This is a genomic window from Paenarthrobacter sp. DKR-5, from assembly GCF_018531425.1.
GTDB lineage: Bacteria > Actinomycetota > Actinomycetes > Actinomycetales > Micrococcaceae > DKR-5.
In genome coordinates this window covers 1-56,621 of record NZ_JAHBOI010000005.1, presented here as the reverse complement: position 1 = coordinate 56,621, position 56,621 = coordinate 1, and the positions used below count along the sequence as shown (strand labels likewise).

Genomic DNA, 56,621 nt, shown 5'->3' with positions numbered 1-56,621 from the left:
TCATTTGCTGGTCGAACGCGTTCAGGTGGGTGCCGAACGGGCGGGCGGTCGCGCCGCCGTGCACCAGCTGCAGGATCGGGGTTTCAATCTCGATGAAGTCGCTGTTGTTCAGGGTGTCCCGGACAGCGCGGGTGACCGCGGCGCGGGTGCGCACCATGTCCCGTGCTTCCTGCCGGACGATCAGGTCCGCGTACCGCTGGCGGACGCGGGATTCCTCGGAGAGTTCCTTGTGCAGCGTGGGCAGTGGCCGCAGCGCCTTGGAGGCCAGCTGCCACGAATCGGCCATGATCGAGAGTTCGCCGCGCTTGGAGCTGATCACCTCGCCGTGGATGTAGACATGGTCGCCCAGGTCGACCAGGGCCTTCCAGTCCGCAAGGGCCTCCTCGCCCACGTTGGCGAGGCTGATCATCGCCTGCAACCGGTTGCCGGCGCCCTCCTGCAGGGTGGCGAAACAGAGCTTTCCGGTGTTGCGGATGAACACGATGCGGCCCGCGACGCCGACGACGTCGCCGGTGGTCTCATCGGCCTCGAGGTGGCCGTACTTCTCCCGGATCTCTTCGAGCGTGTGGGTGCGGTCCACTCCGGCAGGGTAGGGGTGGACGCCGCGCTCGAGGAGCCTGGCCCGCTTCTCCCGGCGGATCTGCATCTGCTCGGAGGTGTCGGAGGCTTCAAGGGTGGGCTTGGTATCGGTCACGGTGATTAAGTTTACCGGTTGGCGTGAACCTGTCCGCGCGGGCTCAGGAGCGTAGCGGCATGTTGTCGATCAGCCGCACCGGGCCCACCGCCGCGGCCACGAGGACCAGGGCCTCGCCGCGGAACGGTACGCGGCGGCAGTTCTCGGCCAGCGGCGCCAGGGTCTCCGGGTCCACCACTTCCAGATAGTCCAGCTGCACGTGCGGAGCGGATTCGATCATCGCCTGGGCGCCGTCGATGTCCAGCGCTTCGTGGTTGCGGGCCCGGGCCTCGAGGTAGCGCAGTGCGCGGGAGAGCACGAGGGCGCCGTCGTGCTCCTCGGGGCTGAGGAAGCGGTTGCGGCTGGAGAGGGCGAGGCCGTCCTCGGCCCGCACGATGGGCACCGGGACGATTTCCACGGCAAAGTTCAAGTCGGCCACCATCCGCTGCACCAGGACCAGCTGCTGGGCGTCCTTCTGGCCGAAGTAGGCACGGTAGGTTGCGGGGGCGGGCGGGGCGCACAGGTGCAGCAGCTTCGCCACCACGGTCAGCGCCCCGTCGAAGTGCCCTGGCCGGGAGGCGCCTTCGAACCTTTCGCCCAGCTCGCCCGCGGTGATCCGCACCCGTGGCGGGCCGGCCGGGTACACCTCCTCCACGGACGGAGCGAACACCAGGTCCACCCCGCAGTCCTCGAGCAGGGCGACGTCGGCGTCGAGCGTCCGCGGGTAGCGGTCCAGGTCCGTGGCGTCCCCGAACTGCAGCGGGTTCACGAAGATCCAGGCGACGCTCACGTCGTTGGACCCGGCGGCGGCCCGGGCCAGCGCGGCGTGGCCGCTGTGCAGCGCCCCCATCGTGGGAACCAGGCCCAGGCTGCTGCCGCGCCGTTCCGCCAGCAGTCCCGCTGCCGCTTCCTGAAGGTCCGCCTGGGTCGTGACCACCCTCGGGCTCATTCTGCTGTGTCCTTCCGTGTCCCTGATCCGCCGCGTGCGGAGGGCCTTCCGAGCATATCCGCCGCCGCGTCCAGGGCGGCGCCGACCGACCGGGCCTGCTCCGGTTTGAGCATGCCGCGGGCTTCAGCCCGCTCCGCCGTCGCCCTGGCCATCGCGAGGTAGGCCGCAGGGATGTCGGGCTGCTGGTCCCGGAGCGCGTCCAGGTGCGCGGCGACGGTGCCTGCGTCGCCGCGGGCCACAGGGCCCGTGAGCGCCGATTCGCCCGAGGCGAGCGCGTTCTCCAGCGACGCGCGCAGCAGCGGCCCCAGCACCCGGTCCGGTTCCGCCACTCCGATGCCTTGCAGCAGCTGCGCGGACTGGGCGGCGAGCGTCACCAGGTGGTTGGAGGCGTGGGCGAGGGCCGCGTGGTAGAGGGCGCGGTCCTGCTCTTCGATGACGACCGGCTCGGCGCCCATCTCCACCACGAGGGCCTGCGCGATGGGCAGCATCATCCGCTCCGCCGTGACACCGAAGCTGCAGTCCTGCAGCCTGGTCAGGTCAAGGCTCATTCCGGTGAAGGTCATGGCGGGGTGGATGGCCAGCGGGATGGCACCGGCCCGCTTGGCCGCGGCCAGCACTGCGGTCCCGAAGCGCCCCGACGTGTGCGCCACCAGCTGGCCGGCCTGCCAGGCGCCGGTCGCGGCGAGGCCTTCCACGAGCGGGCCAAGCGCGTCGTCCGGCACCGCGAGGAGCACCAGTTCGGCGCGTTCGATGATCTGCGGGATTTCCAGTATCGGCACGCCCGGCAGCAGGTTTTCCGCGCGGTCGCGGCTCGCCTCGGACACGGCGGAAACGCCGACGACGCCGTGCCCGGCACCGCGCAGGGCCGCTCCAAGCACGGCGCCGACCTTCCCGGCGCCGATCACTCCGACGCCGAGCCGCCCGGGTTTGGCTCCCGGTCCGCTGGATTCAGGCATACTTGCCCTCCCCTTCCGGCTTGCGCTTGTTCACGCCGCCGCCGGCTCCTCCGCTGTCCTCCGGCGGGATCCGGCAGAAGCGCTCGACGATCATCCCGACGACGACCATCACCAGTCCCCCGCCCATGATCGCCAGCGACATCAGGCTCACGGTCTGGTCCGAGCGCAGCGCCCAGGCCGGCAACTGGTCGAACAGGATGCCGCCGTGCCAGCCGAGCAGCACGGCTCCCACGTAGGCGCAGGCCTGGGCCAGCACCAGCGTGTAGGCGGCAAGGATCGGGTTGAGCATCCGGGTGCGCTTGCCCTGGCGCCAGCGCCAGACCCGGATGCCGAGGACGAGGGTGACGCCGAGAATGACCGCCATGGTGAACAGTGAGCTCGCCGGCAGCACAGGGGTGGGAAGACTGGCGCGGTTGGTGATCTGGGTGGCCACCCAGCCGACCAGCCCGGACACGATGGCCGTGAGCAGCAGGACGAACAACCGGAGGGTCTTCACAGCGCCGCTCCGCCCCTCTCGGCCGGCTGCAGGACGCCGTCCCGGACCACGTACCCGTCGTAGGGGCGCACCCCTGGCAGGTCCTCAGCGCGGGCCGCCAGGTCGGCCACGGACTCGCCCGCGAGAGTGGCCTGTGCGTCCATTGCCGCCCACGGGTAAAGCACGAAGGCGCGTTCGCGCGCCCGCGGATGCGGCAGGGTCAGGCGCGGGTCGTCGAGGACGAGGTCGTCGTAGGTGATGATGTCCACATCAAGCGTGCGCGGTCCCCAACGCACCTCCCGGGTGCGCAGGTGCGCCGCTTCCACCGCATGGCAGTGCTCGAGCAGTTCCAGCGGGCTGAGGCCGGTCTCGATCTCGATCACCATGTTCAGGTAGTCGGGCTGGTCCGGGCCCCCCACGGGTTTGGTCTGCACCACGGGAGAGACACCGCACAGCCGCACCTCGGGCCGGTCCACCAGGTCCGCAACGGCGGCCGAAAGGGTGTCCTGCCGGGCGCCGAGGTTGCTGCCGAGCGCCAGCACGGCGCGGACGAAGGACGGTCCGGACGCGGTGGGCCCGGCGGCGGCGGTGCCGGGACCGGGCAGGCCCGTCATGGCGCCTCCCGGAACACCGTCACGGACACGTCGCTGAACGGCACCTCGATCGGAGCCTTGGGCTTATGCACGGTCACCTGGACTGCCGCCGGGCGGAACTTCTCCAGCAGGGACGCGGCAATGCGCTCGGCCACCGTCTCGATCAGGTTCAGCGGTTCCCCAGTGATGACGGCACGGATATCCTCCGCCACCTCCGCATAGTTGACGGTCAGGCGCAGGTCGTCCCCCGCGGCGGCTGCGCGCACGTCGGTGTGCAGCACGGCGTCCACGACGAAGGGCTGCCCGGTGCGCCGCTCGTGGTCGAACACGCCATGGTGGCCGACGGCGGCAACGCCGGTCAGGCTGATCAGGTCGGGCAGCACCCTTGCTCCCTGCGGCATCTCAAGCTCCCGGGGCAGCGGCCGCGAGCCGGGCGGCGACCTTGACGGCATCGAGGTTGGCGGGCACGTCGTGCACCCGCACCCCCCAGGCCCCGTTGGCTGCGGCGATGGCGGTGATGGCGGCGGTGGCGCCGTCGCGCTCAAGCGGCTGCGCGGCCTTGCCGGCGGACACCAACAGGCTGCCCAGGAACCGCTTGCGGGAAGCTGCCACCAGCACCGGGTGGCCGAGCTCCTTCAGCGGCCCGAGGTTGGCCAGCAGTTCCCAGTTCTGCGCATCGTTCTTGGCAAAGCCCAGGCCCGGGTCCACGATGATCTGTTCTGCCGCTACCCCCGCGGCGAAGAGCTTGTCCCGCACCCCGGTCAGCTCCGCCGCGACCTCCGCGGCGACGTCGTCGTAGTGGGCCAGCGAGTCCATGGTGGCGGCGTCGCCGCGGCGGTGGGTGAGGATGTAGGGGACGCCGCTCTCGGCCACCAGCGTGATCATGTCCGGCTCGACGGTGAGGCCGGAGACGTCGTTGATGATGGCCGCGCCGGCTGCGAGGGCAGCCCGGGCAGTAGAGGCGTGGGTGGTGTCCACACTGACCAGGGCACCGGCCTTGACGAGGGCCGAGATCACCGGGAGGATCCTGGCCTGCTCCTGGTCGGGGGCGACCTCCTCGGCACCCGGACGGGTGGATTCGCCGCCAACGTCGATGATGTCCGCGCCGGCGTAGAACATCCGCAGGCCGTGCGCGATGGCGGTGTCGGCGTCGGCATGGCGGCCGCCGTCACTGAACGAATCCGGGGTGACGTTGAGAATTCCCATGACCAGGGCGCGGCCGGTGGGAAGGTCCGCGAAGGCGGCGGGCTTCCGGGGCGCGCGGATGACGGGAAGCGGCGACGTGTTCGGCCCGGTTCCGGGGGCTGCGGCGAGGGAGTCCATATGTTTCTACCTTCCAAGGATGAGGCTCATGGCCTCGGCACGGGTGGCCGGGTCATGAAGCTGCCCGCGGACAGCACTGGTGACGGTCTTGGCGCCAGGTTTGCGGATGCCGCGCATCGACATGCACATGTGCTCGCACTCGACGACCACGATGGCACCGCGAGGGTTCAGGTGCTTCACCATGGCATCGACGATCTGGGTGGTGAGCCGCTCCTGGACCTGCGGCCGCCGGGCAAAGACCTCGACCAGCCGGGCGAGCTTGCTCAGCCCGGTGACCTTCCCGTCGTGCGACGGAATGTAGCCCACGTGGGCAACTCCGTGGAACGGGACGAGGTGGTGCTCGCAGGTTGAGTAGAACGGAATGTCCTTCACGAGCACCATCTCCTCGTGGTCGAGGTCGAAGGTGGTGGCCAGCACCGCCTCCGGATTCTGGTGCAGCCCGGCGAACATTTCGGCGTACGCGCGGGCGACTCGCTGCGGGGTGTCCTTCAGCCCGCCGCGGTCCGGGTCCTCGCCGATCGCGAACAGGATCTCCCTTACCGCAGCTTCGATCCGCGGCTGGTCGATAGCCAGGTCGGGCAGGTCCGGATTGGGCTCGTCGAAGTGGCTCACTCCAGAAATCTTAGCGGTGCGAGTCCGCCGAGACCGAGTCGTCGGAGTCCGCTGCGCTCCGGGAGGACTCCAGCGCCTGCTGCTCAGCTTCCTTCTCGGCGGGCGAGACTACCGGCGGAATCGAGGAGACCGGGCGGGTCTCCTTCGACAGCCAGACCTCGCGCAGATCGCGCTTGCGCACATCCGCGAAGACCTGGGCGATCTCGGCCTGGTTCAGGGTTTCGCGTTCGAGCAGTTCGAGCGCGAGCCGGTCGAGCACGTCCCGGTTCTCGGTGAGGATCTGGTACGCCTCGTCGTGGGCGTTGTCGATCAGCCGGCGCACTTCCTCGTCGACGATGTACGCGACCTCGTCGGAGTAGTTGCGCTCGTGGGCCATGTCGCGGCCGAGGAACGGCTCGCCGCCGCCCTGTCCGAGCTTGACCGCACCGACGCGTTCGCTCATGCCGTACTGGGTGACCATCTGGCGGGCCGTGGAAGTGGCCTTTTCGATGTCGTTGGACGCGCCGGTCGAGGGATCGTGGAACACGATCTCCTCGGCCACCCGGCCGCCCATCGCGTAGGCCAGCTGGTCCAGCAGCTCGTTGCGGGTCGTGGAGTACTTGTCGTCTGCCGGCAGCACCATCGTGTAGCCGAGGGCACGGCCGCGCGGCAGGATGGTCACCTTGGTGACCGGGTCGGTGTTGCGCAGAGCCGCCGCAACCAGGGCGTGACCGCCCTCGTGGTAGGCGGTGATCTTGCGCTCCCTTTCCTTCATCACGCGGGTGCGCTTCTGCGGGCCGGCGATCACGCGGTCGATGGCCTCATCGAGGGCACGGTCGTCGATCAGCTGGGCGTTGGAGCGCGCGGTGAGCAGCGCGGCTTCATTGAGCACGTTGGCCAGGTCCGCACCGGTAAACCCGGGGGTCCGCTTGGCTACCGAGCGCAGGTCCACTCCCTGGGCCATCGGCTTGCCCTTGGCGTGCACGCGCAGGATCTGCTCGCGGCCGATCATGTCCGGCGCCTCGACGGCGATCTGGCGGTCGAACCGGCCCGGGCGAAGCAGCGCCGGGTCCAGCACGTCTGGCCGGTTGGTCGCGGCGATCAGGATCACGTTGGTCTTGACGTCGAAGCCGTCCATCTCGACCAGCAGCTGGTTGAGGGTCTGCTCGCGTTCGTCGTTGCCGCCGCCGACGCCGGCCCCGCGGTGGCGACCGACGGCGTCGATCTCGTCGACGAAGATGATGGCCGGCGAGTTCGCCTTGGCCTGCTCGAACAGGTCGCGTACGCGGGAGGCGCCGACACCGACGAACATCTCGACGAAGTCAGAGCCGGAAATCGAGTAGAAGGGCACCCCGGCCTCGCCCGCCACGGCACGGGCGAGCAGGGTCTTGCCGGTGCCGGGAGGGCCATAGAGCAGCACGCCCTTGGGGATCTTGGCGCCGACGGCCTGGAACTTCGCGGGTTCCTGCAGGAACTCCTTGATTTCGTGCAGTTCCTCCACGGCCTCGTCCGCTCCGGCGACGTCGGTGAACGTCACCTGCGGGTGGTCCTTGGAGATCAGCTTGGCGCGGGACTTGCCGAACTGCATGATCTTCGAGCCGCCGCCCTGCATCCGCGAGAGCAGGAACCAGAAGATGACGCCGAGCAGCAGGATCGGGACGAAAAGCTGCAGCAGGCTGCCGAGGAGGTTGTTCTCGGTCGGCTGGTCGGTGAAGCCGCCGGGCAGGTTCGCGTCGTTGACGGCCTTGACGACGTCGGTGCCGCGGGGGGTGACGTAGAAGAACTGGACGTTCTTGCCCTTGTCCTGGCCGTTTTCGGTCAGGTCGTTCTTCAGCACCAGGTCAACGCGCTGTTCGCCGTTGAAGATCTTGGCTTGCTCGACCTGCCCGTCCTTGAGCAGCTGGAGGCCCTTCTGGGTGTCAATGCGGTTGCTGCCGCCGCCAGCGAGCGTGCTGAACGCAACCAGGAGCATGACGATGACCAGAACGATCCATACCAGTGGACCCTTGAAGATGTTCTTGACGTTCATTTACTCGGGGTCCAGCCCCGTCCCTCCTGATAAAACTGCACTCCACTGGCATGATGCCAGCAGCTGGTGCATCTAGCTATACACCGTTCGGATTCATTCACGCACGGCGAAGCTCAATAGTTCCCTCTGGGCGGACAGCCGGCGGGCTCTACTCGTAGACGTGCGGGGCGAGGGTGCCCACGAAGTCCAGGTTGCGGTACTTTTCGGCGAAGTCCAGGCCGTAGCCGACCACGAACTCGTTCGGGATGTCGAAGCCGACGTACTTCACGTCGATCTCGACCTTGGCGGCCTCGGGCTTGCGCAGCAGGGTGCAGATCTCGACCGAGGCGGGGCCGCGGGATTCCAGGTTCGCCTTCAGCCACGACAGGGTGAGGCCGGAGTCGATGATGTCCTCGACGATGAGCACGTTCTTGCCCATCAGGTCGGTCTCGAGGTCCTTGAGGATGCGCACGACGCCGGAGGACTGGGTACCTGATCCGTAGGAGGAGACGGCCATCCAGTCCATCGACACGTGGCTGTGCAGCGCACGGGCGAGGTCGGCCATCACCATGACCGCTCCCTTGAGCACCCCCACAATGAGGACCTCACGGTCCCGGTAGTCCTCGTCAATCGCCGCGGCCAGCTCTGCCACGCGCTGCTGGATCTCCTGCTTGCTGTAGAGAACGTGCTTGAGATCTGCCTGGACGTCTTGTGAATCCACCAATGGCTCCCGGGGATGTGTCTGGGGGTTAGCTACTGATAAAGACTAGCCTGCCCTGGCCGTCGTCGCGATTGGCTCCCGGAGCCGCCCACACCGACACCCGGCCCGGGAGCTGCACCTCTCCGGCGCCTTTCCGGTTCAGCAGGGCGTCGACGGCGAGCAGCCGCTCCCTGCTCGGCTGGACACCCGCGGAGGCGACGGCGGCAAGGGCCAGGGCCCGCAGCCGCAGAGCCGCAGGCGCAGCGCGCAGCCCGGCTGCGTCCAGTTCCAGGGCGGCGCCGGCCCGGGGCGGCTCGCGCAGGACCGCCGCGTAGATCTCAGCACTCGCCGCGTCGAGGTAGGCGGCGTCTTCGGTGAGGATGGCGGCGGTGCGGGCGAGCGATTCCGCGACTCCGGGCCCCAGTTCCTTCTCCAGCAGCGGCATGACGGTGGTGCGCACCCGGGAGCGGGTGAACGCCGGGTCCGCGTTGGTCGGGTCGTGCCACGGGTCCAGTCCCTCGGCCGCGCAGATGCCCAGCGTCTCCTCACGCCGCAGCGACAGGAACGGCCGCAGGTACCGGCCGCGTGCGGCCGGCATGCCGGCCAGCGAACGCGCGCCCGAGCCGCGGGCCAGGCCCAGCAGGACGGTTTCGGCCTGGTCGTCCAGGGTGTGGCCGAGCAGCACGGCATCGGCCCCGAGGTCCTGCGCTGCGGCGTCGAGCGCAGCGTACCGGGCGGAACGGGCCGCCGCTTCGGGGCCCTCGCCCTCGTCGTCGACCGTGACGCTGCGCACCTGGACGGGATCCAGTCCGAGGCTGCGGAGGCTGGCTGCCGCCCGCTCGGCCACCTGCGCGCTTCCAGGCTGCAGGTTGTGGTCGATCACGACGGCGCCCGCACGGAAGTCCCCGCGCCGGACGAAGAAGGCTGTGGCCGCGGCGAGGGCCAGCGAATCCGGGCCGCCGCTGCACGCAACCAGCAGCAGGGGCCCGTGCGGGTCGCGCGGGCCGAGCGCGTCGGCGAGGGCGCTCCGGGCCTTGGCGACGACTGGGCTCAGCCGCGGCCGGCGGCCCTCGGGCACTACAGGCCCATCCGGAGGATCCACCGCCCGGCGTCGTGGATCTCTTCCTCGGTGGGGAGGTTGGCTGCCTCGGCCCAGACCCGGTTGAAGCCCTCCATGCCCACCTGGTCCACCACTGCGCGCACGAACTTGGCGCCGTCGGTGTACTGGCGCATCTTGGCGTCGAGGCCGAGCAGGTTGCGGATGAACTTCTCGACCGCACCGCGGTCCTTGCCGCGGGCGTTGAAGCGCTGGCGGATGGTCTTCACGGTGGGCACGATGCTGGCGTCCACGGCGTCCATGACCACGTTGGCGTGGCCCTCGAGCAGGCTCATCACGGCCGTCAGGTGCGAGAGGGTGGCCTTCTCCTCCGGGTCGCGGAGCAGTTCGAGCAGACCGCCCGGGCCGGGGGCCGCGTCGGACCGGCGCTCCTGCAGGGACTTCACGGCATCCGCCAGCCGTCGTCCGAGCGAGTCCATGTCCCCCATCAGCAGCCCGCTGAGCCGGCCGATCTGCTCCAGCATGTGTTCACGCAGCCAGGGGGCCGCGGCGAACTGCACGCGGTGCGTCTGCTCGTGCAGGCACACCCAGAGCCGGAAGTCCTCCGGCTCGACGTTCAGCTCGCGCTCCACCTGCAGGATGTTCGGCGCGACGAGCAGCAAGCGCCCGGCGGGGGACGACGTCGAGCCCGGTGCCAGCGCCGCGAACGGGTCGTACTGGCCCAGGACCTTGCTCGAGAGGAACGCCAGCACCGACCCGAGCTGCGCCCCGGTGACGGCGCCTCCGACGGCGGCGCTGGCCTGCGTCAGGTTCTGCCCGCGGGTCTGAAGGAGCTTCTCAAGCGTGGGCTTGAGCATCACGGAGAAGCTTTGCGTGTTGGCTTTGGACCAGGATGCCCTGTCGACGACGAGGACCTGCGAGTCCCTCAGGTCGCGGGCGGCTTCCAGTCCGGTGATGTGGTGGACGTGCGGCACGGAGGCGTCCGCCAGCCGGCGGAGGCTTTCAACGGCGGCGGAGATCTCCGCGGCGGACAAGTTGGGTCCCGGACCGGCGAGCCGGGCTGCGGTTGACGCGGCGAGGTCCCAGTTGATCAAGCTCGGCGATGTCTCCATGGTCTCCATAAGATCACACAACGCTTGAGCCGGTCCGTTGGTTCGGCGGCCGCCGGCGGGAGCCCGCGGGGGCTACCGGCAGCCGCAGCCGGCCAGGGCTGTCGCCGAACGGTCCAGTGCCGCCTTGGCAGCCTTGCTGCCAGGGGTCAGGTCGTTGCCGACAAAGGAGAAAACGAGCAGCCGGCCGTCGGCGTCGACCACGAAGCCGGAGAGCGAGAGCACGGTGTTCAAGGTCCCCGTCTTCGCCCGGACCAGGCCCCTGCCGCCGGCGGTGGCCACGTCGCCGTACCGGTCGTCGAGGGTGCCGCTCAGCCCGGCAACAGGGAAGCCGTCGATGCCGGCCCTCAGGTCCTGGTCCATGCTGGTGACGATCGCCCGCGCGACTGCCGCGAGCTGGGCCGTGGAGATTTTGTCCCCAAGGGTCAGCCCGCAGCTGTCCAGGAGGGTCAGCCCTGCCGAAGGGATCCCCAGTCCGTCGGCGGTGGCCCGCATCGCGGCGAGAGCAGCAGTGATGGAACCTGGGGCGCCGCTGGAGACCGCTGCCATCCGAGCCAGGGTCTCCGCCAGGTAGTTGTCGGAGTTCTCCAGCATCCAGCCCACCTGCTCGACGACGGTGGCGGACTGCACCTGCGCCAGCACCGCCGCACCGGACCGTGCCGCGCCGGCGCCCCGCCTGCTGCCGAGCGTGGCGTCGATGCCGGCGTCGCGCAGCCGGGCCACGAATTCCGTCTCCGCGGTGCGGCCCGCGTCCTGCGGCCGGGGCCCGAAGGTGGAATCCGGCGCGTAGCGGGCCGAGTTCAGGGCCAGCGGGAACACCGGGGCGACCTCCCCGGCGGCGACGTCGCCGGGATCCCACGCAGGATTGAGCGAGGGACCGGAGAAGAGCGAATCGTCCAGCGCCACCGAGACGGTCCCGGTGACGCCGGCTGCCTTCAGCGACGCCGCGGTCTGCTTCGCCAGGGTGCCCAGGCCCGCGTGGCCCATCGTCTTCTCCGGCTGCGAGTCGCCGTCGCCAAGCAGCACGTCCCCGCCGGCCTTCAGCACCACGTCCGACGGTGAACTTCCCTGCAGCACCTGGGTCTCGAAGCGGGTTTGCGCGCCAAGGTTGCGCAGCACCGTGGCGGCGGTGAGCAGCTTCAGGTTCGAGGCCGGGGTGCGCGGCTCCTCGGCACCGCGGGAGTACAGAGTGGCACCCGTCGCGGCGTCGAGCACGGAGGCGGTGAAGTTGCCGGCGCCCCCGGTGTCCAGGGAGGCGTCCAAGGTGGACGCCAGCGCCGGCCCGGACGGCTGCGGAGCGTGGTCGGAGAGGTCCTTGACGCCGCTGATCCCTGCCAGCGCCGCGGGGACGCGCTGGGCCGCGGGCACGGCTGCCGAGGCCGGTTTCGCCTGCACATCGGCACCAAAGAGAGCCTGCTCGGGGTGCATCCCCACCGGCACGGCCAGCGCTGCCAGGGCCACGGCCAGGGCGCCCGCGGCGAAGATACGGAAGGGGCGGCTCATGGCGGTGCGGTGTCCTTGCTGGGGGCGGCGGGCGTTGCGCGGGGGCGCCGGCCGGCCGGCCGCCGAAGTGTGGCCTGGGCTTGCTCCCCTATATCCTCATAGTAAACGTCGGCGGACCTGTGCCGCCCCGCGCCGGCCGCCCGCCGGCCCGCTTCAGTATCCGCTTCACAACGCCAAGGAGTCCGACTTGAAGTTCGACATCACCATCGAGATCCCCAAGGGATCCAAGGTCAAGTACGAAATCGACCACGAAACCAACCGGCTGCGCCTGGACCGCGTCCTGTTCACCTCCATGCAGTACCCCTGCCACTACGGGTACGTGGAGAACTCGCTGGGCGAGGACGGGGACCCGCTGGACGCCATGGTGCTGCTCGACGTCGACGTCGTGCCCGGTGTGCTGATCGAGGTGCGTCCCGTGGGCGTGTTCAACATGACTGACGACGGCGGCCCGGACGCGAAGATCCTGACCGTTCCCGCCGACCCGCGCTGGGACCACATCCAGGAGCTGAGCGACGTTTCGGACTACGTGCTGGACGAAATCAAGCACTTCTTCACCAAGTACAAGGACCTGGAGCCCGGCAAGTGGGTCGAGGCTGCGGACTGGGCCGGCCGGGCGGACGCCGAAGCCGAGGTCGAGGCCTCCTTCAAGCGACTGAAGGACAACGGCGGCCACTGACCCCTCAGGGGTTCTTCCACCGAACGGCCAGGTACGGCGGCTTCCGAACGCGGAAGCCCGCCGTACCTGGCCGTTCGCGCAGGAGGTCCGGGTGCGCCGGTGTCAGCCGAGGAGGCTGCGCAGGACCTTGGCGGCGCCGTCGTCGTACACGGACGCCGTGATTTCGTCCGCCGCCATCAGCACCTCGCGGGGCGCCTGGCCCATGGCGACGCCCCGGGCGGCCCACCCGAGCATCTCGATGTCGTTGCGGCCGTCGCCGACGGCGACCGTGAGGGCAGGGTTGATGCCGAGCCGGTGGCGCATCCTCTCCAGCGCGCTGGCCTTGGTGACACCGGCGGCGGCAATGTCCAGCCAGGCAGTCCAGCCAACCGAATACGTCACGCCGTGCAGGCCGACGGACTCGATCGCCCGGGCGAACTCCTCGGGAGTGTTCTCCGCGCTGTAGACCACCACGCGGACTGCCTTCGTCGTGAGCAGTTCGTGGAAGTCAACGCCGCGCGCCTCGAGCCCGAAGCTCGCATCCTGGAAGCGCTCGGTGGCGAGGAAGTTTCCCTCGTGGTCCTCCAGCGCATAGAGGGCCGCCGGCAGTTCGGCGCGCAGCGCCTTCAGGGCCGGCGCCGGGTCGAAGACCGCTCGCTCGAGTACCTCGTAGCCGTCCGGCAGGGACGGGTCCAGCCGCAGCGTCACGCCGCCGTTGCTGCAGATCCCGTAGCCGGTGGTGATCCCGATCTTTTCGATCACCGGCAGGGTGGCGTTCAGCGACCGGCCGGTCGCGATCATCACATGGTGGCCGCTGGCGACGACGGCCTGGGCAGCCTCGCGGACCTCTTCGCTCATGTGGCCGTCGTGGTCCACCAGCGTTCCGTCCACGTCGAGGGCGACAAGGTGGGTGGTTTCTTCGTTTTGCGGCTGATCCTCGATGTCAGCTCGAATCATTGTTGTCATACATCAAGTGAAACAGAGCGACCTGCCGCCAGCCTAGGAGTTACGCCACAAGTGATTCTGAACGGCGGGTGAATACTCACAGGTTTTCCCCGCCGTGAATGTTTACCTTGCGGCCAGCCCAAGCACCTCCATGCCGCCCAGGTAGGGCCGCAGCGCCGCCGGGACGTTCACTGTCCCGTCCGGGTTCTGGTGGTTTTCCAGGATCGCGACGATCCACCGGGTGGTCGCCAGCGTGCCGTTAAGCGTGGCCACGGCGCGGGTGCCCTTGGCGCCCTCCCCGGTCTGCCGTTCCCGGATGTTCAGCCGCCGGGCCTGGTACGTGGTGCAGTTCGACGTCGAGGTCAGCTCGCGGAAGGCCTCCTGCGTCGGAACCCACGCTTCGCAGTCGAACTTGCGTGCCGCGGACGTCCCCAGGTCCCCCGCAGCGGTGTCGATCACGCGGTAGGGCAGCTCGACCTTGGCCAGCATCTCCTCTTCCCAGGCGAGCAGGCGCTGGTGCTCGGCGGCGGCGTCCTCGACCGTCGTGTAGGTGAACATCTCGACCTTGTTGAACTGGTGCACGCGGATGATGCCGCGGGTGTCCTTGCCGTGCGAACCGGCCTCGCGCCGGTAGCAGGAGCTCCACCCGGCGTAGCGCAGCGGCCCTGCCGTCAGGTCGATGATTTCGTCCCCGTGGTAGCCCGCGAGGGCCACCTCCGAGGTGCCCACCAGGTACAGGTCGTCCTCGGCGAGGCGGTAGATCTCGGCGTCGTGCTTGACGTCGAAGCCGGTGCCGGACATGGTCTCCGGGCGCACCAGGGTGGGGGTGATCATCGGGGTGAAGCCGGCCTTGATGGCCTGGTCCATGGCCAGCTGCAGCAGGGCCATTTCGAGCCGGGCGCCGACCCCCTTGAGGAAGTAGAAGCGGGCGCCGGACACCTTCGCCCCGCGCTCCATATCGATGGCACCCAGCAGCTCACCGATCTCCAGATGGTCCCGGGGCGTGAAGCCCTCGGCGGCGAAATCGCGCACCTTCCCCACGGTCTTGAGCACCACGAAGTCATCCTCGCCGCCCTCGGGAACGCCGTCTTCGACCAGGTTTGGGACCGTGCGCAGCAGCGCTTCCTGCTTGGCCTGCGCTGCGTCGGCCTCGGCGTTGGCGGCCTTGACCGACCCGGCGAGCTCCTTCACCTCGGCGAGCAAGGCCTGCTTCTCCTCGCCCTTGGCTGCGGCAACCTTCTTGCCGAAGGCGTTCTGCCGGGCGCGCAGTTCCTCGTAGCGGGTGATCGCGGCGCGCCGCGTGGAATCGGCTTCGATGATCGCGTCGACAACGGACTCGTCCGCTCCGCGGGCACGCTGACTCGCACGGAACTTCTCGGGACTCTCGCTGAGCTCTTTTACATCGATCACCGTCTAAGGGTATCGAAAAGGATTCCCGCCCCCGCGCAGCTCCCAGCCGGGGCGCAGGGGCGGCCGTTATGGTTAGAGCACCATGCGTAACCTCATCTTCGCACTTGCGGCTGCCGCGGGAGCCGCGTTCTCCGTTTCGAGCTGGTGGGGCGTGCGCAGACTGCAGCAGAAGCACACCCGGCTGGCCGTTGCGGAGGCGCCGCACAGCGCACCCGACGGGCCGCAGCGGGTGGCAGTGGTGCTGAACCCGGTAAAGCTCAATGCGGACAGGGCCAAGGAACTCATCCAGCGGGCCTGCCACAGCGCTGGATGGGATGATCCGCTCTTCCTCGAAACCACCGTCGAGGACCCCGGCCACTCGCAGGCGCGCGCGGCCCTCGAGTACGGCGCCGACGTCGTGCTGGTGGGCGGCGGGGACGGCACCGTCCGGGTCGCCGCCCAGACCCTTGCGGGGAAGGACGTGGCCATGGGCCTGGTGCCGCTGGGCACCGGCAACCTGCTGGCGCGGAACCTGCACCTGGACGTCACGGACCTTTACGGGAACATCCGGACCGCCCTGTTCGGCCAGCAGCGCCGGATCGACACCGCGCGGATGCTGGTGGAGAACGCGCGGAGCGGGGAATCTGCCGAGCACACCTTCCTGGTGATCGCCGGCATGGGCATGGACGCTGAGGTCATCGGAGACACCAATGACGAGCTGAAGAAGGCCGTCGGGTGGCTCGCCTACACGGAGGCCGGCGTGCGGCATATGCCGGGCCGGCGCAAACGCGTAGGGGTTGCCCTCGACGACGAACCGGAGCAGCAGCGCAAGGTGCGCAGCGTCCTGTTCGCCAACTGCGGCCTGGTTCCCGGCGGCATCGATTTCGTGCCGGGCTCGATGATCGACGACGGCGTGCTCGACATCGTCGTCATGAGCCCGCGCAGTGCCATCGGCTGGGTGGCGATGGGACTGAAGATCCTGTTCCAGCACCGCGGCGGCCTGCCGGTGCTGGATTACTACACGGCCCGCAAGGTCGTAATGAGCAGCGCCGATCCGCTCCAGACGCAGATCGACGGCGACCCGTCCGGGCTGGCGACGAGGGTCACCGTTGAGGTGGAACCCTCGTCGCTGCTCGTCCGCGTTCCGCCGGCTGGCTAGCTGTTGTCGTCCTGCTCGGCGACGCGCTCCGCGTGCCCGGGTTCGACAGCGCCGGCGGCGCCGTAATCGCCCTCTTCGTAGCCGGAGGTCGGCTCCGCCTCCTCGGTGGTCGCGACGCCTGCGCGGCCGTAATCGCCTTCGACGAACGTTCCGCTGTCCGCCGGGCGCTCGTCTTCGGCCCCGGGACGCGTGACCTCCACTCCGGCCTTGCCGTAGTCGCCCGCGTCGTACTCATCGACCTTCTCGCCTGGCTTCCTGCCCGGCTCCGTCCCGGCGGCGCCGTACTGGCCTTCCTCGTACTGGCCCTCTTCGAATTGGCCTTCGCCGTGCTGCTCGGTCATGGTCCCACCTTCCTGCTGTCGGTGAACTACTCTCGGGTAGGTCCCATTCAATACCAGCCGTCCGGCTTTGAACAGGCGAAAAAGAAGGGCCTACTTCACGGTCGGCTGCTGGCCGTTGTCCGACACAATCGGCTTCTCCGCCACCAGCCAGGCGTCCATGCCGCCTCGGACATTGACGGCCCCGTAGCCGTTGCCGTTGAGCCACTGGGTGGCCTGGTAGGAACGCCCGCCGGTGCGGCAGATGATGTTGTAGTCCACGTCCGGGTCCAGTTCCTCCAGCCGCTCCGGCAGCTGGCCAAGCGGGATGTGCAGGGCGCCGTCAATGTGCCCGGCCTCCCACTCATAATCCTCGCGCACATCCAGCACCCGGCCCGGATCCTGGATGTCCTCCACGGACACATTCACCACGTCGCTCACAGCCGTCCTCCTGCTTCTTCCGGGGTCGTTTTGCCACTTCCAAGCCTATAGCGGCGGCTTCCGCCGGGCCCAGCATCGGGCGCCGTTAGGCTGGAGCTGATCCGTCCGTCGAAGGGGAAGATATGCCCGCCACGCAGCCGACCATTCTTGCCACCTCGGGCGGCTACCGCCGCGGCGGCCGCATCCGGCTCGAGTTCCACCGGCTGGTGCACCACGCCGTCGATCTGTCCGGAGCATCGTCGCGCACGCCGCGGATCACGCACCTGGGAACCGCCAACGGGGACCAGCGCTGGTTCAACGCGGACCTGGACGAGGCAGCCCGCAGCGCCGGTTTCGACCTCAGCCATTTGAACCTCTTCAGCATGCCGGGTCTGGACGACATCGAGGGCCATCTGCTGGAGCAGGACGTGGTCTGGGTCAACGGCGGCTCGGTGGCGAACCTGCTGGCGGTGTGGCGGGTCCACGGTCTGGACGCAATTTTCCGGCGCGTCTGGGAGGCCGGGGTGGTCCTTGCCGGCGTGTCCGCCGGGTCCATCTGCTGGTTCCAGGGCGGCACGACCGACTCCTTCGGCCCCGAACTGCGCGCCGTCACCAATGGCCTGGCGTTCCTTCCGTATGCCAACGGCGTGCATTACGACTCGGAGGAACAGCGGCGCCCGCTCGTGCACCGACTCGTCGCCGAAGGCACGCTCGGTGAGACCCACTGCACCGACGACGGCGTCGGGCTGGTCTACCACGGCACCAAGCTAGCCGGGGCGGTCACCGAAATTCCCGGCAAGGGCGCCTACATCGTGCGCCGCTCGGCGGGGGACGGCCCGGACAGTGCGGCCATCGAGGAGCGGCTGGAACCGAGGGTCCTTGGCTGAGCGGCATGTGCGCGGAAATCCATGAGCTCAGCGCCGTCGAGCTGCGGGAGTGCCTCGCCGCCGGCCGGCTGGGCGCGCGCGAGGTCGTGAACCATTACCTGGACCGCATCGCCGCCTTGAACCCGGAACTAGGCGCCTTCGTCCACGTTTCGGCGGAGGCAGCCGTGGAGGAAGCGACGGTGGCGGACGCCTTGTATGCCTCACGCGGAATATCCCGGGAGATGCTGCCGCCGCTGCATGGTGTGCCCGTGGCTTTCAAGGACCTGACCGACGTCCGCGGGGCACCCACGACGCACGGCAGCGCGGCGCTCAATCACTCGGTGGCACCGGCCGACGGCGCCCTCGCTTCCGCGCTCCGGGCGGCCGGAGCGATCAGCCTTGGTAAGACCCAGGTTCCCGAATTCGGCCTGACGGGCTACAGCGAGAACCGCGTCGGGCCCCCGGCGCGAAATCCGTACGACCTCACCACCAGCCCGGGCGGTTCCTCGGGCGGGAGTGCCGCCGCGGTCGCTGCGGGGCTGCTGCCCTTCGCACCGGGCACCGACGGCGGCGGCTCCATCCGCATCCCGGCAGCCGCCACCGGCCTGGTGGGGCTGAAGCCGAACCGCGGGCGGGTGCCGTCCGGTTCGGGACAGTCCGACGCCGGGGGCCTCGTCGTCGCCGGACCCCTGGCCCGCTCGGCCGCCGACGCCGGGCTGCTGCTGGACGTGCTGGCCTCCGAGCCCAATCACCACGCCACCTCGGCGGCCCCGGGAGGCAGCTTCCTCGATGCGGCCGGATCGGATCCGGGGCCGCTGCGGATAGGGATCGGCCTGGATACGCCGTGGGCCTCGGAGTACCCGATCGATGTCGAGCCCGCGGCCCGTAACGCGCTGGACGCCGCCGCTGCGCTGCTGGCCGCCGCCGGACACCGGCTGCTCGAGGCGCCGATCCGCTACGACAACCGCTACCCGGAGGCGTTCACCACTGTTTGGACGTCCGGCGTCGGAGCCGCTCGGATCCCTCCGGCCCGGGAACAGTTCCTGACACCGCTCACGCACACGTTCCGGCGCCGCGCCCAGCAAAAAAGCGCCGTCAAACTCGCCGAGGCGCTGGCCTTCCTGCGCCAGTTCGAACACGACACCATTGCCCAGTTCGCGGACTTCGACGTCATCCTTACGCCCGCCGTTGCCCAGCCCCCGCGGCCTGTCGGCTGGTACACCGGCGAAGACTGGGAGGCCGACCCGGACGAGGACTACAAGCGGCAGTGCCAGTACGCCCCGTGGTCCTCTCTGGTCAACGTCACCGGCCTGCCGGCACTCACCCTGCCCGTGCACCGGACTCCGAGCGGCGTGCCGATGGGCGTCCAGCTGATCGGCCGGCCCTCCGCGGAGGCCACCCTGCTCGCGCTGGCCGGCCAGCTGGAACGGCACGCAGGATTCCGGCCTCCCTTCTTCGGGTGGACAGGGCCGACTAGGGTTTAGCCATGGCGTTCCTCTTCAGCAAGATCATGTCCGCCGGCACGGCCGCCTACGCGGTGTTTGCCCTCGCCCAGCCGCGCCACCTCGGCAACGCGGTTACTGCAGACCCGTCCGTGCAGGCCCAGTACGACCCGCTCGCGAGGATCTACGGCTTCCGTGACCTGGCGGTGAGCGCCGTGGCCCTCGCCTCGGGGTCCAGGGAGGCGGTCCGGTCGGCCATGCTGATGCGGATTTTCTTCGACCTGACCGACGCCGTCGTGCTGGCACCGCGCGCCGATGCCGCCAAGCGGCAGAAACTGCTCGGCACGGCCCTCGGCTGGGGAGCGCTCAACACCGTGGCCGTCCTGCTCGACGCGCGCTCCGGGGGCCGCTGACCGTTGGGGGCCAAGTAGCCGGCACTGCCCAGGACGGACCGAGTCTGCAAGGATGGGGGCATGGCTAGCCGCGCGGGCACAGTTGCCCTTCCCAGTGACCTTGTCGACCTCACCGCCCTGCTTGACGCCTATTACGACGTCGTGCCGGACCTTTCGAATCCGGCGCAGCGCGTCGTGTTCGGAACCTCCGGGCACCGCGGTTCGAGCCTGGACGCCGCCTTCAATGAGGCGCACATCGCCGCGATCACGCAGGCGATCGTCGAGTACCGGGCCGGCCAGGGCATCACGGGCCCGCTGTTCATGGCCAAGGACACCCACGCACTCAGCGAGCCGGCGCAGAACACGGCCCTGGAGGTGCTCGCCGCGAACGGAGTGAACGTACTGGTCGACGCCCGGCACGGTTTCACGCCGACGCCGGCCCTAAGCCATGCGATCCTCACCTACAACTACGGGCCGGTCAAGCACGCGGACCAGGCGGACGGGATCGTGGTCACGCCCTCACACAACCCGCCGCGCGACGGCGGCTTCAAGTACAACCCGCCGCACGGCGGCCCTGCTGACAGCGACGCCACGAACTGGATCGCCAACCGCGCCAATGAACTGCTCGAAGCCGGGCTGAGCGGGGTGCGGCGCGTTCCGTTGGCCAACGCCATGGAAGCCGCGTCCACCGGAACCTACGACTTCCTCAGCTCCTACGTCGACGACCTGCCGCAGGTGCTGGACATCGACGCCATCCGCGGCTCGGGCCTGCGGATCGGCGCGGACCCGCTCGGCGGAGCTTCAGTGGATTACTGGGGCGAGATCGGCGAACGCCACAATCTCAACCTGACGGTGGTGAACCCGACCGTGGACCCGCAGTGGGCCTTCATGACCCTTGACTGGGACGAGAAGATCCGGATGGACTGCTCGTCCCCGTTCGCGATGGCTTCGCTGATCTCCCGCAAGGACGAGTACGACATTGCCACCGGCAACGACGCCGATGCCGACCGGCACGGCATCGTCACCCCCGACGGCGGCCTAATGAACCCGAACCACTATCTGGCTGCCGCCATCCAGTACCTGTACACGCACCGCGAGGAATGGCCGAAGACGGCAGGGGTGGGCAAGACCTTGGTCTCTTCCTCGATCATCGACCGCGTGGCCGCGGACCTGGGCCGGAAACTGGTCGAGGTGCCTGTCGGCTTCAAGTGGTTCGTGCCCGGCCTGCTCTCCGGCGAGGGAGTCTTCGGCGGCGAGGAATCCGCCGGCGCGTCCTTCGTCCGGCGCAACGGCAAGGCCTGGAGCACGGACAAGGACGGCATCCTGCTGAACCTGCTCGCCTCGGAAATCACCGCGGTGACGGGGAAGACGCCGTCGCAGCACTACAAGGTGCTCACCGACAAGTTCGGCTCCCCTGCCTATGCCCGCATCGACGCCGCCGCCACGCGGGAGCAGAAGGCCAAGCTCGGCAAGCTCTCCGCGTCGGACGTTACTGCCACGACACTGGCCGGCGAGCAGATCACCGCCAAGCTCACCGAAGCCCCCGGCAACGGCGCAGCTATCGGCGGCCTGAAGGTCACCACCGAAAACGCTTGGTTCGCGGCCAGGCCTTCCGGCACCGAGGATGTGTACAAGATCTACGCCGAGTCCTTCAAGGGCGAGGAGCACCTCAAGCAGGTGCAGGCCGAGGCGAAGTCACTGGTGGACAGCGTGATCGGCTAGTTCTCCGGCCGACTACGGCTAGAGCGTCGTGACGACGTCCTCGTAGGCGAAGCGCGGCTTGGGCTCGCCCCAGGCGTTCTCCGCCGGCTTGCCGATGTTCACGACGAGGAACGAGTGGGTATTGCCCTCGGGGAAGAAATCGGCGTCAAGGCCCGCGGCGTCGAAGCCGCTCATCGGGCCGGCGGCGAGTCCCACCGAGCGCACGGCGAGGATGAAGTACCCGGCCTGCAGGTTGGCACTGTTGTTGCCGATCTTGTGGCGGCCTTCCTCGTTGCCGTCGAAAGCGGCCTTGAGGTGTGCGGCGGCGGGAAGGAACTCCGGGAACTTCTCGTGCCAGTTCGAGTCGTAGCTGAGCACGGCGACGAGCGGGGCGGAGGCGGTCTTGTCCTGGTTGCCCTTGGCCATGTGCTTGAGCAGGCGCTCCTTGGCTTCGGGCGTGCGGATGTAGGTCACGCGCAGCGGCTGGGCGTTGAACGCCGTCGGGCCGTACTTGGTCAGCTCGTAGATAGTGCGGGCCTGCTCCTCGGTGACCTCCTCCGCCGTGAACGAATTGGCGGTGCGGGCTTCGGTGAACAGTGCGTCGACGGCGGCCTGGTCCAGGACCAGTTCTTCATGGGCCACGGCGGTCATGGCAGCTCCTTCTGGGTTTGAAATTGCCGGTCGCCCGGCGGATTGTCCTGTGCATTCCAACAAGCCGCCGCCGCCCCTCATGCCGCGTCCGAGCCGTGACGTTGCCCACATCGGCCCCTCCCGCGGCGGTGCGGGCCCGCTCCCGATGCGCAGGAAACGCATCCGCAACAGGGCCCCGGTAGGCTGTTCATCGAAAACGCGGCGCACGCCAGGGAAGGCAGAGACGGAATGAGCATGCTGGGCACCAAGTGGACCCTTCACGGGGACGGCAGGACGGTTGTCCCAGGCGAGGTCGTCGCCCCGGACGAGCGGCTGACCTGGCCGCGCACCATCGGCATCGGCATGCAGCACGTGGTGGCCATGTTCGGCGCCACGTTCCTGGTCCCGATCATCACCGGCTTCCCGCCGGCCACCACGCTGTTCTTCTCCGGCATCGGCACGATCCTCTTCCTGGTCATCACCGCCGGCCGCATTCCCAGCTACCTCGGCTCGAGCTTCGCGTTCATCGCCCCGATCGGGGCGTCCATGAACCAGTACGGCCCGGGCGGCGCGCTCGGCGGCGTGATGATGGCCGGCGTCGTGCTGGCCCTGATCGGGGCGGTCGTGCACTTCGCGGGTTCGGCCTGGATCGACAAGGTCATGCCGCCAGTGGTCACGGGCGCCATCGTGGCCCTGATCGGCCTGAACCTGGCACCGGCGGCCAAGGGCAACTTCGACAAGGCACCCGTTACCGCGCTGATCACGCTGGTGGTGATCATCCTGGCCAGCGTGCTGTTCAAGGGCATCATGGGCCGGCTCTCCATCCTGGTCGGCGTCGTCGTCGGTTATCTCGTGGCCATGCTGCGGGGCGAGGTCAGCTACGCGAAGATAGACGCCGCCGCGTGGGTGGGCCTGCCGCACTTCCAGACGCCCGAATTCCATCTCGGGGTCGCCGGGCTGTTCATCCCGGTGGTCCTGGTGCTGGTCGCGGAGAACATCGGGCACGTCAAATCCGTGGCGCTGATGACCGGCCGCAACCTTGACGACGTCTCGGGTCGTGCCCTGATGGCGGACGGGCTTGCCACCACCCTCGCGGGCCTCGGCGGCGGTTCGGGAACCACCACCTACGCGGAGAACATCGGCGTCATGGCCGCCACGAAGGTCTACTCGACTGCCGCCTACTGGGTGGCCGCGATCTTCGCCCTGCTGCTGAGCTTCTCGCCCAAGTTCGGCGAGCTGATCGCCACCGTTCCAGCCGGCGTCCTCGGCGGGGCCGCGACCATGCTCTACGGCATGATCGGCGTCCTGGGTGTGCGCATCTGGGTGCAGAACCGGGTGAACTTCGGCAACCCGGTGAACCTGACCACCGCCGCCGTCGCCCTGATCGTGGGGATCGCCGACTACACCTGGACGATCGGGAACCTCAAGTTCACGGGCATTGCCCTCGGCTCCGCCGCGGCCCTGGTGATCTACCACGGCATGAAGGCCGTCGCCAGGGCGCGGGGCACGGCGGCCGACGCCGAAACCGAGCCGGTGCGGGCGGCCGGGAAATAGGAAGGTCCGCGCTCCGATGCCCAAGTCCGTCACGCATCCGCCCCGGCTGGACCCGCTCCGGCTCCCGACCCTCGACGAGGGAAACGCCGCGCTGCTGACGCCCGGGTCCCGGGTGGAGGGCCTTCGGTTCGCCCGGGCCGACCTGGACGGACGGATGCTGGCCGGGACGACCTTCAGCGAGTGCAGCTTCGAGGATGCCTCCGCGCACGGGACCGATCTCTCCTCGGCGGCGTTCATTGAGACGGCCTTTTCGCGGCTCAACTCACCGGTGCTGTCGGCTCCGCGTTCCCGGTTGCGCGACGTCACCGTCGACGGCTCCCGGATCGGAGCCGCGGAGCTCTACAACGCGGGCTGGCAGTCAGTGCACTTCAGCCACTGCAAGCTCGGCTTCATCAACCTGCGCGGCGCCAAGCTCCGCGACGTCCTGTTCACCGACTGCACCATCGAGGAGCTCGACCTCGGCGGCGCCGATGCACTCCGGGTCGCCTTCGCCGACTGCAGCGCGGACAAGCTGGACCTCACCGGCGCGCGGCTTGCGCAGGTGGACCTGCGCGGGCTGCAGCTGCGCACGATCGCAGGGATCGCGGAACTGCGCGGGGCCACGCTGAACCCCTACCAGGTGACGGAACTGGCGCCGCTGCTGGCAGCGCATCTCGGGATCACCACCGAGGACTAGCGAAGCCCGCAGCGGCAGCGCCGCGGCCGGACCCAGCGTTGCCGCCGCGGCCGACGGCAACGCTGCCGGGCTTCCCGGACTCAGAACGGGTAGTCCGCGATCTCCGGGCGCATCGTGAGCCACTGCAGCTCGGTAAACGCCTCAATGTTCGCCGTCGCCCCGCCTAAGCGCGAGCCGGTGCCGGAGGCCCCGACGCCGCCGAAGGGTGCGTTGGCCTCGTCGGAGACGGTCTGTTCGTTGATGTGCACCTTGCCCGAATTGACCCGGTCCGCAATCTTCATCGCCGTGCCGACGTCGCCGAGGATGCCTACCGACAGCCCGTATTCATTCGCGTTGACCAGGCGGACCACCTCGTCGATGTCGGAAAACTTGGTGACCGGGGCCACCGGGCCGAAGATCTCGTCGGAGAATGCCCGGTTCTCCGGGGTGAGGTCTGCCAGTACCGTCGGCCGGTAGAACAGGCCCTCATGGGTTCCGCCTGCCGCCAGGCGCCCGCCTGCCAGCACGGAATCCTCGACGATCGCGTGGATGCGCTTGAGCTGGCGCTCGTCGATGATCGGCCCGAGCGCGACCTGGCCCGAGGCCGGGTCCCCCACCGGGAGGTGTTCGGCCTTCTCGGTGAGTGCGGCAACGTACTCCTCGTAGAGGGACTCGTGGACAAAGTGGCGGCCGGTGGTCATGCAAATCTGGCCCTGGTGCATGAAGGATCCGAAAGCTCCCGCGGAGGCTGCCTTGGCCAGGTCCGCGCCGGGCAGCACGATCAGCGCGTTGTTGCCGCCGAGTTCGAGGTGCGCCCGCTTGAGGTGCCGCGCGGCGGTTTCGCCCACGGCCCGTCCGGCCGCCGTCGAACCGGTGAAGGATACGACGTGGACTTCCTGAGCCTCGACGACGGCCGTGCCGACATCGGCGCCGCCCGGGAGCAGCGAGAGCACGCCCGAGGGGAGCCCGGCTTCCTCGAAGACGCGCATCAGGGTCACGCCTCCACAGACAGCCGTGCGCGGGTCCGGCTTGAGCAGCACTGAGTTGCCCAGTGCCAGCGCGGGAGCCACGGAGCGGATCGAGAGGATCAGCGGGAAGTTGAACGGGGCGATCACGGACACGACGCCGGCCGGGCGGCGCCGCGCGAAGGACCACCGGTCCTCGTTGGAGGTGAGGACCTCGCCGGCCGGGTGCGAGGGCAGCGCGGCAGCCTCGTAGCATTCGTTGGCCGCAATGTGCGTTTCGAGGGCGGCCTTCGGACCAATGCCGCCGCTTTCGCGGACGATCCAGTCCTGGATCTCCTCGGCGTGCTCTTCCCAGAGCTGGCCTGCGCGGCGCAGCACTGCGGCGCGTTCCTCCGGGCGCTTGGCCGCCCAGGCATGCTGGGCCTCGGCGGCGACGGCGGCGGCACGCTTCACGTCCTCGGCTGTGGCGAGGCCGTACCGGCCCAGCGCCTTGCCGGTCGCCGGCTCCAGCACGTCCTGCGCGGCGCCCGAGCCTTCGGTCCAGCCGTCGATGAAGATCTTCCCGTCCCAGCGGGAGTTGTCGAGAAAGGTCATGGTGCTTCCTTCTGTGTGGACCGACCGGATGGACGGCGTGGAACTAGGTTAGAACGGCCGGGGCCTGCCAGGGCAGGGCGAACTTGGGCGGAGCCGGAGCCTTGCCAAACCGGGCGCGCGGGTGCATGCTTATACAACCAGCTCGTTGATCAAACAGAAGGTTGTTTACCTGATGGACAGTTCCGCGGATGCCGCCCTCGACAAGGCCTTCCTGGCCCTCGCCGACCCGGTGCGCCGCGGCATTGTGGCCCGGCTCAGCCGTGGCCCCGCCACCGTCAACGAACTAGCCGAGCCCTTCGCGATCACCAAGCAGGCGGTCTCGAAGCACATCCAGGTCCTCGAGCAGGCGGGACTCGTTACGCGTTCGCGCGACGCCCAGCGCCGGCCCGTCCACCTGAATCCCGCACGACTCGAGGCGCTCACCGCATGGATCGACCAGTACCGGCTGGTCCGTGAGGCGCAGTTTCGCAACCTCGACGCCGTGCTCCAGGATCAAGCCGCCGCCGGCGGCACATAGCCCAGGGAGCTGTCATGAGCAATGCATTGAAGCTGACCGTCCCCGACGGAGCACCTTCATCGACTTCGAGCGGGAGTTCGACTATCCCGTCGCGGACGTCTTCCGCGCCCACGCGCGGCCCGAATTGATCTCACAGTGGCTCGGGCCGCGCGGGACGAATATCGAGGTGGAGCATTACGATTTCACCTCCGGCGGAAGCTACCGGTACCGGCACACCGGCCCGGACGGACAATCATATGTCTTCCACGGAATATTCCACACCGTCCGGGAGAACGAGTTCGCCCTGCAGACCTTCGAATTCAGCGGCTACCCGGACAGCGTGAGCTTGGAATACATGTGGTTCGAGGACCTCGGCGGCGGCCGCTGCAGGCTGCGCGGGCACGCGGTCTATGCCAGCCAGGAAGCGCGCGACGGAATGGCCGCCTCCGGCATGGAGGGCGGGATGTCCGACGGATACGAAAGGCTGGAGGAGCTGCTGGAGCGCGAAGGCGCCCGCGCAGCCGGTTGACGCGGCGCCGGGCTGCTAGGCCTCGAGCGACCGGAGGGCATTCACCACGGCCTCCTGCAGGTAGCGGCCGGCGTGAGTGAATCCCTCCTCCTCGGAAGGCGCCAGTGCGGCAATGGACCCGGAAGCCACGACGCCATGCTCCGCGAGCTGTGCCGGGTCAAGAGTGAGCCGGCCGGCGACGGCGACCACGGGTATCCCCAGCTGGTTCGCCGCATCGGCAACCCCCATCGGGGCCTTGCCCTGCAGCGACTGGACATCCAGTGATCCCTCCCCCGTGATGACGAGGTCCGCGTCCGCGAGGGCGTCATCCAGATGCACGAGTTCTGCGACCAGGTCGAAACCGCGCTCGATCGTCGCCTCCGTGAATCCAAGGAACCCGGCAGGGAAGCCTCCGGCTGCTCCGGCACCGGCAACATTGACGTCCCGGCCCGTGGCTTCCCGGATAAGCGAGGCCAGGTTGCGCAGACCGGCGTCGAGCAGCTCGACAGCATCCGCGTCGGCACCCTTCTGCGGGCCGAAGATGTGCGCGGCGCCCTCCGGCCCGTACAGCGGGTTGGTGACGTCCACGGCAATGCGGATCCGCGCCGCGGCGAGCCGCGGATCGAGCCCGGAAGCGTCGACGGCGACAGCCTCGGCCAGCGGGCCGCCGCCCAGCGGCACGAGGTTGCCGGCGCGGTCCAGCAGCTTCAGCCCCAGGGCGCGCAGGGCACCGGTGCCCCCGTCGGTCATCGCGGAGCCACCGAGGCCGAGGATGATTTCGGTCGCTCCGGCGTCGAGAGCGGCGGCGATCAGCTGGCCGCAGCCGTACGAGTGGGCTCGCAGCGAGTTGGCCGGGGTGGGGTCCATTTGGGCGAGCCCGCTGGCCTGAGCGGTCTCGATCACCGCGGCGGTGCCGGAATCGGTGCCCGGGTGCAGCGCCCAGCGCGCTCCGACCGGAGCCAGGATGGCGCCCACCACGGCGTTGATTCTCTCCTCGCCGCCGGTGGCGAGGGCAACCTCGTGGGTTCCCTCGCCGCCGTCGGCAACAGGCACGACGACGATCTCAGGGTCCTCATGGACCGCACGGATGCCGGCGGAGATGGCCTCGGCGGCCTGGACAGCGGTGAGGGAACCCTTGAATTTGTCGGGGGCAACGAGGAAGCGCATGCCGCCAGTCTCTCAGGATTCGCCGCCGCCCGGCACCAGCGGCGCAGCAGGCGGACGCTACGCCCAGTGCCCGCGTTCGCGCATGACCTCGCGCAGCAGGTCGGCGCGGTCCGTCATGATCCCGTCCACCCCGAGGTCCAGGAGGCGGTGCATCTCGACAGGCTCGTTGATGGTCCAAACGTGCAGCTGGAGGCCGTACGCGTGGGCGCGGGCCACGGTGCGGGCGGAAACGATGCGCAGGAACCCGCGGCGTTCGGGAACCTGGAGACAGTCCACGTCCCGCAGCAGCCGGCGCAGCAGCGGCCGGAGCCCCAGCGGCCCGAGCAGCACGAAGGCGGCGGTCACTCTGATGCCGGCCGAGCTCGCGGTGGGCCGGCTCAGCCGCTTCAGGACGGCCCGGCGGCGGCGGTCGGAAAACGAGGCGACCAGCACCCGCTCGTGGGCTCCGGCCTGCTCGATCGCCGCTGCCAGCGTCTCGACGGACGCCTCGTCCTTCACATCGAGGTTGAAGCGGGCCTCGGGCAGCGCGGCTAGCAGTTCCGCCAGCGTCGGGATGGCTTCCCTGCCCCCGATGCGTACCCGTGCGACGTCCTCGCCGGTCAGCTCGTTGATCCGGCCGGTTCCGTCAGTGACGCGGTCCAGGCTCTCATCGTGGAAGACGACCGCCACGCCGTCGGCCGTCGTGTGCACGTCGGTCTCCAGGTAGGAGAACCCCAGAGCCTCGGCCGCGTGGAAGGCCGGGAGGCTGTTCTCGAGGCCTTCGGCGGAGAAGCCGCGGTGGGCGAAGGCGAGCGGGCCGGGCTGCAGGTAAGGCATGGGCGCTCAGAGCCCTGCCAGAAGCTGCTCGAGGACCTGGGCGACGCCGTCTTCCTCGAAGGCGGGCGCCTTGCGGTTGGCGGCGGCGAGGGCGGCCGGGTGGCCGCTGGCCATCGCGTAGCCGTGACCGGCCCAGCGGAGCATCTGGATGTCGTTGGGCATGTCCCCGAAGGCCACGACGTCGCTGGCCGCGATGCCGAGGGCAGCCGCGTATTCGCTGAGCGTTGCAGCCTTGTTCACGTGCGGCAGAGCCATCTCCAGCAGCGGAACCGAGGGGGCGGAGTGGGTGACGGAGAGCAAATGGCCGACGGCCGGCCGCACCAGGTCCAGGAACTCGTCAGGGCTGGAGTCCTGGTCCTTGGCGAGGAACTTGACCACCGCCGCGTCCCCCTCCGCCTGCAGGCTCTCAGCCAGCGGCATGGGCACGACGTCGGACAGGAGCGGGGATCCCTGGTCCAGGAAGTCCGGCTCGAGGTGGAAGCGGTCCACCGTTTCAGCAGCAAAGGACGCCCGCGGGGCGACCTCCAGAATGAGGTCCCGGGCCTGCAGGACGACGTCGGCGGGCACAGCGTGCGACTGTTCGACCCTGCGCTCAGCGAGGTTGTAGACCACAGCCCCGTTGGAGCAGATGACGGTGCCGGCGTGACCGAACTGCTCCTCGAGCGGACGCAGCCAGCGCGGCGGCCGGCCCGTGACGAACACGATCTCGATCCGGGCCTCCCGGCAGGCGGCGAAGGCTTCTACCGTCCGGGCACTGATCCTGCCGTCATGGCCCAGAATGGTTCCGTCGATATCGCTGGCAACTAACCGCATGTCACGCTCCTTGTGGTTAAGCCTAGCCGCCGCGCGTCCCTGCAGAGATTCAGGCTGTTCTCAGCCTTCGCCTCTATATTCCCTGTGTGACCCTGACATTGCCCTCCCGCCCGGCCGTGCGCGGCTGACTCCCCGGCGCTGGTTCCGTGTCGAAGTTTGACTCCTCCTTCCCTGCCCGGCGCGCGGTGCTGCTCGCCGGGCTGACCGCAGCCCTCTCCGCCTGCGCCCCGCCCGCGGCTCCCGGCACGGCCGCACCGGCAACCGGCGCCCCTGCCCGGCCGCACGGCCGACGGTCAACGGGCGGATCCGCCCGGTCCGCCCCCGGCACGGTCGCCCTGTCCACCGAACGTGCCGGCATCGTCCGCGCCTTCGGCGGCCGCCTTCCGCACTACTGGGGGCTGGCAGCGCCCGGCGTGCAGCTGCGCACCGCCTCCCGCACGGGCGTCGCGCTGACCTTCGACTGCTGCGGCGGTCCTGGCGGGAGCGGGGTGGATAAAGACCTGATGGACTTCCTGGAGCGCAATGAGGTCGCTGCGACATTCTTCCTCAACTACCGGTGGGTGCATGAGAACCGGCGCGTGGCCCGGCGCCTGATCGACAACCCCCTGTTCGAGATCGGCAACCACGGGTCGGCGCACCGGCCGATGTCGGTGAGCGGCAGGAGTGCCTACGGGATTGCCGGGACCAGGGACGCCGGCTCCTGCTTCGACGAGGTGGGCGTCAACCAGGATTTCCTCGCCGGCCTGATGCCCCGGCCGCCGCGGTTCTTCCGGCCCGGGACCGCCTACTTCGACGACGTCGCCGTCGAGATCACCAAAGCCATGGGCGTGGTGCCGGTCGCCTTCAGCCTCAACGGCGACGGCGGGGCGACCTTCCCTGCCCGCACGGTTGCCGCTGAGGTGTCCAAGGCGGCCGCGGGGGACATCGTGATCGCCCACGCCAATCATCCGTTCGGTGGCACCGCGGAGGGAATCAGCGCGGCCGTCCCGGTGCTGCGCCGGCGCGGGTTGAGCTTCCTTCGCCTGTCCGACGTCGCCGGCCCGGATGCTCCGCCCCCGCAGCCACCCGCTCCCCCCGCGGCCAGGACCTAGCCGCGGCGCACCGACCCGGAAAACTCCCGCGAACGGCCATTCGTGGCGGCCTCTTCGCGCGGAAGGCCGCCACAGCTGGCCGTTCGCGCGGCACGCTACTAGGCGAACTCAGCCCTCGTGGGCGGATTCGCACCGGCACGCGAGACGGTGACCGCAGCAGCGGCGGCTGCGTAGCGGAGCATGTCCGCGAGCTGCTCGACGCGGATCGCGCGCAGCTCCGGCCGGCGCTGGGCACCGTCAAGCTCGCGGTCCACCACGCCCGAGATCAGGGCGGCCATGAAGGAGTCACCGGCTCCGACGGTGTCCGCCACACGCACGGACACAGCAGGCACCTGGATGTCCCCGTCGGCACAGACGCCCCAGGGACCGTCCGCGCCGTGGGTCACGACGACGACGGCGGGACCGAGCTGCAGCCAGCGCCGCGCCGATTCGCGCGGGTCGGTGTGCGGATAGAGCCACTGCAGGTCCTCGTCGCTGGCCTTGACGACGTCGGCAAGCCGGACGAACTTCTCCGCCTGGCTGCGCGCATAGGCCACGTCGTTGACGAGCGTGGGGCGGCAGTTCGGGTCGTAGCTGATGGTGGCCTGCGGGTGTGCCTTCTCCACCGCGTGCAGGACGGCGTCGGCGCCGGGCTGGAGCATCGCCGCGATTGACCCCGTGTGCACCAGGCTGGTTCCGTCCAGAAGCTTCGGCAGCGCGGCATCAAGGCCGGGGAGCTCCCAGTGCAGGTCGAACAGGTAGCTGGCCCCGCCGTCCTCGTCGAGCCGTGCGGTGGCGACGCTGGTCGGGATGCCGTCCGGCGGGAGCGGCACGAGCACGGAGTTGCCGGCCAGATGCTTGGCCAGCATGCGGCCGTATTCGTCGCTGCCGAAGCGTCCCACGAACTGCGCCGCGTGGCCGAGACGGGCCAACCCGATCGCGACGTTGAGCGGGCTCCCGCCCACGTGCGCAGAGGAATCGCCGGTGCCGCGACGCACCACATCAACAAGACCCTCGCCAATGACAGTCAACATGCACTCACGGTACATCAGGGCCATTCCCGGTACATCAGGGCCTGAGCAGCACGTCCAGCAATTCCCGGCAGCGGCGGTATGCCTCCGCCCGCGGATCAATGAGGTCGAAATGGTGGCCGGGGACCAGCACCAGTTCGGCTACCGCTCCGGCCGCGGCCGCAGCCCGCGCGTAAGCGGCGCTGAACTCCAGCGGCACGGTGTCGTCCTCCATGCCGTGGACGGCATATACCGGTATGTCGAGCGGCAGGTGCTGCATGGGGTCCGCCGCAGCATAGGCCTCGGGCGCCGCTGCGGCGCTGCCGCCCATGAAAGCCGAAGCGGCGTCCTCGCTCAGGTGCAGTGCGTCGGCTGCCCGCAGGTCCAGCACCCCGGACTGAGCGACCACTCCGGTGAGCTGCACCGCCGGGTGCGCGCCGGGGGTGTTTTCATGGAACCGGCTGCGGCCTGCCGCCCACACCGCCAGGTGCCCGCCGGCCGAGTGGCCCAGGGCAGCGACGCGGTCCAGACCGAAACCGTGCCTGCGGCTGAGCGGCAGCAGCGCGTCTATTCCCGCGGCGATGTCCTCGAAGGTGCGCGGCCAGCCACCCCCGTTACCGGCACGACGGTACTCCAGGTTCCAGGCTGCGTAGCCGTGACTGGCAAGGTCGGCGGCCAGCGGCCGGCCCAGTTCGGCGCCGTACCGTGCCCGCCAGTAGCCGCCATGGACCACGACGACGACGCCGGCGGCCTCTTCCGCCGGCAGGAAAAGTTCCCCGAACTGGCTCGGATCCGGGCCGTAGCTGTGCCGTAGCGGTTCCTGCCCCGGTTCCCCGCTCCCCCGTGCGCTCATGACAGACAGCGTAGCGTTCCCGCCTGCCGGACGGATTTTGGCCGGAAACATTCCGCTGGGAAGATATTTCAATGCTTGAGGCAACTAAAACATCAGCGGCGGCAGGGCCGCCTCCCACCTCCGAAGAGCGGACCGCGCGCATCGCGGTCACTGTCTTCCCCCTCCTGGTCGTCATAGCGGGCGTCGCCGGGTTCCTCCTGCCCGCCGCTTTCAAGCCGCTGGCCCCCTCCGTGCCGTGGCTGCTGGGCATCATCATGTTCTGCATGGGCCTGACGCTCACCCCTCCCGACTTCTCTTCCGTGGCGCGCCGGCCCTGGGCTGTTGCGCTGGGCATCATCGCGCACTACGTGATCATGCCCGGTGCCGGCTGGCTGATCGCCACGGCGCTGCAGCTGCCGCCCGAACTTGCCGCGGGTGTCATCCTCGTGGGCTGCGCCCCCAGCGGCACGGCGTCGAATGTGATGGCCTTCCTGGCCAAGGGCGACGTGGCGCTCTCGGTGGCCGTCGCCACGGTTTCCACCCTGATCGCTCCGCTGGTCACTCCCGCGCTCACGCTGCTGCTGGCCGGAGCATTCCTGAATGTCGACGCCGGCGGGATGGTCCTGGACATCGTCAAAACCGTGCTGGTTCCCGTGATCCTGGGACTGCTGGTCCGCCTGTTCCTCAAGCGTGCCGTGCGTTTCGTGCTGCCCGTGCTGCCCTGGGTCTCCGCCGCCGTCATCGCACTGATCGTTGCCGTTGTCGTCGCCGGCAGCGCCGGCAAGATCCTCGCCGCCGGCGGGATCGTGTTCCTGGCCGTGGTGCTGCACAACGGCTTCGGTCTCGGCCTCGGGTATCTGGCCGGCAAGCTCGGCCGCCTTGACTCGAAGGCCCGCCGGGCGCTGGCCTTCGAGGTGGGCATGCAGAATTCCGGCCTCGCCGCGACCCTGGCGACGGCGCACTTCACGCCGCTGGCCGCGTTGCCCTCTGCGGTCTTCTCCCTCTGGCACAACGTCTCCGGCGCGGTGGTCGCCGCCTGGATGGCCCGCCGTCCGCTGTCAGCCGAGTAGCCGCACGGCTGCCGGCCGGCTATCCGGCGTCGGCCGGCGGCTGCTGCTCCGGCCTCCTCAGGCGGCTTTTCGCTATGGTTGAGCCAACACGATGCGGGAGGTCGGGACCACTATGACGGCACGCACCGTCCCGGGAGGCAAGGGGACGCTGGAGCTCGCGGACGCGGGCATCCTGCACCTGCGCTGGGAACGCGGGGTCCAGATCGAGGCCGGCGATGCGCAGGGCGCGATGAACCTGGTCAACGAACTCAGCGGGGCGGCGAGCCATCCGATGCTCGTGGACATGGCGACGACGGCGTCCGTCAGCCGCGGCGCCCGGGCTGTCTTCGCCAAACCGTGCGCCGCGTCCCGCATTGCGCTGCTTGGTTCGTCCCCGGTGGACCGGGTGATTGCCAATTTTTTCCTGGGCGTGCACACCCCGCCGTGCCCCACCCGTTTCTTCACTTCCCGGGAGGAAGCCCTGGCCTGGCTCGGGTCCGGGCCGGGTCAGGATCTGGGCTCGAGCACGGCGAAGTAACCGGGAATCCGCTCCGTCGCGGCTTGGGGGGCGGCGACGCCGGTCCGTCTCATCGGCACGGCCTCGATCGTCGTCGCACCGTCTGCCACCACTGTCCAGGAGGCGCCAGGAAAGGCGGAGGAGCACTCCCGGCGGCCGAACCGTCCCGGCATCGGCAGCCCGCGGATGGCCTTCTCCAGCGGTGCAGGCAGCCAGGTAAGCGTGGCGCCAAGGTGCAGGACGTAGCCCAAAGGGCCGTCCTTGAAGTCGGTTTCAGCGAGGAACACGCGCCCCCCGCCCGCGGTGAGGCTCAGGAGGTTCCGCGCCAGCCGCCGGCGGGCCCGCGCATCCAGCACGTGCAGCACTCCGCGGACGAAAACATTTGCCGGGCCCAGCTCCGCAGCGAGAGGGTCAAAGGCCCCTGGCGCAGTGGCATCGAGGACGCGGAAATCCGTCCCGGCCGCCCCGCCGGATTCGCTCCGGGCCCTCTCGACGGCGTGCGGCGAGAAGTCGACCCCCACCACCGGGCCGAACACCCGGGCCAGGGCACGCGACTGGGTTCCGTTGCCGCACCCGACGTCGACGACCGGCAGCGCCGGATTCCAGTGCTCGCGGAGCAGGCCCAGGTGGGACTCCGCTTCTTCGTCCCCCTGCGCGTCCCACAGCACGTCGCCGGAGCGGCCGGTGCGCTGCACCCGCCCCCAGTACCCGTCCCAGGCCTTCTGCCGGTCGCGCGGAACGCCCGCCGAGAGCCAGATCAACTTCGGCACCAGGAGGATCTCTTTGGGGGAGCGCACCCCCTCAATATAAGGTTCCGCGAAGCAACGTCCCGCGAAGCCATACGAAATCAGTACAAGGTACCGCGGGCCAGCAGGCCGTGGAGTTCGCCGGCGGGGAGCGCCGCGCTGAAGTAAAAACCCTGCGCCTGGCGGCACCCCAGGCCCAGGAGCAGATCCGCCTGGGCGCCCGTCTCGACGCCTTCGATCACTGCTTCAAGGCCCGCGGAGGACACCAGTTGCAGGATGGCGGCAACGAAATCGAGCTGCGACGGATCGCCGGCGACCTCGGCGATCAGCGACTTGTCCAGCTTCACGTTCCTCACCGGCAACTCCCGCAGGTAGCTGATCGAGGAGTAGCCGGTGCCGAAGTCGTCGATGTCGATGCCGATGCCGTGGCGCGAAAGAGTCTGCAGATTCTCCCCCGCAACAGAATCCCCGGTCATCAGCACTGTCTCGGTCACCTCCAGCACCAGCCTTTCCGGCGCAAGCCCGTGCCCGGCCAGCGCCGCGCTCAGGCTCCCGGGCAGGTCCGGCTGCCGCAGCTCGAGCGCCGAAAGATTCACCCGGAGTTGAAAATCGTCCGGCAGGCCCTGCTCCGTCCAGCGCGCCAGCTGTGCCAGCGACTCCCGCAGCACCCAGGCGCCCAGTTCCACGATGAGGCCGGTTTCTTCGGCCAGCGGAATGAACTTCGCGGCCGGAATGACGCCGCGGTCGGGGTGCGGCCACCGCACCAGGGCTTCCGCCGAGATAATCCGGCCGGACCCCAACTCCACCACCGGCTGATAGCGCAGCTCAAGTCCCTGGCCGCCGATGGCTCGCCGCAGGTCTTCCGCCAGCTGGGCCCTCTCCCGGGCGGCGCTGAGCATCCGCATTTCGAAGACGCGCACGTTGCCCTTGCTGCGGTTCTTGGCGGCGTACATGGCGGTGTCCGCGTCACGCAGCAGCACTTCGGGGGTCGGCGGTTCACCGCCGGGCGTGGCCCCGCCGCCGAGCCGGACGCCGATGCTGGCTTCCACCTGCATGCTGGCGTCTCCCAGCCGGATCGGGGGCTCGAGCGCTGCCAGGATGCGGTGGGCGACGACGACGGCGTGGTCGGGCACGGCGTCGCAGACCAGCACGGCGAATTCGTCGCCGCCCAGGCGGGCCACCGTGTCCCCGGCACGCACGGCCGCCTGCAGCCGGGCACCGACCTCGCGCAGGACGTCGTCACCGGCTGAATGGCCGCGCACGTCGTTGATCGTCTTGAACGCGTCCAGATCCAGCAGGATCAGCGACGGCGGGTCCCCGCCCTCGGCGGCGCGGGCGGTGGCCTCCTCGATCATGTTGCTGAGCTGGGTGCGGTTGGCCAGCCCCGTCAGCCCGTCCGTCAGCGCCATCCGCCGCAGCTCCTCCTGGGCGCGGGTCAGCTCGGCCGTGCGCTGCTCGACCCGCTGCTCCAGCCCCTGGTACACGTCATGGAGTTCCTCGGCGAGCAGGTTCACTCCCGTGATGACCGCGTCGATGGCGTCGCGGGCAGGGGAGGAACCGACCCGGACCGTGAGGTCACCCGCGGACAACCGCACGACGGCATCCACCAGCTCGTCGAGCCGCGGGTCGCTGATCTGCGCCCCGTCCTCCGGCCCGCTCATCCGCCGGTGCCCGCCCGTCCGGGCGTTGCCGGGCAGGTCCGACGGCTGGGCTGGGCGCTAAGCATGCTCCAACGATAGCGCCGGGCACCGCGACGGCGGCGGGTAGCGGGCTCTTCCGCAGCGGCGCCCGCTGCGGGGCGGCCACCGGCGGTGCGGTTTCGCTGCTAACGTCGGGTCTGACAAGGCAAATTCGGGTCCGTTTCGTGGAAGGTCCGGAGACAGAAAGGCACGGTCAAAGTGCAGCTGCCGGCAGATTCACGCCCCGCGCGGCCGGCCCTCGTGGTGGTCAGCGACGCCGGGACGCGCGCCAGCGCCCTGGAGGCCCTGTCCAGCCTGGGCCTGGACGCTGCGGCCGCGGACACGGAAGCGGTGCTCGGCCGCCCGGCCGATCTTCTCCTGGTCGACGCGGGATTCGACGGCGGCCGGGGCGTGGAGCTGGTCCGGATCCTCCGCCGGCAAAAGAGCGCGGCCACCGTGGTACTGCTCGGAGACGACGCGGAACTGCCGGAAGCGTCCGAGTGCCTGGAGCTCGGCATCGCCGACTATGTCTACAAGCCGGTGCGGGCCCAGGAACTGGCGCACCGGGTGGAGCATGCGCTCGAAGCCGTGCAGCGGCAGCGGGAGCACCGTGAAACCATGGAGGCCTTGCGCGAGCAGACCCGCGCTGTCTCCGCCTCCATCCGCAGCACCAACGACCCGCAGGCCATGGCATCGTCCGTGACGCGCGGGCTGGGACAGGCATTCGAAGCGGACCTTGTGGTCCTGTGGGTGTTCGAGGACCACCGCGTCAGCGTGCTGACCCAGCAGTGGCGGCGCCCCGGAGCTCATGCAGGAGTCCCGGTCGAGGGCCTTGAACGGCTCACGGACAGCGCGCGTGACATCGCCGAAGGGCTCTGGGAAGGCTCGTCCGTGTTGTCCGCCCACGGGAACGGCCTGGCCGAGGCCCTCCGTCCGTGGCCTGCGTTCGGCACCCTGGCCGAGGAAGCCGGTGCCACCGCCGTCGCGGGCGTGCCGGTCGGCGAGGGAGAATCCGTGTTCGGGCTCGTGTGGTTCGTCAGCACGGGCAGCCCGCGGGCCTGGAGCGGCACCGAACTGTCCCTGATCCAGCACGTGGCAAACAACCTCGCTTACGGGCTGATCCAGGGCAACCTGATCACCGTTCAGCAGCAGGTGCTCAAGCGGCTGCAGCAGCTCGACAAGGCCAAGAGCGACTTCGTCGCCACCGTGAACCACGAGCTGCGCACCCCGCTGACCTCGATCACCGGCTATCTCGACATGGTGCTCAGCGGCGAGGGCGGCGACATCCCTCCCGTCGCGGCGCGGATGCTTGAAATCGTGGGCCGGAACTCCGCCCGCCTGCAGGGCCTGATCGAGGACGTGCTGACGCTGTCCCGGATGGATTCCCAGCAGCAGCTGCCCCGGATGGAGGCGGTCGACGTCGGCACCGTCCTGAAGACCGTGGTGACCTCGCTGTCCCCGATCGCTGCCGCCGCCGACGTCGAGCTCACCCTCGACACGTCCGGCGCAGGCCCGCTGACGGTGGAAGGCAACGAGGCACAGCTGGAGCAGGTGTTCACCAACATCGCCTCCAACGCCATCAAATTCACCCCGGCCGGCGGCACGGTGCACGTGGCGACGTCCAAGGAAAAGTCCGAAACAGGCCGTCCGCACGCCACGGTGCGGGTACTGGACACCGGTATCGGCGTCCCAGCCGAGGACGTGCCGCGCCTGTTCACCCGCTTCTTCCGGGCTTCCAATGCGACGGCGGCCGCCATCCCGGGAACAGGACTGGGCCTGGCCATCGTCCATGAGGTCGTCCAGCAGCACGGCGGGGAACTGGCGGTGAGTTCCATCGAGGGGCAAGGCACCACGATGACGGTCCGGCTGCCCGAGTTCGCCGGGTAGACCGCACCACAGGCGAGGGACCTCCGGCCCTAGGCCGTCCCGCCGGTCGCGCACAGGCTGAACGCATGGCGGAGCGGACGGGACCGACGGCGGAACGCGGAGGCGGAGCCGGTCCCTCGGGACCGGTCCGGTCAGCCCTCTCCGACGACGATCTTTCCGCCGAGGGGCTGTCCGGCGCTGAGGCGGCCCGGCTCCTTGCCGCGGACGGACCGAACGAACTTCCTGCGGGCCGCCGGCGCAACCTGCTGCGGCAGGGGTGGGACGTGGTGCGCCAGCCGATGCTGCTTCTGCTCCTGGGCGCCGGAACCATCAACTTCCTGCTTGCCGAACCGTTTGACGGCGTGCTGTTGCTGTCCTTCGTGGCGGTCGTCATCGCCATCACGGTTTATCAGGAGCACAAGACCGAGAACGCGCTGGCCGCGCTGCGGGACCTCTCTTCTCCCCGGGCCCTCGTCATCCGTGACGGCCGGCAGCTGCGGATCGCCGGCCGCGACGTCGTCCGGGGCGACGTCGTCGTGCTTGCCGAGGGGGACCGCGTGCCGGCGGATGCGGTGCTGCTGCGCTGCCGCAGCTTCTCCGTCGACGAATCGGCCCTCACCGGCGAAGCGGTGCCGGTCCGCAAAGTCCCCTTCCCGGGTCCCGGTTTCCGGTCCGCGGCAGCGCAGGCACCCGGCGGGGACGCGACCCCGTGGATCTTTTCCGGCACCCTCGTGGTGAAAGGGCAGGGCGCGGCCCTGGTGAAAGAGACCGGCCCCGGCACGGCCCTGGGCCGGATCGGCACGGCGCTTCGCTCAATCGACGCGGAGCGCACTCCTCTCCAGCGCGAAATCGACCGGCTGGTGCGGTTCATCGCGGTTTTCGGCGTCGCCGCGGCCGCCGTCGTGGTTGTCGTCCACGCCCTGATCCGCGGCAACCTGCTGCAGGGCCTGCTGGCCGGCATCGCGACCGCCATGGCGATGCTGCCCGAAGAGTTTCCGGTGGTGCTGACGGTGTTCCTCGCACTGGGAGCGTGGCGGATGTCGCGCCGGCACGTGCTGACGCGGCGGGCCCCGGTGATCGAGGCGCTCGGCTCGGTCACGGTCGTTTGTGTCGACAAAACCGGCACGCTGACGCAGAACAGAATGACGGTGCGCGAGTTCACCGTCGGAACCGACACCTGCGCCCTCGACGGCAGCCGCCTTCCCGAAGCCTTCCATCAGGCCGCCGAGTTCGCGGTCCTCGCCTCCCCGCCCACGCCGTTCGACCCCATGGACAAGGCGTTCCGGGCGGCCGGCGACACCTATCTGGCCGATACCGGCCATCTGCACGCAGACTGGGAGCTGGTGCGCGAGTATCCGCTGTCGGAGTCCTTGCTCGCCCTCTCGCACGTCTGGCGCTCCCCCGACGGGGAACGGTACGTCATTGCGGCGAAGGGCGCGCCCGAGGCCATTGCGGACCTGTGCCACTTCGGCCCGGAACAGCGGGCCACGCTCATCCGCCAGGTCGAGACGGCGACGGCTGGAGGCCAGCGGGTTCTCGGAATTGCCGGTGCGTCCTTCAACACACTGGACCGTCTCCCGGAGGAGCAGCACGACTTCGACTTCGAATACCTGGGCCTTGCCGGCCTCACCGATCCGCTTCGGCCCGGGGTTGCCGAGGCGGTGGGCGCCTGCGCCCGCGCCGGTGTGCGCACCGTCATGGTCACCGGCGACTACCCGGGCACTGCCTTGGCGATCGCCCGGGAAGCCGGCCTGGATGCTGCAGCGGGAGTGATCACCGGCCCCGAACTGGCCGCCATGACCGACGCCGAACTGGCCCGCCGGATCCGTACGGTGAGCGTCTTCGCCCGCATGGTGCCCGAACAGAAACTCCAGCTCATCCGCGCCCTCCGGCTCAACGGTGAAATCGTCGGCATGACCGGCGACGGCGTCAACGATGCTCCCGCACTGCGCGCGGCGGACATCGGCATCGCAATGGGCGGCCGCGGGACCGACGTCGCCCGTGAGGCTGCCGGTCTCGTCATCACGGACGACGACTTCACGTCGATCGCGGACGGCATCCGCCAAGGACGCGGCATTTTCGACAACCTGCGCAAAGCAATGGCTTACGTCATAGCTGTCCACGTTCCCATCGTCGGAATGGCGCTGCTGCCGGTGTTCGTTGCCGCGTGGCCTCTCGTGCTGCTTCCGGTGCAGATCGCTTTCCTCGAGCTCATCATCGACCCGGCCTGCTCCGTCGTGTTCGAAGCAGAGCAGACCGACCCCCGGATCATGGAACAGCCACCGCGGCGGGTAGGTGCACCCCTGTTCGACCGGGCCGCACTCGCCGTGGCCGTCGGCCAGGGGTGCTCAGTGCTCGCCGCGGTGACAGTGGTCTACCTCTGGAGCATCGGAGCGGGAACGGACCCGCTGGTCGTCCGGTCCCTCGCCTTCGCCACGCTCGTCGTCGGCAACTTTGCCCTCATCCTGGTGAACCGCTCCTGGCGCCTGCCGGTATGGCGGACGCTGCGTGAACGCAGGAACCCCGCGCTCGGCTGGGTGCTGGCCGGAGGAGCCGTCCTGCTCGCGCTCCTGCTGGGAACGCCGTGGCTGCGCGAGGCTTTCAACCTCGGCAGCCTGACGGCGGCCCAGTGGCTGCTGACCTTGGGCGCGGGGTGTGCCGGCGTTCTCTGGTTCGAGGTCTATAAGGTCCTCCGCCGCCCTTGACGGAAGACGTGGCGTGCCCTGGAACAGAAAAGAGGACCCCCGGCCAAAGCCGGGGGTCCTCTTCGTTGATTCGTGCGCGAGGGGGGATTTGAACCCCCACGCCCTTTCGGACACTGGCACCTGAAGCCAGCGCGTCTGCCGTTCCGCCACTCGCGCGAATCGCATTCCCTGCCCAAGAGCCGGTTTCCCGGATCCCGCCTGCAAAGAACAGCGAGATCAAGCATAACGGACGGCAGGCGAGAATCCCAAAACGCCCCCGACAGGGCCGCGGCGGCCACCGCGCACCGATGCGCCTTTAAGGTCTTTCCCATGTGCTCCCATTACTATCGAGGGAGCGTTGCTTTTGATGGGACGGTCTGCCGGGGCATCACCGGTGCTGTTTGTCCCGCCCGGGAGGCGGCGCGAATCAGGCCCGGAAAGCAAGAGTAGGGAGGTGACCGTGGGACTGCTGGACAATGTTGAACGAGGCATCGAGAAAGTCGTCCGAGGCGCATTCTCCCGAGGGTCGCACGCCCAGGTCCAGCCCGTGGAGATCGCCAGCCGGCTCCGACGGGAACTGGATCATAAGGCGATCACCATTTCGGAGGGACGCACCCTCGCACCCAATGTCTTTGACACGCATCTGAGTCCCGACGACTTCGAGCGTGCCCAGGAGTGGGGCACGCCGCTGGCGGAAGAGCTGTGCGACGTCGTGATCAATCACGCCCGCAGCCAGGGATACGTGCTCCAGGGACCTGTCCGGGTGTCCTTCTCCGAAGACGAGAATCTCAAGGCCGGAGACTTCGACATCACTTCGCGCACCGACAAGAGCGGCGGTCTCACATCCGCCCGCGCGCCTGAACGGCCCGCCGCACCGAGCCGCCAGCCGGCCCATCTGCAGCCGGTGCTGGACATCGACGGCCGGCGCTACTCGCTCAATGCCCCGTCGATCGTCCTCGGCCGCTCCTCGGAGGCGGACATCCTGATCGACGACACGGGGGTTTCCCGGCGCCATCTCGAAATCCGCACCGAGCACGGCAGCTCCTATGCAGTGGACCTCGGCTCCACGAACGGCACCTACGTCAACGGGCAGCGGGTCAACGGCAGCGTCGGGCTGACGGGCGGCTCCTCCATCTCGATGGGACGCACCAAGATCATCTTCCGACTAGTAGCGCCGAGGAACGGAGGCGGCCAGTGAGCGAACTCACCGTCACCCTCCTGCGCTTCGGATTCCTCCTCCTGCTGTGGGTGCTGATCTTCAGCATCGTGAGCGCCATGCGCCGCGACCTCGTGATCGGAACCAAGGCCCGCACGGGCACGCCGTCTGCCCGCCAGGCGCGCAAGCACCCCGAGCTGGTGGACAGTCCTCCTCCGGCGCGGCAGCAGGCCCACCGCCTGGTGGTCACCGAAGGCCCGCTGGCAGGCACCACCATGGACCTGGGCAGCAGCCCCATCCTGCTCGGCCGCGCCCAGGAAGCCACCCTGGTCCTGGAAGACGATTACGCCTCCGGGCGCCATGCCCGCCTTTTCCCGCAAGGCAGCCGCTGGTTCATCGAGGACCTCGGCTCCACCAACGGCACGTACCTCGCTGACCAGCAGCTCACCCGCGCCCTGCCGGTAGAGCTTGGCGCTCCCATCCGGATCGGCAAGACGGTCATCGAATTGAGGCCGTAGCCGTGCCCAAAGTTCTGCGCTATGCGGCGCGCTCGGATGTGGGAAAAATCCGCTCCAAGAATGACGACTCCGCCTATGTCGGGCAGCATCTCGCGGTCGTCGCCGACGGCATGGGCGGCCATGCCGGCGGTGACGTGGCCTCGGCGTCGACAGTTCTGGACCTGATCCACCTGGACCGGGAAGGGTACGCCGGAGATGCCGGCACGGTGCTCGCAGACGAAATCCAGACCGCCAATTCCCTGCTCTCGGAGCTCGTGCACGACAATCCCAAACTGGCGGGCATGGGCACCACCGTCACGGCCCTCCTGCTGGCCGGGGACAAAATCGAGTTCGCCCATATCGGCGACTCCCGCGCCTACCGGCTCAAGGACGGTGTCTTCGAGCAGATCAGCGTGGACCACACGTTTGTCCAGCGGCTGATTGACGAGGGACGGCTCCGGCCCGAGGAAGCCGAGACGCACCCGCACAAGAATGTGCTCATGCGCGTCCTCGGCGACGTCGACGCCAGCCCGGAACTCGACCTCGCCAGCTTCGAAGCCTCCGCGGGCGAACGCTGGCTGCTCTGCTCCGACGGGCTGAATGCGGTGGTTCCGACGGCCACCGTTGAAGACGTCCTGCGCAACACTTCCGACATCCGTCAGTGCGTCGAACGCCTGGTCGAAATGACCCTCGACGGCGGCTCCCCCGACAACGTGACGGTCGCCGTCATCGAGGTAGCCGAGGCGACCGGCGACGACGTGCGCACCGACGCCCTGGCCGTCGTCGAGCCCGGCACCGGCTCCCCCCGGACCGGCCTGCATCCCGTAGCCCCCGCGGCGGCGGCCGGCCGCGGGTCCGCACCCGCCAGCACCAGCACCGAGTCCGCTGCTGCGGAGAAGCCCGCGGACGGCGGGGCCGAAGATTCGGAGGGCGACGGCGAGAATCTCGGAGGCCACCTGGTGGCGGCAGTCCTGCGCGAAGAGCTTGCCAGCCGGCCGCATGAGCTGGTCGGCGCAGCGGCCACGGCTGCCGAAGCGGGCTCCATCCCGGCTGTCGCAGGCCGCGCTGCCTCCCGCCGCGCCGCCACGGTGCTGACGCACAAGACGGCCAGCCGACGGCATGAGCCCGAGGATGACGCCCTCATGTCGCTGCCCCGGAGGGGCCGGCCATGGGTGCGTGTCGCCGTTGCCGCTGTTCTCCTGCTCGCCCTCGTCGCCGGCGGCGTGATCGGTTATGCGTGGACGCAGAGCCGCTACTACGTGGGGGTTTCCGAGGGAAAGGTCGCCATCTACAACGGCGTCTCACAGAATCTTGGGCCGATCCCGCTTTCGCACCTGCAGTCCACCACTGACGTCGCGGTGTCCTCGCTCTCCGAATTCTCGCAGCAGCGCGTCCAGCAGACGGTCCCGGCCAGCAGCCTGACCGATGCCCAGCAGATCGTCAAGAACCTGCAAAGCGACACGGGACCCGCCGCCGGCTGCCCTGCACCGACCGGTTCGCCCAGCGCCACCGCTTCCCCGAAGCCCACAGCCTCCCCCTCGGCGCACAGCAGCGCGAAGGCGGCCGCCAAGCCGGCCGCGAAGCCATCCGCGAAGCCGTCCGCCACGCCTACCGCGAAGGCGTCCGCCAAAGCCGCAGCAACGCCGACCGCGTCGCCGTCGCCGTCGTCCTCGGCTTCCCCTTGTGCCGGAGGTACACCATGAGCCAGCAGCTACCGGTCGCCAAGCCCCGGCGCAATGTCGAGGCACTGCTCCTGGTCCTCGCCCTTGCCGTCGGCATCGGTGCGAACGCCATGGTCAGTCTGGACAAGTCGCCGTGGATGGACAGCGATTTCTGGACCCAGGCCATCCTGCTCACGGTCCTGGTGTTCTCCATTCACGTGGTCCTGCGGATCCGCGCGAAATATGCCGATCCGGTGATACTTCCCATCGTGACCGCCCTGAACGGCCTCGGGCTCGCCATGATCCACCGGCTCGACATCGCCACCGGGGAGGGCGCAGGCGGCAAACAGCTGACCTGGACGGCCCTGGCGATCGTGGCCACCGCGGCAGTGCTGTGGTTCCTCCGCGACCACCGGGTTCTTCGCCGTTTCACCTATATTTCGCTGGTGGTCAGCGCCGTCCTGCTGATCCTGCCGCTGGTGCCGGGGCTCGGCGCGAACATCAACGGCGCCAACCTGTGGATCGTCGTGGGCGGCATGACCTTCCAGCCCGGCGAAATCGCCAAGATCACCCTCGCTATATTCTTTGCAGGGTATTTATCCTCCAACCGGGACCTGATCCTGCTGGCCGGCAAGAAGGTCGGGCCGCTCCAGCTGCCCCGTTTCAAGGACATGGGCCCCCTGTTCGCAGCGTGGCTGGTCAGCATCGGCATCCTCGTGTTCCAGCGGGACATGGGTTCGTCCTTCATGTTCTTCGGCCTGTTCATGGCCATGATCTACGTGGCCACGAGCCGCGTCAGCTGGGTCGTCCTCGGCCTGGTGCTGATCGCAGTGGGCGGTTTCGCCGCGGCCAAGATTTTCTCCCACGTCGCCCTGCGCGTCGACGGGTGGCTCAACGCCTTCACCCCGGAGGTCTACGGCCGTGCCTCCGGCGGCAGCGGGCAGATCGTACAGGGACTGTTCGGCATGGCCAACGGCGGCCTGCTGGGCACGGGTCTGGGACAGGGCCGGCCGGACCTGGTCCCGTACGCCAACTCGGACATGATCATCGCCTCGCTCGGCGAGGAACTGGGCCTGATTGGCCTGTTCGCCATCGTCCTGCTCTACCTGCTGCTGGTCACACGCGGCATTCGCGCAGCCCTCGGCACGCGGGACGCCTTCGGGAAGCTGCTCGGCTGCGGCCTCTCCTTCGCCCTCGCGCTGCAGTGCTTTGTGGTGATCGGCGGCATCACCCGGTTGATCCCGCTCACCGGTCTCACCACGCCCTTCCTGGCGGCCGGCGGTTCGTCGCTGCTGGCGAACTGGATCGTCGTCGCGCTGTTGCTGCTGATTTCCGACGCCGCCCGGCGCCCCTATTCCACCGGTCCGCTCGAAGCTGATCTTGGCCCTGCTACCGAGGCGGTGAAGCTCCCGTGAACCAGGCCATCCGCAGCACCTGGATTGTCGCGATCGCGCTCTTCGCGCTGATTTTCGGCGGCATCACTTACGTCCAGTTCTTCGCCGTCGACGAGCTGAAGAACAATCCGTGGAACAACCGTGCGCTGCTGCAGAATTTCTGCAACGAGCGCGGCACCATCCTCGTCGGCGGCCAGCCGATCGCCCAGTCCGTGCCGAGCACCAACGGTGACACCTGCAAGTACCAGCGGCAGTACAACAACCCGCTGCTGTACTCGGGCATCACCGGTTTCTTCTCGCGCAGCTTCGGCCAGACAGGGCTGGAAAAGCAGATGGAAAACGATCTCACCGGCAACACGGATCAGCTCTTCTACGACCGTGTGGTGTCCATGTTCCTGGGCAACCAGCCCAAGGGCGCCTCGGTGGAACTGACCATCGACCCGAAGATTCAGGCGCTGGCCTACAGCCTGATCCCTGACGGCCAGCGCGGCTCCATAGTCGTGATGAACCCCAAGACGGGCAACATCATCGCCATGGTGTCCAAGCCGTCCTATGACACCAACCTCATGGCCAGCCACAACCCCAGTGCGGTGGCCAAAGCGTGGAGCCAGCTCAAGGACGTGCCCGGGATCTCGTTGTACAACAGCGCGGCCACCGGTGATCTCTACTCACCCGGGTCCGTGTTCAAGCTGGTCGACACGGCGGCCGCGCTGTCCTCCGGCAAGTACAACAAGGACTCGGTGCTGCCGAACCCGGCTGCGCTTCCCCTCCCGGGAACCAATGTGAGCCTGCCGAACTACCTCTACGGCGGGTGCTCGGCGCAGACCGAGGCGGACTTCGCGTTCGCCCTCGAACAATCCTGCAACACACCGTTCGCCCACATTGCCCTCGACCTGGGCCAGAACGCGATCGCCGAGCAGGCCCGCAAGTTCGGCTTCGGCCAGGACGCCGGTGATCAGCTCAAGCTCGACTACACGCCCAGCGTGTTCCCGTCAGACCTGAACCAGGCCCAGCTGGCCCAGTCCGCGGTCGGCCAGTTCGATGTGAAGGCCACCCCTCTGCAGATTGCGTTGATGACGGCTGCCATCGCCAACAACGGCGTGCAGATGAAGCCAAACCTGATCAAGGCGCTCCGCGGTCCCGACCTGCGTCCCTATGACGAGCCGAAACCGGAAGTCCTGCGCACCTCGACGACGCCGGAAATCTCCAAGCAGATCACCTCCTGGATGACCGATGTGGTCGACAAGGGGATTGCCTCCGGTGCCCAGGTCCCCGGGGTGGAGGTGGCCGGCAAGACCGGAACCGCCGAACTCGGGGCCGGGGGCCAGAACAACTCGTGGTTCACTGGCTTCGCCCCGGCAAATGACCCGCAGGTGGTGGTCTCGATCGTGATGCAGGACGTGGACATCAGAACCGGCGCCCAGCTGACCAGTCCCAACGCAAAGAAACTTATTGAGGCGGTGTTGAACAAGTGAGGCCTTCCCCGGGTATCACATTAGGCGGCCGATTCCAGCTCACCAGTCGCATAGCGATCGGCGGCATGGGAGAGGTCTGGAAGGCCCAGGACAAGGTTCTGGGCCGCACCGTCGCCATCAAGATCCTCAAGGAGGAGTACACCGGCGATCCCGGCTTCCTCCAGCGTTTCCGCGCCGAAGCCCGGCACACGGCGCTGCTGAATCACGTCGGCATCGCGAATGTGTTCGACTACGGCGAGGAGGAGGGTTCCGCCTACCTCGTGATGGAACTCGTCCCCGGCCAGCCGCTGTCGACGATCATCGACCGCGAGCAGGTGCTCTCCCCGGACCGGACGCTCTCCATCATTTCGCAGACCGCCCGGGCGCTGTCGATTGCCCACGCGCAGGGTCTGGTGCACCGCGACGTGAAGCCGGGCAACCTGCTCATCACGCCGGACAACCGGGTGAAGGTCACCGACTTCGGCATCGCCCGGCTCGCGGACCAGGTCCCCCTCACGCAGACCGGGCAGGTCATGGGCACCGCGCAGTACCTGGCCCCGGAACAGGCCACCGGACAGACGGCCACCGGGGCGAGCGACATCTACTCGCTCGGTGTGATCGGCTACGAATGCCTCAGCGGCCGGCGCCCGTTCTCTGGGGAGTCCCAGATCGCGATCGCCCTCGCCCAGGTCAACGACGCGCCGCCGCCGCTGCCCGAGTCCCTCCCGGCGCCGGTCCGCGCCCTGCTGATGTCCATGCTGGCCAAGGACCCGAAAAACCGGCCCGCCAACGCGGATGCCCTGGCCGACGCGGCGGACGCCATCCGCCGCGGTGACATCAGGGCCGCGCACGCGGCCGTGCCGGGGATGCTGCTCTTCGACACCGCCACCGGTCCGATCACCGCGCCGGTCGGCATGCAGGCGACCGCTCCCACCTCGGTTGTGGGAGCTGCCGCCCTGGCTGCCTCGGCAGCGGAATCGGCCCCCGGCACCTCGGCTCTGCCGGTGGTCGGCCACGACGGCCCGGGCGCCCAGCGGAGCTGGGTGCAGGAGGATTTCGAGGACGAACCGGAGGAAGAGGAGCCACGCCGCCGCGGACGCAGCCCGTGGACCTGGCCGCTGGTCGGTTTGATCCTGCTCGTGCTGTTCGTACTGATCGGCGTGCTGCTGAGCCAGGCGGGGATCCTGTTCCCGCGCAGCGGCACCACCAGTGCACCGCCGGTGCAGACAACCTCCGCTGCACCCACTCCCTCGGCGACATCGGAAGCACCGACACCGACGCCGTCGGCTCCTGAGACGGTGAACGTCATCCCGGACGCCTATCTCGGCCAGCAGTTCAACAAGGTCCAGTCCGAGCTGTCGGCCCTGGGCCTGCAGGTCAAGGGCGTCCCTGTCGCCCCGCAGAACGGCGAGGCGGCGGGCGTCGTCATGGGCGTGGACCCGGCCGGCCCCGTGCAGAAGGGGTCGCTGATCACGGTCACCTACTCCAAGGGCCAGGAAATGGTCACGGTGCCCAACATCGTCGGGATGAACGCGCCGGATGCCCAGGCGGCACTGGTGAACGCCGGGCTGGTGCCGGCGCCGTCCCAGGTGGCGAGCGACTCCCCGAAGAATGAAGTCGTTGCCGCACCGAAGCAGGGTCAAAGCGTGCCCAAGGGCTCGACTGTTGAGTACTCGGTTTCCAAGGGCCCGGCGCCTGCGCCGACGCCGACTGCCGCGCCGACAGCCAGCCCGAGCACCAAGCCGTAGCACGAACAGGACCGGACCATCACCACGCACAGAGAGGACAGCTCCACTTTGAACACGCAGCGCGTCCTCAACGGGCGCTATGAACTCGGCGAGCTGCTCGGCCGCGGCGGCATGGCGGATGTGTACACCGGCCGGGACACCGTGCTCGGCCGGCGCGTCGCCGTGAAAATGCTGCGGCCGGACCTCGCCCGGGACCCGCAGCTGCAGGCACGGTTCCGGCGTGAAGCCCAGGCCGTGGCCGCGCTGAACCACCCCTCGATCGTTTCCGTGTACGACACGGGCGACCAGGCGCCGGCCGCTGAATCACCCGACGATGTCCGCCTGCCCTTCATCGTGATGGAGTATGTCTCCGGCCGCACCCTCCGCGACCTCATCCGGGCCCGAGAGGTCACCATTGCCGACGCGATAGAACACACCCTGGGCGTGCTGTCGGCGCTCGAATACAGCCACCGCGCCGGGATCGTCCACCGCGACATCAAGCCCGCCAACGTGATGGTGACCTCGCACGGTTCCGGGGTGAAGGTGATGGATTTCGGCATCGCCAGGGCCGTTGCTGATTCCTCGGCCACGATGACGCAGACCCAGGCCGTGATCGGTACCGCCCAGTACCTCTCGCCGGAGCAGGCCCGCGGCGAAACCGTGGACGCGCGCAGCGATCTGTACTCGGCGGCCTGCCTGCTGTACGAAATGCTGACCGGCCGGCCACCCTTCGTGGGGGACAGCCCGGTATCGGTGGCCTATCAGCATGTCCGGGAGACGCCTGCGCCGCCAAGCCAGTTCAACCCCGAGGTCTCCGAGGCCTTGGACAGCATCCTTGCCCGGGCCCTGCAGAAGAACCGCTCGGACCGGTTCCAGGACGCCGCGGCCTTCCGCCGCGCCCTGCGCGCCGCGGCCGGAGGCGTGGTGCTGCCGCCCATCAGCAGCACCGAGGCCGTCACCGACCCCACCGAGCGTGTTGCAGCGGGCTCGCGTGCCGCCCTCGCGGCGGGCGCCGCAGGCACCGGAGCCGCGTTCCTGGATGAAGAGCCGCGCACGCGTGCCATGGCCCGGGCGCTGGCTGGCGGACCGCTCACCACGGAGTCCGCCGAGCACGAAGAGCCGTCCGACCAGTATGCCCTCGACCTTCCGGCTGAGCGTGAGCCGGACCGCCGCCGGAGCACCGGGCGGCGCGGCTGGATGATCGCCCTGCTGATTGCCACCTTGCTCGTGCTCGCTGCGGGCGGGTACTGGGTGTGGAGCGTCACGACCGCGAAACCGGCTCCTCCGCCCATGGTCGCCGTTCCGTCGGTCGCCACCTTGAGTGAAACCGATGCGCTGAACAAGCTCTATGCCGCGGGGTTCAAACCCTCGATCACCCGCGTGCAGAGCGACACGGTGGAGAAGGGCACCGCGATCGGCACCACACCGACGGCGGGCAGCGAAATCGCCCCGCAGTCCACGGTGACGCTGACCGTCTCGAGCGGGCCGAGCGTCGCCACCATTCCGGCCTCGATTGTCGGCCAGACCGAGGCGGCGGCACGGGACGATCTGCGTGCGCTGGGCCTGATCCCGAACCGGACGACCCAGGACAACAGCGTCACTGTTCCCCGCGGCATGGTGATTGCGACCAAGCCGGCGCCGGGCCAGGTGGTGCCCATCGGCAGCAACGTGGACATCGTGATTTCCACCGGACAGGTGACCATGCCCGAGCTGCGCGGCAGTGACCGCCCGGATGCGGAGAAGGCACTGGCCGCCATCGGGCTTCGCGTCAACGTTGTGGAGAAGGTCAACAAGCAGGTCGAATCCGGCAAGGTCACCTCGCAGAGCGAGACGGCGGGCACGGCAGTCGACCAAGGCGCGACCGTCACCCTGGAAGTGGCCAAGGCCGCACCGAAGCCCAAACCGACCCCAACCCCCACGCCGACGCCGAGCCCGACGGACACGGCGGCACCCGACCTCGGGATTGGCGGATAGTTCCTTGCCGTGCCTCGCCGTCGACGCCGCCCCGGATGGGCTGCCGGATTAGGTGCTGATCAGCGGGCTCATGGTGGCCGCCCGCGCGGCGACGCCTTCCATCCCTAGGGACTCAAGCCAGTTGCCGAGCATCCGGTAGCCGCCTTCGGTCAGCACGGACTCCGGGTGGAACTGAACGCCGTACAGCGGTGCCGTTCGGTGCGCCAGACCCATAATGACCCCGCCCGCGGTCCGGGCGGTCACCTCCAGGTCCGCGGGGACGGATTCGTTCACCGCTGCCAGCGAGTGGTACCGCGTTGCCGTGAACGGGCTGGGCAGCCCTGCGAAGACGTTCTGGCCGCCGTGCTCCACCTGGGAGACCTTGCCGTGCATCAGTTCGGGCGCGTGCGTCACGACGCCGCCGTAGGCTTCGGCCAGCGCCTGGTGGCCGAGGCAGACGCCGAGCATCGGCTTGGAGTGTTCGCCGCACCAGCGGATCAGCTCGATGCAGACCCCGGCTTCCGACGGGTTGCCCGGGCCGGGGGAGACGAGCACGCCGTCCCGCGCCGAGGCCAGGGCGATCGCTTCCTCGAGCGTCACATCGTCGTTGCGCACCACCGTTGTCTCGGCGCCCAACTGCTGGAGATAGCCGACGAGGGTGTAGACAAAGCTGTCGTAGTTGTCGATGACGAGGATGCGGGTAGCGCTCATGCCCCAATTTTACCGGCGCGGGCAAACCGGCCCAGCCTGCCGGACCAGGCGCCGGCGGGGCGGCGGCCAGACGCCGAGGCGATGGCTGAGCCACTGCCGCTAGAATTGGCAGCTAGATGGCGCCCTGCGCCCCCGCTGATCCGTCTGCTAAGGAGTACCAGTGCCCGAGTCCAAGTCCCGCAGGCGGCCTGCCCGCCCCGTTGCCGAGCAGGCAGGCACCAAGGCCTACAAGCCGAACCCGGTCTGGTACAAGCCGGTCATGTTCGGCCTGATGGTCATCGGCCTGCTGTGGATCATTACCTTCTACATCACGCAGGGTGCCTACCCGGTGCCAGCGCTGGCGTCCTGGAACATCCTCGTGGGCTTCGCCATCGCGATCGTCGGGTTTCTCATGACCACCCGCTGGAGGGACTGACCCCTTCCCCTCAAAAGGGCGGAGCACGCGACTGCGTGCCCCGCCCTTTTTAGTACCCGTCCGGATCTGCTCCGCATGCCCGCGAACGGGCACTATCGGCGACCTCGTCCGCGGCAAGGCCGCCGACAGTGCCCGCTCGGCGGAGAGGATTTAAACCACAGGCCTTAAACCACAGGCTGTGGTTTAAGTTATCCACAGATCTGGGGACAAAGCTGTTAATATGTGGGAAAACCGCATCAGCGCAGGCCAGACGTAATCCACAGCTGTGGAATTACATGTGTGTAACTTATGCCCATGTGCATAAAGGCTGTGGATAAGTGCGGCCGCGGCCGGTGGATAACTCAGCCGGCGGCAACCTTTGCGTACGTCGCCGCGACCAGGACGGCGAGCAGCGCCGCCATTCCGGCCCACTGGATCAGGCTCCGCTGCGCCGACCGGGGAACATAGACCACGAGGGCCGCGGCGAGCCCTCCCGTCACCAGGCCGCCCAAGTGCGCCTGCCAGGCAATACCGGGGGCGATGAACCCGAGGGCGAAGTTGATGCCGATCAGCCAGAGCAGGCCGCGGATGTCCCCGCCCCGGTGCCGCTGGACGACGAAGAGCGCCCCGAAGAGTCCGAATACGGCGCCCGAAGCTCCGACGACGCCGGAATTGTCCGAAAGGCTGTTGAAAAGCAGGTATCCCACCGAACCGCCGAAGGCGGACAGCAGGTAGAGAGCGAGGTACCGGGCGTGGCCCACCAAAGGTTCCAGTGCCCGGCCGATGATCCACAGGGCGTACATGTTGAACGCAATATGCAGGATGAGTCCCTGCGAGTGCAGGAAGGCCGAGGTGAGCATCCGCCACGGCTCGGTTTCCGTTGTCACCGGAGCATAGGCGAACTGCTGGTACATGAAGTCATCCGGCAGCACCAACTGCAGCAGGTAGACGGCGATGCACAAGCCGATCATCACGTACGTGACAATGGCGCGGCCGCCGGCCGCAGGAGCGCCCCCGTAGGGCCCGCTCACACCGGTACTGCGGGCACGGGCCTGCTCGTGCACGCAGTCGACGCACTGGACACCGACGGCCGCCGTCCGCTGGCATTCCGGGCACGCCGGCCTCCCGCACCGCTGGCAGCGCACATACGAAATGCGGTCAGGGTGCCGGGGGCAGACAGGAATCTCAGTGGACGGCTCGGCCGCCGGTTGTCCGTAACTCATGCGTACTGTGGCTCCGCGTGGTTGAGGTAAAAGGTCAGAGCTGCTCGACCGTGACGCTGTTAATAACGACGTCCTCACGCGGCTTGTCCCCGGCGCCTGTCGGAACCGCCTCGATCGCGTCGACAACCTTGCGGGACTCCTCGTCGGCAACCTCGCCGAAGATCGAGTGCTTGCCCTGCAGCCAGCTGGTCGGCACGGTGGTGATGAAGAACTGCGACCCGTTGGTGCCGCGGCCCATCTGAATGCCCGCGTTCGCCATGGCGAGCTTGTAGGGCTCGTTGAAGGTCAGTTCCGGGTGGATCTCGTCGTCGAACTTGTAACCCGGTCCGCCGACGCCGCGGCCGAGGGGGTCCCCGCCCTGGATCATGAAGTCCTTGATGATGCGGTGGAAGATCGTCCCGTTGTACAGCGGGGCGTTGGTTTCCTCACCCGTGCCCGGGTGGGTCCAGGTGCGTGCGCCGGTGGCGAGGTCAACGAAGTTCTTCACCGTCTTGGGAGCGTGGTTCCCGAAGAGGTTCACCACGATGTCCCCGTGGTTGGTCTGGATGGTTGCTTTTGCTGTAGGTGTCGCAGTCATAACGCCATTGTTCCATGCAGCGATCGGTCGTTTCGGGGTATTTGCTCTCGGGAGAATGGCCCGCTATAGACATTGCACGTAGGCTTAGTAATGACCGTTGACAGTTCTGGAGGTAGTTGTGAAGAAGACAGACCAGGTAACCCGGGACCTTGAGCACAGCGTGAACGCTGGTGTCGAATCTGCCAAGGAGTGGGCGCAGCCGCGCGTTGACGCCGCAGTGCAGTGGGCCGTGCCGAAGATCCAGCAGGGCATTGACACTGCTTCTCCGAAAATCCAGGAAGGCCTGAAGACCGCAGCCCACCAGCTGGCCGGCGGCGTGGCGCACTACACGCCGAAAATCCAGGGCGGCCTGGCGCAGATGGCGCCGAAGCTCTCGGATGCGGTCGAAGGCGCGGTTCCGGCTATGCACAGCGCACTGGACCGCGCGGTCCCCGTGATCCACTCCGCCCGCGAGAAGGTTGTCGGCGAGTTCATCCCGACGCTCTCGGAACGCCTCGGTGAGGCCTCGGAGGCAGTCACCCAGGCTCTTGAGTCGGCCCCGACGCAGGTCAATGCCGCTGTCCAGGCGGCATCGGACCAGCTTGCTCCGCAGAAGCGGCCCCGCAAGCGCGGCTGGCTGGTCTTCGGCGTGATCGCCGCTGCCGTGGCCGCCGGCGTCGCCGCCTGGCGCGCGTCGCGGCCGGTCGAAGATCCGTGGAAGACCCCGGCCCCGGCGCAGAAGAGCACCCCGAGCCCCGCTCCGACGGTGACCGAGGTCCCTGAGCCGGCCCCGACGTCCACCGAGGTCAAGGAAGAGGCGAAGGACGCCTCCGCTGCGGCCCAGGAGAAGACGGCCGACGCCGCGGACAAGGCGAAGCACAAGGCGGATACGGCGACCAGCGGCTCGGCCGCCGGCGCAAAGGACGCCCCCACCGACGCCAAGACCGCGGTCCGGAACATCGCCGCGAGCATTGAGCACAAGGACGACGCCCCGGGCAAGTAACCCGCGGCGCTACGACACATCCGGAAAGGGTCCCCGTCCGCGGGGGCCCTTTCTCTTGCGCGCGGAGGGCTGGGCCAGGACGACCACAGCGAGCCCGGCGAGGATCAGCCCCAGGCCCGCATAGGTTCCCCACGGCGGAGACTGGCGGAGGAACGCGGCGGCCAGGATGGCTGCCCCCGGCACCTCGAGCAGAATGATCAGCGACACCACGATCGGGCTCATCACGGCGAGCAGATGGTTGAAAACAGTGTGGCCAAGGATCTGGGCCAGCAGTGCGACGGCGAGGATGAGCAGCCAGACCTGCGGCGCGAATCCGGTCAACTGCTGCCCGCTGAGCAGGCAGGCGGCGAGCAGCACCAGGGCGCACCCGCCGTAGCAGAGGGCCGCATAGGTGGTGGTCGAGAGGTTGCGCCGGGCACGCGCCCCCGCCATCGTGTACAGCGCAGCGAAGGCGCCGCCCAGGAGAGCCAGAAGGTCGCCCAGTACGGCCTTGGGCGAGAGCGAGAAATCGAAGCCGGAAATGACGGCGACGCCGGCAAACGCCACGGCGATTCCAGCCAGCACTCCAGGTGCCACCCGGACACCGCGGAGCCGGCTGAACAGGGCGACCCAGGCCATCTGCAGGCAGACCAGCGAGGTTGAGGACGCCACGGAAGTCAGCTTCAACGAAGAGACCCAGAAGCCAAAATGCGCAGCCAGCATGAGTGCCGCGAATCCGATGCCTGCCAGGTCCGCACGCTTCAATGCGCGCAGTTCGCCGCGCTTGCGCAGCCCGGCTGCACCCCCCAGGGCGGCGCCGCCGAGAGCTGTACGCCAAAAGGACATGGTCAAAGCCGGAGCGCTGGTGGCCGCCATCAACGGGCCGGAGGCGGCGATGCCGATGACGCCGAGGGCGGCCAGGAGAACGTTCACATGCCAACTGTAGTGGCCGCCTCGGTCTGCCAGCGGACCCGGGCGGCCCGGGTCCTGGTCCATAGCGGCCCCGGCACCCCGGGGGGGGGGGACCGCTAGGGGCGACAGAGGCTTGAGGGGGTCACCATGTGACGGCACAAAAAAGGGTCCCGGCCAGCTGATGCTGGCCGGGACCCTTGGTGTTCGGTGGAGGCAAGGGGACTCGAACCCCTAACCCCCTGCCTGCAAAGCAGATTATGAGGACACATCGCCGCAGGTCAGACGCTATGCTCGCGCGGTGAGGGCACACCGATGGGCGCACTCGCCTCACTCAAGGGTGTTGTGATCCAGCCCGCTTCACTTCGAGATCACGGTTGGGACAAGCCCGAGGATGGCGAGCAGGATCAGGAGGATCACTTTCCATGCGGGCACCCCGGTAAGCAGGTCGGTGACGCCAATGGTTCCGCACAGCCCCGCTCCGACAGTGGCGAAGATCAAAGTCCCGCGGGTGCTTCGAAGTTTTTCATGGCGAGACCCGCTCGACCCGGGATGACCCAAGTCCAAGAGCGGCTCGGTGCATGATGTGTTCTCCTTCCACGCTTGGCTTGTGCGCACGTTGAGAGCGGCCGACCGGTGTGCCAAGTTGTGACAATGAGACCGACCATCCCGCTGGCAGTTCTTGCGATTGCGATAGGGATATTGGGTGCATGGCAGAACGAGCCGCTTTCACGGTTAGCGCGAGGGTGGAGCAGACGGTGGGGCGTCGCCGGCGAAACGGTGAGACGCTACCAGACTGCGCGTGTGTATCGGTTGGGAGCATTCGTGCTCATCCTCGTCGGCCTGATCGTTCTCATCATCGCCCTGGCAACCTGATGAGTAGCTGACGCGATGAACCATTGAGCCAGCTACTTCTTGCGTCGCCGTCGCATATACGCCACCGCCAGTCCTATGGCCACCAAGATAAAGAGGGCGCCGGAAACGATGATTGTCGGGAGCGCCAGTGGTTGGGTCCCCAGGTAGGAGTCCAGTGTTTGTGTGAGTTTCGTGTCCGAGAATGGACACAGGAGGAAATTCACGAATCATGGTACGCAGACACACCCCGGATCAGGTCATCGCCAAGGTCCGGC

The 56,621-nt window shown here is 68.7% G+C and carries 54 protein-coding genes, 1 tRNA gene and 1 pseudogene (1 of these 56 running past the window's edge); 24 read left to right on the top strand and 32 right to left on the bottom strand.

The window, feature by feature from the left end:
• From lysS to dacB, 13 genes are all read right to left on the bottom strand, one after another.
• Positions 1–646: the 5' portion of a lysine--tRNA ligase gene (gene lysS, locus KIH31_RS11780; protein WP_214427665.1), read on the bottom strand. Its footprint begins 806 nt before the window's first position; only the first 646 of its 1,452 coding nucleotides appear in the window; it begins with the start codon at positions 644–646; its stop codon lies beyond the left edge, outside the window.
• 91 nt (positions 647–737) lie between these two features.
• The gene (gene panC, locus KIH31_RS11775; protein WP_214427335.1) at positions 738–1,622 is read right to left on the bottom strand and encodes a pantoate--beta-alanine ligase; all 885 of its coding nucleotides are present in this window, start codon (positions 1,620–1,622) and stop codon (positions 738–740) included.
• Positions 1,619–2,578 (bottom strand): Rossmann-like and DUF2520 domain-containing protein, encoded by a 960-nt coding sequence (locus KIH31_RS11770; protein ID WP_214427334.1) that lies wholly within the window; start codon positions 2,576–2,578, stop codon positions 1,619–1,621. The genes panC and KIH31_RS11770 overlap by 4 nt, the downstream gene beginning before the upstream one ends.
• Positions 2,571–3,074, bottom strand: coding sequence for a DUF3180 domain-containing protein (locus KIH31_RS11765; protein ID WP_214427333.1), 504 nt, complete (start codon positions 3,072–3,074; stop codon positions 2,571–2,573). Before KIH31_RS11765 ends, KIH31_RS11770 begins: the two co-directional genes overlap by 8 nt.
• Positions 3,071–3,667 (bottom strand): 2-amino-4-hydroxy-6-hydroxymethyldihydropteridine diphosphokinase, encoded by a 597-nt coding sequence (folK, locus tag KIH31_RS11760; RefSeq protein ID WP_214427332.1) that lies wholly within the window; start codon positions 3,665–3,667, stop codon positions 3,071–3,073. The genes KIH31_RS11765 and folK overlap by 4 nt, the downstream gene beginning before the upstream one ends.
• Complete coding sequence (gene folB / locus KIH31_RS11755) at positions 3,664–4,047, bottom strand: dihydroneopterin aldolase (protein ID WP_214427331.1); 384 nt, start codon at positions 4,045–4,047, stop codon at positions 3,664–3,666. Before folB ends, folK begins: the two co-directional genes overlap by 4 nt.
• Position 4,048: 1 nt before the next feature.
• On the bottom strand, positions 4,049–4,969 hold the full coding sequence (gene folP, locus KIH31_RS11750) for a dihydropteroate synthase (RefSeq protein ID WP_214427330.1): 921 nt from the start codon (positions 4,967–4,969) through the stop codon (positions 4,049–4,051).
• 6 nt (positions 4,970–4,975) lie between these two features.
• On the bottom strand, positions 4,976–5,536 hold the full coding sequence (folE, locus tag KIH31_RS11745; RefSeq protein ID WP_214427664.1) for a GTP cyclohydrolase I FolE: 561 nt from the start codon (positions 5,534–5,536) through the stop codon (positions 4,976–4,978).
• Between the two features lie 55 nt (positions 5,537–5,591).
• Positions 5,592–7,589: an ATP-dependent zinc metalloprotease FtsH gene (gene ftsH, locus KIH31_RS11740; protein WP_214427329.1), complete on the bottom strand. Its 1,998-nt coding sequence runs from the start codon at positions 7,587–7,589 to the stop codon at positions 5,592–5,594.
• Between the two features lie 148 nt (positions 7,590–7,737).
• Entirely contained in the window at positions 7,738–8,289 is a 552-nt protein-coding gene (hpt, locus tag KIH31_RS11735) for a hypoxanthine phosphoribosyltransferase (RefSeq protein WP_214427328.1), read from the bottom strand.
• Positions 8,290–8,317: 28 nt separating this feature from the next.
• Positions 8,318–9,346: a tRNA lysidine(34) synthetase TilS gene (tilS, locus tag KIH31_RS11730; RefSeq protein WP_214427327.1), complete on the bottom strand. Its 1,029-nt coding sequence runs from the start codon at positions 9,344–9,346 to the stop codon at positions 8,318–8,320.
• Positions 9,346–10,446, bottom strand: coding sequence for a zinc-dependent metalloprotease (locus tag KIH31_RS11725; RefSeq protein WP_214427326.1), 1,101 nt, complete (start codon positions 10,444–10,446; stop codon positions 9,346–9,348). The genes tilS and KIH31_RS11725 overlap by 1 nt, the downstream gene beginning before the upstream one ends.
• Before the next feature lie 63 nt (positions 10,447–10,509).
• Entirely contained in the window at positions 10,510–11,937 is a 1,428-nt protein-coding gene (dacB, locus tag KIH31_RS11720) for a D-alanyl-D-alanine carboxypeptidase/D-alanyl-D-alanine-endopeptidase (protein ID WP_214427325.1), read from the bottom strand.
• Positions 11,938–12,124: 187 nt separating this feature from the next.
• Here dacB and KIH31_RS11715 point away from each other — a divergent pair, with 187 nt between their 5' ends.
• Complete coding sequence (locus KIH31_RS11715) at positions 12,125–12,613, top strand: inorganic diphosphatase (RefSeq protein ID WP_214427324.1); 489 nt, start codon at positions 12,125–12,127, stop codon at positions 12,611–12,613.
• A gap of 102 nt (positions 12,614–12,715) precedes the next feature.
• Here KIH31_RS11715 and KIH31_RS11710 read toward each other — a convergent pair whose 3' ends face one another.
• Both KIH31_RS11710 and serS read right to left on the bottom strand, forming a co-directional pair.
• Entirely contained in the window at positions 12,716–13,558 is an 843-nt protein-coding gene (locus KIH31_RS11710) for an HAD family hydrolase (RefSeq protein WP_214427323.1), read from the bottom strand.
• 102 nt (positions 13,559–13,660) lie between these two features.
• A complete protein-coding gene (gene serS / locus KIH31_RS11705; protein ID WP_214427322.1) occupies positions 13,661–14,947 on the bottom strand; it encodes a serine--tRNA ligase in 1,287 nt (428 codons plus the stop codon).
• A gap of 82 nt (positions 14,948–15,029) precedes the next feature.
• On the opposite strand from serS, the gene KIH31_RS11700 reads away from it, so the two are divergent.
• Positions 15,030–16,085: a diacylglycerol kinase family protein gene (locus KIH31_RS11700; RefSeq protein ID WP_214427321.1), complete on the top strand. Its 1,056-nt coding sequence runs from the start codon at positions 15,030–15,032 to the stop codon at positions 16,083–16,085.
• Here the strand turns inward: KIH31_RS11700 and KIH31_RS11695 are convergent.
• Both KIH31_RS11695 and KIH31_RS11690 read right to left on the bottom strand, forming a co-directional pair.
• Entirely contained in the window at positions 16,082–16,426 is a 345-nt protein-coding gene (locus KIH31_RS11695) for a hypothetical protein (RefSeq protein ID WP_214427320.1), read from the bottom strand. The two genes, KIH31_RS11700 and KIH31_RS11695, sit on opposite strands and share 4 nt — an antisense overlap.
• Before the next feature lie 90 nt (positions 16,427–16,516).
• On the bottom strand, positions 16,517–16,843 hold the full coding sequence (locus tag KIH31_RS11690; RefSeq protein ID WP_214427319.1) for a rhodanese-like domain-containing protein: 327 nt from the start codon (positions 16,841–16,843) through the stop codon (positions 16,517–16,519).
• A 122-nt stretch (positions 16,844–16,965) separates the two neighbouring features.
• Between KIH31_RS11690 and KIH31_RS11685 the strand changes: the two genes are divergently transcribed.
• From KIH31_RS11685 to pgm, 4 genes are read left to right on the top strand one after another with little or no spacing between them, the layout of a single operon-like run.
• Complete coding sequence (locus KIH31_RS11685; RefSeq protein WP_214427318.1) at positions 16,966–17,709, top strand: peptidase E; 744 nt, start codon at positions 16,966–16,968, stop codon at positions 17,707–17,709.
• A gap of 5 nt (positions 17,710–17,714) precedes the next feature.
• Positions 17,715–19,172: an amidase gene (locus KIH31_RS11680; RefSeq protein WP_214427317.1), complete on the top strand. Its 1,458-nt coding sequence runs from the start codon at positions 17,715–17,717 to the stop codon at positions 19,170–19,172.
• 2 nt (positions 19,173–19,174) lie between these two features.
• The gene (locus KIH31_RS11675; protein WP_214427316.1) at positions 19,175–19,543 is read left to right on the top strand and encodes a DUF4267 domain-containing protein; all 369 of its coding nucleotides are present in this window, start codon (positions 19,175–19,177) and stop codon (positions 19,541–19,543) included.
• Positions 19,544–19,603: 60 nt separating this feature from the next.
• Entirely contained in the window at positions 19,604–21,244 is a 1,641-nt protein-coding gene (gene pgm / locus KIH31_RS11670) for a phosphoglucomutase (alpha-D-glucose-1,6-bisphosphate-dependent) (protein ID WP_214427315.1), read from the top strand.
• A gap of 18 nt (positions 21,245–21,262) precedes the next feature.
• Here the strand turns inward: pgm and KIH31_RS11665 are convergent, their stop codons facing one another.
• Positions 21,263–21,874 carry a malonic semialdehyde reductase gene (locus KIH31_RS11665; RefSeq protein ID WP_214427314.1) on the bottom strand — a complete coding sequence of 204 codons (612 nt, stop codon included), beginning with the start codon at positions 21,872–21,874 and terminating at the stop codon, positions 21,263–21,265.
• A 228-nt stretch (positions 21,875–22,102) separates the two neighbouring features.
• Between KIH31_RS11665 and KIH31_RS11660 the strand changes: the two genes are divergently transcribed.
• Positions 22,103–23,407 carry a uracil-xanthine permease family protein gene (locus KIH31_RS11660; RefSeq protein WP_214427313.1) on the top strand — a complete coding sequence of 435 codons (1,305 nt, stop codon included), beginning with the start codon at positions 22,103–22,105 and terminating at the stop codon, positions 23,405–23,407.
• A gap of 16 nt (positions 23,408–23,423) precedes the next feature.
• Positions 23,424–24,083: a pentapeptide repeat-containing protein gene (locus KIH31_RS11655; protein ID WP_214427312.1), complete on the top strand. Its 660-nt coding sequence runs from the start codon at positions 23,424–23,426 to the stop codon at positions 24,081–24,083.
• Between the two features lie 80 nt (positions 24,084–24,163).
• Here the strand turns inward: KIH31_RS11655 and KIH31_RS11650 are convergent, their stop codons facing one another.
• A complete protein-coding gene (locus KIH31_RS11650; RefSeq protein WP_214427311.1) occupies positions 24,164–25,621 on the bottom strand; it encodes a benzaldehyde dehydrogenase in 1,458 nt (485 codons plus the stop codon).
• 172 nt (positions 25,622–25,793) lie between these two features.
• Between KIH31_RS11650 and KIH31_RS11645 the strand changes: the two genes are divergently transcribed.
• Both KIH31_RS11645 and KIH31_RS11640 read left to right on the top strand, forming a co-directional pair.
• A complete protein-coding gene (locus tag KIH31_RS11645) occupies positions 25,794–26,138 on the top strand; it encodes a helix-turn-helix transcriptional regulator (protein ID WP_214427310.1) in 345 nt (114 codons plus the stop codon).
• A 14-nt stretch (positions 26,139–26,152) separates the two neighbouring features.
• Positions 26,153–26,646 (top strand): annotated as a pseudogene (locus KIH31_RS11640) (SRPBCC family protein).
• Positions 26,647–26,661: 15 nt separating this feature from the next.
• Here the strand turns inward: KIH31_RS11640 and KIH31_RS11635 are convergent.
• From KIH31_RS11635 to KIH31_RS11625, 3 genes are read right to left on the bottom strand one after another with little or no spacing between them, the layout of a single operon-like run.
• On the bottom strand, positions 26,662–27,792 hold the full coding sequence (locus tag KIH31_RS11635) for a glycerate kinase (protein ID WP_214427309.1): 1,131 nt from the start codon (positions 27,790–27,792) through the stop codon (positions 26,662–26,664).
• A 57-nt stretch (positions 27,793–27,849) separates the two neighbouring features.
• Complete coding sequence (locus tag KIH31_RS11630; RefSeq protein ID WP_214427308.1) at positions 27,850–28,608, bottom strand: glycerophosphodiester phosphodiesterase; 759 nt, start codon at positions 28,606–28,608, stop codon at positions 27,850–27,852.
• Between the two features lie 6 nt (positions 28,609–28,614).
• The gene (locus tag KIH31_RS11625; protein WP_214427307.1) at positions 28,615–29,421 is read right to left on the bottom strand and encodes an HAD family hydrolase; all 807 of its coding nucleotides are present in this window, start codon (positions 29,419–29,421) and stop codon (positions 28,615–28,617) included.
• Between the two features lie 146 nt (positions 29,422–29,567).
• On the opposite strand from KIH31_RS11625, the gene KIH31_RS11620 reads away from it, so the two are divergent.
• Positions 29,568–30,512 carry a polysaccharide deacetylase family protein gene (locus KIH31_RS11620; RefSeq protein WP_214427306.1) on the top strand — a complete coding sequence of 315 codons (945 nt, stop codon included), beginning with the start codon at positions 29,568–29,570 and terminating at the stop codon, positions 30,510–30,512.
• A 98-nt stretch (positions 30,513–30,610) separates the two neighbouring features.
• Here KIH31_RS11620 and KIH31_RS11615 read toward each other — a convergent pair whose 3' ends face one another.
• Positions 30,611–31,525, bottom strand: coding sequence for a carbohydrate kinase (locus KIH31_RS11615; protein ID WP_214427305.1), 915 nt, complete (start codon positions 31,523–31,525; stop codon positions 30,611–30,613).
• 34 nt (positions 31,526–31,559) lie between these two features.
• On the bottom strand, positions 31,560–32,354 hold the full coding sequence (locus KIH31_RS11610; protein ID WP_214427304.1) for a S9 family peptidase: 795 nt from the start codon (positions 32,352–32,354) through the stop codon (positions 31,560–31,562).
• 71 nt (positions 32,355–32,425) lie between these two features.
• Between KIH31_RS11610 and KIH31_RS11605 the strand changes: the two genes are divergently transcribed.
• Both KIH31_RS11605 and KIH31_RS11600 read left to right on the top strand, forming a co-directional pair.
• A complete protein-coding gene (locus tag KIH31_RS11605; protein ID WP_214427303.1) occupies positions 32,426–33,403 on the top strand; it encodes a bile acid:sodium symporter family protein in 978 nt (325 codons plus the stop codon).
• A gap of 112 nt (positions 33,404–33,515) precedes the next feature.
• Positions 33,516–33,920: an STAS/SEC14 domain-containing protein gene (locus KIH31_RS11600; protein WP_214427302.1), complete on the top strand. Its 405-nt coding sequence runs from the start codon at positions 33,516–33,518 to the stop codon at positions 33,918–33,920.
• Here KIH31_RS11600 and KIH31_RS11595 read toward each other — a convergent pair.
• A complete protein-coding gene (locus KIH31_RS11595; protein WP_307857633.1) occupies positions 33,890–34,696 on the bottom strand; it encodes a class I SAM-dependent methyltransferase in 807 nt (268 codons plus the stop codon). The genes KIH31_RS11600 and KIH31_RS11595 overlap by 31 nt on opposite strands.
• 50 nt (positions 34,697–34,746) lie before the next feature.
• Positions 34,747–36,306: a bifunctional diguanylate cyclase/phosphodiesterase gene (locus tag KIH31_RS11590; protein ID WP_214427301.1), complete on the bottom strand. Its 1,560-nt coding sequence runs from the start codon at positions 36,304–36,306 to the stop codon at positions 34,747–34,749.
• 237 nt (positions 36,307–36,543) lie between these two features.
• Here KIH31_RS11590 and KIH31_RS11585 point away from each other — a divergent pair, with 237 nt between their 5' ends.
• Both KIH31_RS11585 and KIH31_RS11580 read left to right on the top strand, forming a co-directional pair.
• Complete coding sequence (locus KIH31_RS11585; RefSeq protein ID WP_214427300.1) at positions 36,544–38,211, top strand: ATP-binding protein; 1,668 nt, start codon at positions 36,544–36,546, stop codon at positions 38,209–38,211.
• Positions 38,212–38,276: 65 nt separating this feature from the next.
• Positions 38,277–40,895, top strand: a complete 2,619-nt coding sequence (locus KIH31_RS11580; RefSeq protein WP_214427299.1) for a cation-translocating P-type ATPase — start codon at positions 38,277–38,279, stop codon at positions 40,893–40,895.
• 73 nt (positions 40,896–40,968) lie between these two features.
• Here KIH31_RS11580 and KIH31_RS11575 read toward each other — a convergent pair.
• Positions 40,969–41,051, bottom strand: a tRNA-Leu gene (locus KIH31_RS11575).
• Between the two features lie 283 nt (positions 41,052–41,334).
• Here KIH31_RS11575 and KIH31_RS11570 point away from each other — a divergent pair.
• The 7 genes from KIH31_RS11570 to pknB are packed head-to-tail and all read left to right on the top strand — an operon-like array spanning position 41,335 to position 50,737.
• Positions 41,335–42,072, top strand: coding sequence for a DUF3662 and FHA domain-containing protein (locus KIH31_RS11570; RefSeq protein ID WP_214427662.1), 738 nt, complete (start codon positions 41,335–41,337; stop codon positions 42,070–42,072).
• Positions 42,069–42,548, top strand: a complete 480-nt coding sequence (locus KIH31_RS11565; protein WP_214427298.1) for an FHA domain-containing protein — start codon at positions 42,069–42,071, stop codon at positions 42,546–42,548. The genes KIH31_RS11570 and KIH31_RS11565 overlap by 4 nt, the downstream gene beginning before the upstream one ends.
• 2 nt (positions 42,549–42,550) lie before the next feature.
• Complete coding sequence (locus tag KIH31_RS11560) at positions 42,551–44,230, top strand: protein phosphatase 2C domain-containing protein (protein WP_307857632.1); 1,680 nt, start codon at positions 42,551–42,553, stop codon at positions 44,228–44,230.
• A complete protein-coding gene (locus KIH31_RS11555; RefSeq protein ID WP_214427297.1) occupies positions 44,227–45,603 on the top strand; it encodes an FtsW/RodA/SpoVE family cell cycle protein in 1,377 nt (458 codons plus the stop codon). The genes KIH31_RS11560 and KIH31_RS11555 overlap by 4 nt, the downstream gene beginning before the upstream one ends.
• A complete protein-coding gene (locus KIH31_RS11550; RefSeq protein WP_214427296.1) occupies positions 45,600–47,057 on the top strand; it encodes a penicillin-binding protein 2 in 1,458 nt (485 codons plus the stop codon). Before KIH31_RS11555 ends, KIH31_RS11550 begins: the two co-directional genes overlap by 4 nt.
• Positions 47,054–48,784, top strand: a complete 1,731-nt coding sequence (locus tag KIH31_RS11545; RefSeq protein WP_214427295.1) for a protein kinase — start codon at positions 47,054–47,056, stop codon at positions 48,782–48,784. The genes KIH31_RS11550 and KIH31_RS11545 overlap by 4 nt, the downstream gene beginning before the upstream one ends.
• Before the next feature lie 48 nt (positions 48,785–48,832).
• Entirely contained in the window at positions 48,833–50,737 is a 1,905-nt protein-coding gene (gene pknB, locus KIH31_RS11540) for a Stk1 family PASTA domain-containing Ser/Thr kinase (RefSeq protein ID WP_214427294.1), read from the top strand.
• 48 nt (positions 50,738–50,785) lie between these two features.
• Here the strand turns inward: pknB and KIH31_RS11535 are convergent, their stop codons facing one another.
• Entirely contained in the window at positions 50,786–51,427 is a 642-nt protein-coding gene (locus tag KIH31_RS11535) for an aminodeoxychorismate/anthranilate synthase component II (protein WP_214427293.1), read from the bottom strand.
• Between the two features lie 160 nt (positions 51,428–51,587).
• On the opposite strand from KIH31_RS11535, the gene KIH31_RS11530 reads away from it, so the two are divergent.
• Positions 51,588–51,842 (top strand): cell division protein CrgA, encoded by a 255-nt coding sequence (locus KIH31_RS11530; RefSeq protein ID WP_214427292.1) that lies wholly within the window; start codon positions 51,588–51,590, stop codon positions 51,840–51,842.
• Positions 51,843–52,183: 341 nt separating this feature from the next.
• On the opposite strand, the gene KIH31_RS11525 is transcribed toward KIH31_RS11530, so the two are convergent.
• Together KIH31_RS11525 and KIH31_RS11520 are read right to left on the bottom strand one after the other, a co-directional pair.
• Positions 52,184–52,852, bottom strand: a complete 669-nt coding sequence (locus KIH31_RS11525) for a rhomboid family intramembrane serine protease (RefSeq protein WP_307857631.1) — start codon at positions 52,850–52,852, stop codon at positions 52,184–52,186.
• Between the two features lie 226 nt (positions 52,853–53,078).
• Positions 53,079–53,621: a peptidylprolyl isomerase gene (locus KIH31_RS11520; RefSeq protein WP_214427290.1), complete on the bottom strand. Its 543-nt coding sequence runs from the start codon at positions 53,619–53,621 to the stop codon at positions 53,079–53,081.
• 118 nt (positions 53,622–53,739) lie between these two features.
• On the opposite strand from KIH31_RS11520, the gene KIH31_RS11515 reads away from it, so the two are divergent.
• On the top strand, positions 53,740–54,603 hold the full coding sequence (locus KIH31_RS11515) for a hypothetical protein (RefSeq protein WP_214427289.1): 864 nt from the start codon (positions 53,740–53,742) through the stop codon (positions 54,601–54,603).
• Positions 54,604–54,612: 9 nt separating this feature from the next.
• Here KIH31_RS11515 and KIH31_RS11510 read toward each other — a convergent pair whose 3' ends face one another.
• Positions 54,613–55,515 (bottom strand): DMT family transporter, encoded by a 903-nt coding sequence (locus KIH31_RS11510; RefSeq protein WP_214427288.1) that lies wholly within the window; start codon positions 55,513–55,515, stop codon positions 54,613–54,615.
• A gap of 336 nt (positions 55,516–55,851) precedes the next feature.
• Positions 55,852–55,992 carry a hypothetical protein gene (locus tag KIH31_RS11505; RefSeq protein ID WP_214427287.1) on the bottom strand — a complete coding sequence of 47 codons (141 nt, stop codon included), beginning with the start codon at positions 55,990–55,992 and terminating at the stop codon, positions 55,852–55,854.
• Between the last annotated feature and the right edge of the window lie 629 nt (positions 55,993–56,621).

Bases quoted from the DNA above. Each gene is read 5' to 3' on its own strand.
- panC (WP_214427335.1), bottom strand. From the start codon at position 1,622: ATGAGCCCGAGGGTGGTCACGACCCAGGCGGACCTTCAGGAAGCGGCA.
- KIH31_RS11770 (WP_214427334.1), bottom strand. From the start codon at position 2,578: ATGCCTGAATCCAGCGGACCGGGAGCCAAACCCGGGCGGCTCGGCGTC.
- folK (WP_214427332.1), bottom strand. From the start codon at position 3,667: ATGACGGGCCTGCCCGGTCCCGGCACCGCCGCCGCCGGGCCCACCGCG.
- folB (WP_214427331.1), bottom strand. From the start codon at position 4,047: ATGCCGCAGGGAGCAAGGGTGCTGCCCGACCTGATCAGCCTGACCGGC.
- folP (WP_214427330.1), bottom strand. From the start codon at position 4,969: ATGGACTCCCTCGCCGCAGCCCCCGGAACCGGGCCGAACACGTCGCCG.
- ftsH (WP_214427329.1), bottom strand. From the start codon at position 7,589: ATGAACGTCAAGAACATCTTCAAGGGTCCACTGGTATGGATCGTTCTG.
- KIH31_RS11725 (WP_214427326.1), bottom strand. From the start codon at position 10,446: ATGGAGACCATGGAGACATCGCCGAGCTTGATCAACTGGGACCTCGCC.
- dacB (WP_214427325.1), bottom strand. From the start codon at position 11,937: ATGAGCCGCCCCTTCCGTATCTTCGCCGCGGGCGCCCTGGCCGTGGCC.
- KIH31_RS11710 (WP_214427323.1), bottom strand. From the start codon at position 13,558: ATGACAACAATGATTCGAGCTGACATCGAGGATCAGCCGCAAAACGAA.
- KIH31_RS11700 (WP_214427321.1), top strand. From the start codon at position 15,030: ATGCGTAACCTCATCTTCGCACTTGCGGCTGCCGCGGGAGCCGCGTTC.
- KIH31_RS11695 (WP_214427320.1), bottom strand. From the start codon at position 16,426: ATGACCGAGCAGCACGGCGAAGGCCAATTCGAAGAGGGCCAGTACGAG.
- KIH31_RS11685 (WP_214427318.1), top strand. From the start codon at position 16,966: ATGCCCGCCACGCAGCCGACCATTCTTGCCACCTCGGGCGGCTACCGC.
- KIH31_RS11680 (WP_214427317.1), top strand. From the start codon at position 17,715: ATGTGCGCGGAAATCCATGAGCTCAGCGCCGTCGAGCTGCGGGAGTGC.
- KIH31_RS11675 (WP_214427316.1), top strand. From the start codon at position 19,175: ATGGCGTTCCTCTTCAGCAAGATCATGTCCGCCGGCACGGCCGCCTAC.
- pgm (WP_214427315.1), top strand. From the start codon at position 19,604: ATGGCTAGCCGCGCGGGCACAGTTGCCCTTCCCAGTGACCTTGTCGAC.
- KIH31_RS11665 (WP_214427314.1), bottom strand. From the start codon at position 21,874: ATGACCGCCGTGGCCCATGAAGAACTGGTCCTGGACCAGGCCGCCGTC.
- KIH31_RS11660 (WP_214427313.1), top strand. From the start codon at position 22,103: ATGAGCATGCTGGGCACCAAGTGGACCCTTCACGGGGACGGCAGGACG.
- KIH31_RS11655 (WP_214427312.1), top strand. From the start codon at position 23,424: ATGCCCAAGTCCGTCACGCATCCGCCCCGGCTGGACCCGCTCCGGCTC.
- KIH31_RS11650 (WP_214427311.1), bottom strand. From the start codon at position 25,621: ATGACCTTTCTCGACAACTCCCGCTGGGACGGGAAGATCTTCATCGAC.
- KIH31_RS11645 (WP_214427310.1), top strand. From the start codon at position 25,794: ATGGACAGTTCCGCGGATGCCGCCCTCGACAAGGCCTTCCTGGCCCTC.
- KIH31_RS11635 (WP_214427309.1), bottom strand. From the start codon at position 27,792: ATGCGCTTCCTCGTTGCCCCCGACAAATTCAAGGGTTCCCTCACCGCT.
- KIH31_RS11630 (WP_214427308.1), bottom strand. From the start codon at position 28,608: ATGCCTTACCTGCAGCCCGGCCCGCTCGCCTTCGCCCACCGCGGCTTC.
- KIH31_RS11625 (WP_214427307.1), bottom strand. From the start codon at position 29,421: ATGCGGTTAGTTGCCAGCGATATCGACGGAACCATTCTGGGCCATGAC.
- KIH31_RS11615 (WP_214427305.1), bottom strand. From the start codon at position 31,525: ATGTTGACTGTCATTGGCGAGGGTCTTGTTGATGTGGTGCGTCGCGGC.
- KIH31_RS11610 (WP_214427304.1), bottom strand. From the start codon at position 32,354: ATGAGCGCACGGGGGAGCGGGGAACCGGGGCAGGAACCGCTACGGCAC.
- KIH31_RS11605 (WP_214427303.1), top strand. From the start codon at position 32,426: ATGCTTGAGGCAACTAAAACATCAGCGGCGGCAGGGCCGCCTCCCACC.
- KIH31_RS11600 (WP_214427302.1), top strand. From the start codon at position 33,516: ATGACGGCACGCACCGTCCCGGGAGGCAAGGGGACGCTGGAGCTCGCG.
- KIH31_RS11590 (WP_214427301.1), bottom strand. From the start codon at position 36,306: ATGAGCGGGCCGGAGGACGGGGCGCAGATCAGCGACCCGCGGCTCGAC.
- KIH31_RS11580 (WP_214427299.1), top strand. From the start codon at position 38,277: ATGGCGGAGCGGACGGGACCGACGGCGGAACGCGGAGGCGGAGCCGGT.
- KIH31_RS11555 (WP_214427297.1), top strand. From the start codon at position 44,227: ATGAGCCAGCAGCTACCGGTCGCCAAGCCCCGGCGCAATGTCGAGGCA.
- KIH31_RS11535 (WP_214427293.1), bottom strand. From the start codon at position 51,427: ATGAGCGCTACCCGCATCCTCGTCATCGACAACTACGACAGCTTTGTC.
- KIH31_RS11520 (WP_214427290.1), bottom strand. From the start codon at position 53,621: ATGACTGCGACACCTACAGCAAAAGCAACCATCCAGACCAACCACGGG.